Here is a 57,671-nt window from a genome sequence, read left to right as displayed (position 1 = left end):
CGCCGACTCGGCGGCCGTGTCGTGGTAAAGGCGCAGGTGAAGACCGGTGGCCGTGGCAAGGCGGGCGGTGTGAAGCTCGCCGCGGACCCCGCGTCCGCCGAGATCACGGCACGCCAGATCCTAGGCATGGACATCAAGGGCCACACGGTCGGCAAGGTGATGCTGGCCCAACCCGTGGACATCGAGGCCGAGTTCTACGTGGCCTATGTGCTCGACCGAGCGGCCGGCGGTTTCCTCGCCATCGCCTCGGCGGAAGGCGGCATGGAGATCGAGGAGGTCGCCGCCGGCCGGCCGGACGCCGTGGCGCGCATCCCGATCGACCCGGCCGAGGGCGTCACCTCCGCGAAGGCGGGCGAGATCGCCGAGGCGGCCGGACTGCCGCCGCAAACGGTCGACGTCCTCGTACGGCTGTGGGAGGTGCTGGTCCGCGAGGACGCCCTGCTGGTCGAGGTGAACCCGCTCGTCCGCACCGCGCAGGGGCAGATCCTCGCCCTCGACGGCAAGGTCACCCTCGACGACAACGCCCGTTTCCGGCAGGCGCGCTGGGGCGCCGACGGCGTGGAGCACGACGACGCGCTGGAGGCGGCGGCCGCCGCCAAGGGCCTCAACTACGTCAAGCTCGACGGCGAGGTCGGCATCATCGGCAACGGCGCGGGCCTCGTCATGTCGACGCTGGACGTCGTCGCGGGCTGCGGCGCCCGTCCCGCCAACTTCCTCGACATCGGCGGCGGGGCATCGGCCCAGATCATGGCCGACGGCCTCGCCGTCATCCTCTCCGACCCGGCCGTGAAGTCGGTCTTCGTCAACGTCTTCGGCGGGATCACCGCGTGCGACGCGGTCGCCGACGGCATCGTGCGGGCCCTGGACAGCGTCCAGTTGACCAAGCCGCTCGTCGTCCGCCTCGACGGCAACAACGCCGCCCGAGGCCGCGCCATCCTCGACGACCATGCCCACCCGTTGGTCCAGCAGGCCACCACCATGGACGGCGCCGCACAGCGGGCCGCCCAACTCGCCGCCACCACAGCCTGAGGAGACATGACGACATGGCCATCTACCTCACCAAGGAGAGCAAGGTCCTCGTCCAGGGCATGACCGGCGGCGAGGGCATGAAGCACACCCGGCGCATGCTCGCCGCCGGCACCAACGTCGTCGGCGGCGTCAACCCGCGCAAGGCGGGCCGAACCGTCGACTTCGACGACCGTGCCGTCCCCGTGTTCGGCTCGGTGGCCGAGGGCATGCGCGCGACCGGCGCCGATGTGACCGTCGTCTTCGTGCCGCCCGCCTTCGCCAAGGCGGCGGTCGTCGAGGCCGCCGACGCCGGCATCGCACTCGCCGTCGTGATCACGGAGGGCATCCCGGTCCACGACTCGGTCGCCTTCACCTCGTATGCGAAGGCCAAGGGCACCCGCATCGTCGGCCCCAACTGCCCCGGCCTGATCACCCCCGGCCAGTCCAACGCGGGCATCATCCCGCCCGACATCACCAAGCCCGGCCGTATCGGACTGGTCTCCAAGTCCGGCACGCTCACCTACCAACTGATGTACGAACTCCGCGACATCGGCTTCTCGACCTGCGTGGGCATCGGCGGCGACCCGGTCGTCGGCACGACCCACATCGACTGCCTGGCCGCCTTCCAGGACGACCCCGACACCGAACTCATCGTCCTCATCGGAGAGATCGGCGGTGACGCCGAGGAACGCGCGGCCGCTTTCATCCGCGACCACGTCACCAAGCCGGTCGTCGGCTACATCGCCGGATTCACCGCCCCCGAGGGCAAGACGATGGGGCACGCGGGCGCGATCGTGTCCGGCTCGTCGGGCACGGCGGCGGCGAAGAAGGCGGCGCTGGAGGCCGTGGGGGTACGGGTCGGCGACACGCCCACCGAGACCGCGCGCCTGGTGCTGGACCGCCTCGACTCGGAGGCGTGACGTCACTCATAGTCCACGCGAGGTCACTTTCGGGTGTGCCCGTGCCTCGCTAACTTCCGTCGGAGCCATCAACAACCGCCCCCGACTGTGCACCGAGAGCGGAGACCCCCGTGGCAACCACCCTCACCCTCAAATCCGGCACCTCCTGGACCGACGCCTGGCAACGCTGCCTCGCTGCCGCCCCTGAGGCCTTCCGGGACGACCATGTCCTCAACCTCTGGAACTCCACCTGGCAGGCGGACGGCCGCGCCCTGCCGGCCACCAGCCCCGTCGACGGCAGCCCGATCGCCGGGCCGCCGCGCCTGGACCGGGCCACCGCCCACCAGGCCGTACGCGCCTCGCTCGACCAGCACCGCGCATGGCGGCACATCCCGCTGGGCGAGCGGCGGGCCCGGGTCGCGGCCACCCTCGACGCCCTGACCCAGCACCGGGACCTGCTCGCCCTGCTCCTCGTCTGGGAGATCGGCAAGCCCTGGCGGCTGGCCCGGGCGGACGTCGACCGGGCCATCGACGGCGTGCGCTGGTACGTCGACGGCATCGAGCCGATGGTCGCCGGCCGGGCCCCGCTGAACGGCCCGGTCTCCAACATCGCGAGCTGGAACTACCCGATGAGCGTGCTCGTTCACGCAGTGCTGGTACAGGCACTGGCAGGCAACGCGGTCATCGCCAAGACCCCGACCGACGGCGGTGTCGCCTGTCTGACCCTGGCCTGCGCGCTCGCCGCCCGCGAGGGGCTTCCCGTCACCCTCGTCAGCGGCAGCGGAGGCGAGCTGTCGCAGGCGCTGGTGCGGGCGCCCGAGATCGGCTGCGTCTCCTTCGTCGGCGGCCGCGACACCGGCGCCGCGGTCGCCACGGCCGTCGCCGACCTCGGCAAACGGCATGTACTCGAACAGGAGGGACTGAACACCTGGGGCATCTGGAACTACACGGACTGGGACGCGCTCACCGCGGTCATCCCCAAGCTCTTCGACTACGGCAAACAGCGCTGCACGGCGTACCCGCGCTTCGTCGTCCAGCGTGAACTGTTCGACGAGTTCCTGGCGGCGTACCTCCCGGCGGTGCGCACGCTGAGGGTCGGCCACCCCCTGGCGGTCGAGAAGCAGGACGACCCGCACCCGCAGCTGGACTTCGGTCCGGTGATCAACGCCGCCAAGGCCAAGGAGCTGCATGACCAGGTCGCCGAGGCGATCGAGCGCGGCGCCGTCCCGGTGCATCGGGGCAAGCAGTCCGACGCCCACTTCCTGCCCGGCCAGGACACCTCGGCGTACGTCCAGCCGGTCACGCTGCTCAACCCGCCGCCGTCCTCCCCGCTGCACCACGCGGAGCCGTTCGGCCCGGTCGACACGATTGTCCTGGTCGACACGGAGGCGGAGCTGCTGGCGGCGATGAACGCGTCCAACGGCGCACTGGTCGCCACCCTGTCCACGGACGACCGGGCGACGTACGACCGCCTGGCCCCGCAGATCCGCGCGTTCAAGGTCGGCCACGGCAAGCCGCGCTCCCGCGGCGACCGCGACGAGCTGTTCGGCGGCTTCGGCGCGTCCTGGCGCGGGGCGTTCGTCGGCGGCGAACTGCTGGTGCGCGCGGTGACACAGGGGCCGGCGGGAGAGCGGCTGCCCGGGAACTTCCCCGACTACCACCTCATGCCATGACGGCACCCGGTGGCGCCCGCCTCGTGCGGGCGCCACCAGGGTGGGCCGCTCTCGTCCGTGACCCCGCGATCACCTGTCGTGAACGCCCACGAGGGACCTCATCCGGCGGCTCCTGACGGCCGTCCGGCGGACGGATATGCAGGTGAAAGGCACTCCGAAACCTTGGTATTGTTGTCCACGTCGCCGAGGGGAACACCCCCGGCAAGGCGGCAGACACCTAGTCCGGGTGGCGGAATGGCAGACGCGCTAGCTTGAGGTGCTAGTGCCCTTTATCGGGCGTGGGGGTTCAAGTCCCCCCTCGGACACAGATCGTTACACAGCTCGTGCGGGTCGAGGATCACCTCGACCCGCACGAGCTGTTTGCCGTCCCGGCAAGAGGTTGCCCCGGCAGCAGGTTGACCCGGTGGTGGGTGGCCGGGGCGGCTTGAGGGAACTCGGGCGTACGGACGGACATACTGCGTAGGGCGTCGCCGGAGCGTCCGGGGCGCGTCGCGTGATGGAGGCCGCGTTCGGCCGGGCAGGAGCGATGTTGATCCGTGTTCTCCTCGTCGAGGAGGCAGACCTGGTGCGTGGGGCACTCGCTGTCCTGCTGACCCGTGAGAAGGACATCGAGGTGGTCCCGGCGTCCCCGGCGCACACCCACACGGTCAGGCACGCGCTGTCCTACCGGCCCGATGTGGTCGTCATCGACGTCGACGGCGATGAGGACCGTGCCCTCGGCACCTCGCAGGAGCTGGCCGCACGGCTGCCGGAGTGCCGGACCCTGCTGGTGGTCGGCTCGGCGACCCCTGAGTATCTGCGGCGGGCGCTGGCGCGTCGGGTGGCCGGACTGATCGGCAGGAACAGCCCCTGCGACATCCTGCCCCAGGGGGTCCGCCAGGTGGCGGCGGGCGAGCGGTTCATCGACCCGCGACTGGCGCTGCTGGCGCTCTCCTCGGCGGAGAACCCGCTGACCGCGAGGGAAATCGAGGTGCTGCGACTGGCGGCGGGCGGCACGCCCACGCGTGAGATCGCCGACCGGCTCTCACTGTGCGTCGGAACGGTCCGCAACCACCTGAACGCCGTCTCCCGCAAGACCGGGGCTCGCAACCGCATCGACGCCATCCGGATCGCCCGCGAGTCGGGCTGGTTGTAGCGAGGGCCGCTGCCGCATCTGCCGCACCTGCCGCATCGACGGCTCGGGCGGCGGTGCTCCAGTAACGCCCGGCGCCGGGGCCCGTCCCGTCGAGGTCCGTCGCGGCTCGGTCGGCGACCCGGGCCGCGTCAGCGCCGGACGCCGGCGGTGGCCTGGTCCCAGTGGCCGATCAGGTCGCGATAGAGGGCGCAGTCCTCCAGCAACTGCTCGTGGGTGCCGAGGCGGCATCGCGGGCCGTCCATGACGAGGACGAGGTCCGCGCGCAGGGCGGAGCTGATCCGGTGGGCGCACACGATCAGGGTCGCCGGACGGCCCGCGAAGGCCTGTTCGGCGACCGCCTCGGCGGCCGGATCGAGGTGGCAGGCGGCCTCGTCCAGCAGGACCAGCCGGGTGGGCGGCAGCAGGGCGCGGACGAGGGCGATCAGCTGTCGCTCACCGGCGGACAACGCGGCCGGGTTCACCTGCGCCTCCAAGCCGCCGAGGCGCTTCACCAGCGGGGCGGCACCGATGGCGTCGACCGCCGCGTCGAGGTCGGTCGCGGTGGCCGTCGGGTGGAGATAGGCGAGGTTCTCGCGCAGGGTGTCGGAGAAGACGTACGCCTCCTGCGGGATCAGCACACGGGACCCGGAGAGCCGGCCGGGATCCAGGAGCCGGACCGGGACACCGCCCAGGCGTACCTGGCCGGCCTGCGGTTCGAGCATCCCGGCGATGAGCGCGGCGAGGGTGGACTTGCCCGCGCCGCTGGGGCCGACGACCGCCAGGTGGGTGCCCGCAGCGAGGGAGAGGTCCAGATCCCGGACGACCGGCTCGGCGGACGGGGCATAGCCGAAAGTGACACCCCGCAGCTCCAACCGGCCGTCCCGGGGGCGGATGCCGGGCGGTGCCTGGGTGGCCGCCGTCGCTGGGAGCGCCGGCACGGCGGCTGCGGGCGGGGCTGTCCTCGCGGTGCCTGCCGTTGCCGTGGCGCCGCGGGGCGGGCCTGTGCCGGGGGCGAGTGGAGAGCCATCGGCTCGGTGCGGTGCGAGGCGTGACGGCGCCGTCCCCCGGGCATCGGTCACGGCTGACGCCCCGGCAGGCCGTGCTCCCGCCGCCGAGTCCGACGTCCCCGTTTCGCCCGCGCCAGCCGCCTCCGAGATCCGGCCGAGCGTGACGAAGAGCCACAACCCGCTGCCGCCGAGTCCCTGGACGAAGCCGCGCAGGGCCGGTTGCAGGCTCGCGGAGACGTAGGTCAGCGCGCCCAGAATCGCACCGGCCGTCACCCCGCTCCGCACCAGCCAGGGCGCGCCGGCCAGGATGAGCACGACCGGCAGCCAGCCGCCGACGCCGAGCGCGGTGGTTCGCAGCGCGGTGAGCCGGGCCAGGGAGCGGGCCGCGACCGCCGCGGCGTCGATACGGGTGCCGACCTCACGGCGCACCGGCTCTTCGGCGCCGCATGCCGCCACGTCCCGCAGTCCGCCGGCCACCGTGCTCACCTGCCTGGCCATGGCCTCGTCGGCGAGGACGACCGCCCGCTGCCGGGCCGCCATCGCCCGCAGAGCCAGCAGGAACAGCGCGAGCCCTGCTGCCAGGGGCGGCAGGACGAACAGCAGGAGGGCCGGATCCAGTGCGGCTAGGCCGAGCAACACGCTCACCGCCGTGACCGTGAAGCTCTGCACGAACAGGACGACCGCCGCGTACGACTCGCGGGCGATCTCCACCTGCTCCGTCAGCCGTGCCACGCCCGCCGTGTCGACACTCTGCCCGGCGCGGGCCGAGCGGTGCAGTGTGCCGGTGGTGACGAGGGTGACCAGGTCGTCGCGGAACGGCTCGACGACCGCCGCCAGTTGGAGTGTGGCCTGCCGGGTGCCCCACGCGCCGACGAGGACGGCGCAGGCCAGCAGGCCGAGCCAAGCGATGCCTTCGGCGCTGCGGTCGGCGAGGAAGCCGTCGTCGACGGCACGGGCCACGAGCCAGCCGGACAGCAGCGTGGGTACCGCCTCGACCAGCGACCAGCCGGTGAGCCGTAGGACCTCCCGGCGGCGCGTGCGCAGCGTGGTGCGCAGCAGGTCTCCCGGCCCCGGCCTCACCGCTCACCGCCGTGCGGCTCCCGGGCCGGACGTACCTCTTTGTCTGCCCCCTCGTCCGGCCGGAACACCGCCCGGTACCCCGACGACTGCGCCCACAGTTCGCCATGCGTCCCGATCCCCCGCACCCGGCCGCCGTCGAGCCATACGACCACGTCGGCGCGGGCAGCCGTGGAGGCGCGGTGGGTCACGACGAGGCGGGTCCGGTGGGCGAGCGGGGCGGTGCCGGTGAGCGCCTGGCTGATGTGGTGCTCGGTGACGGTGTCGAGGCTGGCCGTCACATCGTCCAGCACCAGAAGGCGGCCGTGCGGTGCGGACTGGACGAACGCGCGTGCCAGGCCGATGCGTTGGATCTCGCCGCCGGACAGCGGAGCATCGGTGAGCCGGGTGCCGTACCCCTCGGGCATGGTCCGGATGAAATCGTCGGCGCGGGCCGCGCCGGCGCCCGCACGCACTTCGCCGCCCTCGGGGGTGCGCGGCCCGAAGCCGATCGCGTCGGCGAAGGTGTCGCCCACCAGCACCGGCCGTTCGAAGCCGTAGGCGACGGCCCGCCGCAGCGCCGCGCGCTCCACGTCGGGCAACGGGACCCCGTCGAGCCGTATCTCGCCCTCGTCCGGGTCGGCCAGTCGCCCGGCCAGTGCGGCCAGCAGGGACTTGCCGGACCCGGAACGTCCTACGACGGAGATCAGCGCGCCCGGCGGCAGGTCCAGGTCGACGTGCTCCAGCGTGGCGCCGCCGTCGGCGGTGCGTACGGTGACGGCGCGGAACTCCAACCGCCCGCCGCCCGAGGGGGGCAGCTGCCCGCCGCCGTACGCGATGGCCGGCTCGCCCAGCACCGCGGCGACGCGCCCCGCGGTGGCGCGTGCGAAGGCCAGCCGGTTGACCGAGGCCACCAGCGAACTCACGCCCGTCGCCAACAGCACGTACCCGCTCGCGGCGAGCATCTGACCCGGTGTGATGCGGCCCCCCGCGAGAGCCAGTCCCGCCACGGCCAGCACGGCGACCTCCAGCAGCGGGACGATCGCCGCGTCCCGTCCGGAGACCCGGGCGTACGCGCTCCACATGGCCAGGCCGTGGCGGTGCAGTTCGGGCAGCGGCCTCAGGACCCGCCCGGCCTCGCGGGGCATGGTTCCGGCGGCGGCGATGGTACGGATTCCGGTGAGGGCGTCGAGGAGCCGGGCGGCGATACGTCCCTGGGCGGCGAAGTAGCGGTCGTTGAGGTCGGAGACATCGCGGGCGAAGGCCCGGACCACAAGGACGACCAGCGGCAGTCCGGCCACAAAGGTGAGGCACAGCCAGGGGTCGATGAGAGCCAGGGCCACCACGGCCCCGACGGGCGGTACCAGCTCGGTCACCGCCCACACCACTCCCGACGGGGCGTTGCCGGCCCGGGCGGTGTTGCCCACCAGGCGGGCCACGAGGTCGCCGGGGGTGTAGCGGCGGGCGGCGGGGGCGCCCAGTTCGAGGACATGGCCGAGAAGTGTGTGCCGCAGCCATGCCGTGGCGCGTGCGTCGGCCACGGCGCCCGCGTAGTCGTCCGCCACGTCGCACACCACCAGCAGCGCGACGGTGACGGCGGACAGGGTCAGCCACAGTGCGGTGTCGCCGTGCCCGAGCACGGCGTCGACGGTCCGTCCCATGACGGCGGGCAAAAGGACGTAGACGCCGGCCAGCAGCAGGGACGTGACGGCCTGGGCCCCGCTCCACACGCCGCCCCGCCGGACCGCCGCCAGCAGCAGACGGTCCGCCGCGCGTCGGTCCACCGGCTGCTCCCCTCGTCGTACGTACGGGTTGAAAGGGCGGGGGCGTGGTGTGCCCCCGCCCTGTCGGTGAGGACTGGTCGGCTGACTAGCAGAGCAGCAGGCTGAGACGGCTGCCACCACAGCCCTTGCTGGCGCGGCTGCCTGGCGGCGGAGCCAGGCCGGCCTCCGACTCGACGGTCAGGCCCTGTAGTTCGAGGAGCGACATGGTGTCCTCACCTCCTTTCTCGTGCTCGTGTGGGGACGGAGAAGTCATGAGCGGGCGGGCCCGGTGCCAGGAACGGCAGGCTCACGGGACCGGAGTGGAAGGCCGAGCCCAGGGCCAGCAGGATGCCGGCGGTGCCGGTGGCCAGATCCATGGACAGCCGGAGCAACTGCTCGCCGGGGAAGGCGAGCCGGCCGTCGAGCACGCAGGCGTGCCGGTTCAGATGGCGTACGTGGTCCGAGATCACGGGGTCGCGGTCGGCGGCCGTGCCGGTCGGATGGGCGCGGCTGAGGTGGAGGATCATTCCGGCCACGCCGTCGAACAGCCCTGGTTCGATGTAGAAGGACGCCCGTGCTGCACGCCGGATCGAGTCGGCGGCGGCCGAGAACTGTTCGTCCGCGCGGTGGGACAGATAGTCGTCCAGGACCATGCCGATGCCCACGCTGCCGTCGGCGAGATAGGGCATGGTGCGCCAGCCCTCGTTCACCTCCATCGACCCGTCCGGGCGCAGTATGCAGCGGCGCAGGTCCTGGCGCAGCGCGGTGGCGGCCAGGTCGAGGAGTGCCGGATCGCCGCTGTGCTCGTACAGGCGCAGACACAGCAGCGCGGGCCCGGACGAGCCGTACACCAGCCCGGCTCTCGGGTGGGCGCCGCCGCTGGTGGCCGGCACGGCGTCGGCCGGGCCCAGGCGGTCGGCGACGGCTTGCGCCACTCGCTGGACGGCGTCACGGCAGGCGGCGTCGCCGGTGGCGGTCGCGAAGTGCAGCAGGTTGAGCCCGATGCCGGACAGGCCGCCCTTGAGGTCGAGGGCCAGCGACTCCCAGTGTTCGTCCAGGCACATGTCGAGGACTTTCGCGGCCTCCTCGTGATGCCCGAGGTGCTCAAGGACGTAGGCGACGCCGTGCAGGCCGTCGTAGAAGCCGAGGCGGGTTCCGGGCTCGGGGTCCAGCGCGTGCCGGATCAGCCAGTCCTCGTGGTCGGGGTGGCGTCCGGCGCCGGTCACGTCCAGTGCGTACAGCACGCCGGCCGCGCCGTGGGCCACGTCCAGGCCGCCGCCCGGGAGGGTGAACTGCTCGATGTCACCGGGGAAGAGCCGGTCGTGGCGCTCGGGCGTGGCGGAGGCCAGGACGGCGTCGGTCATCGACGCGCGGGCGCGCAGCCAGCCGGAGTGGTCGGGTTCGAGGCGAGGTCCGTCGTCCGTGCCGGCTGCGATCCCCCCGTTACCAGTGAGGGTGCGGACGGCCTCGTCGAGGAACTGCCGCGGAACCGGGAACAGCCGGGCGGCTTCCCCCGCGAGCTGCCCGGCCTTGCCGCCGTCCAGCTCGATGAGGCCGGTCAGCGGCATGAAGAGGAAGATCCTCAGACAGGCCAGCGCGTACCGGTCGATGTCGAATCCGGTGGCACCGCTCGGCGCGACGAAGCCCGGGGCGGCGAGCACCTGCTGCCCCGCCTGCGCCACGTCCGAGGCGCCCTCGAAGTCGATCAGCACCACCCTGCCGTCCGGCCGTACCAGGACGTTGTAGGTGTGCACATCGCCGATCACGATGCCCCGCTCATGGACCGCGGCGACCGCCTCCGCCACCCGCCGGTGCATGTCGAGGGCCCAGTCGGCGTAGTCGGCGAAGGCCTCGGCGCCGGCGTCCAGGGTGGTCGGCGGAAAGCGTTCGACGAACACCTCGTGCAGAGGTCGTCCCTCGATGAACTCCTCGACGAGGAACTGGTGACCGCCCAGCTCGAAGTGGTCGCGGAGCGCGGGTACGCAGGGCAGACCGCGCAGCTGCTCCAGAGCGGCCCGCTCGCGCTCCAGCCGGGTGACGGCGTCCGCGCCGTCGGGGGTGAGTCCCGCGTGGGGCCTGGCCTCCTTGAGGACGACACGTTCCTGGGTACGGGTGTCGACCGCGGCGTAGAGTCCGCCGCCGTTGGAGAAGTGCAGCGCCCTGTCGAACCGGTAGGGCAGGTCGGTGACCGTGGTGCGCCGGCTCTCGGCGAGATGTGGTGCGAGGAATCCGGGCAGCGGCACCCACTCCGGGACCTGGAAGGTAGGGCCGCGCACATCGGGGACCAGTCGTCCGGAAGGATCCGCCACCGCCTGCTCCAGGACACCGTCTGCCGACACGCAGTACCGGTCGGCGAAGGCGCCGTACCTGACGTAGAGCGGACCCTCGCCCCAGCGCAGGTCGCTCAGGATGTACGGCCCCGGCAGGCCGTCCAGGACGCCGCCGAGCTCGGTGAGCACGCGTTCGCACTCGGCCTCGTCCGCGGGGTAGACGGTCACGAACTTCCCGCTGGAGCCGCGGTGGGCGTACTTGGCGTTGGCGAGGAAGAGGGTGTCGATGCCGGGAAGGAACTTGAAGGCGATACGGCGCGGGACGCAGTGGTCCCACACCGCGTCCAGGATCGTCTGGGCGTTGTCCGGACAGGCCGAGACGTGAATCTTCCAGCCCTGCGGGGGCAGTTGCGTGTCGACGGGCCGGTAGACCACCCAGTCGCCGAGTTCCTCGCGCAGCCAGGACGCCGGGGGACGGCGCAGTGTCTGGTGGAAACGCCCACGGGTCCGCCCATGGGACGGCGTGTCGTAGAAGTGCGGGTGGGTGAGGCAGTACACCTCGTACCGCTTGTCCACGGAAAGCCTCCAGCAGGGCGTTCCTGCCTTGGCGGGGTGCCTCGCCCGAGGGGCCGAGGACGGAAGGGGGAGGCGGTACTGCGGGCCGCCCGACCAGCGCGTCTCAACTGCAACGATGGCAGATCACCTGGGAGGAAACATCGATCGACTGTCACTCGCGTACCGTGGGATCCGCACAGTCCGCCTGTACGAATGTCACGCCTCGAAGGCGTACGCCCCTCTCGGGCCGCGCTCTGCCCCGCTTCGGCGTCACGGTCGACGACGACCACGGAAAATAAGCTGCTGCGAACCCGCCAGGCTCCCTACACTCACCACGTATCGACGCGCCGCACACCACTCACCGGCGCGTCATCGTGACGAGTCGAGGGGAGCCGGGCCGTGCGTGAGCGCACCGCTGTCGTCGTCTCCCCGTCCCGGTACGACCGGTACGACGTGATCCTCGTGTCCTCGTCCACCCGGTGCCCGCTGCGCGGCCGGCACCGGATGCCCGTGACGAGCATCTGAGAGCGCCCGAGTAGGTCAACCCGCCTGCCGCCGACCTGTTCTGGCAGGGCGTCAGGTCACGCTCGCGTGCGCCCACGTACCGTCCGGGAATCGCGCTGACCCCTTTTCGTATCCGGAACCTCCGGGACCTCCGGAACCTCCGGATCATCCGAAAGGCCAAGGGCCGTGCGCACCAACACCAACCACAACCCCAACCCCCTCGCCGTCGTCCGCAACCTCGGCATCCTCGCCCACGTCGACGCCGGCAAGACCACCGTCACCGAGCGGATCCTGTACGCCACCGGGACCACGCACAAGCGCGGCGAGGTCCACGACGGCACCACCGTCACCGACTTCGACCCGCAGGAGCGCGACCGCGGTATCACCATCTTCGCGGCGGCGGTGAGCTGCGCCTGGGACGGTCACCGGATCAACCTCATCGACACCCCCGGGCACGTCGACTTCGCCGACGAGGTGGAGCGTGCGCTGCGCGTGCTCGACGGCGCGGTCGCGGTGTTCGACGCCGTCGCCGGCGTCGAGCCGCAGAGCGAGTCGGTGTGGCGGCAGGCCGACCGGCATGGGGTGCCGAGAATCGCCTTCGTCAACAAGCTGGACCGTGCCGGGGCCGACCTCGACACGGCCGTGGCGTCGATCCGGGAACGGCTGCATCCGGCGCCGCTGGTCGTGCAGTTGCCCATCGGCGCGGAGGACGGCTTCCGCGGTGTCGTGGACCTCGTACGGATGCGGGCGCTGGTGTGGGCCGACGGTGCCGACATGTTCGTGGTGGAAGAAGTGCCGGCGGAGCTGCGGGAGGAGGCCCACCGGCGTCGGCGGCTGCTGGAGGAGGCGGTGGCCGAACTGCATGCCGGCGCGCTGGAGGAGTTCTGCGCGCGGTCGACCCTGTCGCCGGGGACTCTGGACCTCGCCCTGCGCGAGCTGACCCGCAGCGGCGACGGTGTCGTCGTGCTGTGCGGCTCGGCCTACCGCGACCGGGGGATCGAGCCGCTGCTGGACGCGGTGGTGGCGTATCTGCCCTCGCCGCTCGACGTGTCGGCCGTACGCGGCCTGCGTGACGGTGGCGAAGAAGAGCGGCCCGCCGACCCGCAGGCGCCCTTCGCGGCGCTGGCGTTCAAGGTGAGCGCCACGCCGACCGGACGGCTGACCTACCTGCGCGTGTACTCGGGAACGATCGAGAAGGGAGACACGGTGTTCGACGCGGGCACCCGGCGCACCGAGCGGATCGGGCGGATCCTGCGGGTCCAGGCCGACCGGCACGCCCACGTGGACCGGGCGGTCGCCGGGGACATCGTGGCCGTCGTCGGTCTGAAGTCGGCCCGTGCGGGCTCCACCCTCTGCGCGCCGGACGCTCCGCTCGTCCTCGAACCGCCCGGTGTCGCCGACCCGGTGGTGTCCGTGGCGGTCGAGACCCGCAGGTCCACCGACACCGACAAGCTGGCGTCGGCGCTGGCCCGGCTGGCGGAGGAGGACCCGTCGCTCGTCGTGCGGACCGACACCGAGACCGGGCAGACCGTGCTGTCCGGCATGGGTGAACTGCATCTGGAGGTGGCGGTGGAGAAGATCCGGCGGGACGCCGGGCTGGAGGTCAACGTCGGCCGCCCCCGGGTGTCCTACCGCGAGACGGTCGGCCGAGGCGTGACCGGCTTTGTGTTCCGGCACGTCAAACAGGACGGCGGCGCGGGGCAGTTCGCCCATGTCGTCCTCGACGTCGAGCCCCTGGAGACGGAGTCCGGCTTCGAGTTCCGCTCGACCGTCGTCGGTGGCAGCGTGCCGCAGGAGTACGTCCGTGCCGTGGAGGCGGGCTGTCGTGACGCCCTCGCCGAGGGTCCGCTGGGCGGCCACCCGGTGACCGGGCTGCGCGTCACCCTCACCGACGGGGCGACGCATGTGAAGGACTCCTCCGACACGGCGTTCCGCACCGCCGGCCGACTCGGCCTCCGCGAGGCCCTGCGCACCTGCGCGATGGTCCTGCTCGAGCCGGTCGTCGAGGTCACGGTCACCGTGCCGGAGGACGCCGTCGGCGCGGTCCTCGGCGACCTGGCGGCACGGCGCGGCCGGGTCTCCGGCTCGGTCGCACGGGCGGGCGCGGCGGTCGTGACCGCGACCGTGCCGCTGGCCGAACTCTTCGGCTACGCCACGCGGTTGCGCAGCCGCACCCAGGGCCGGGGAACGTTCACGGCCCGACCGACCGGTTACTCGGCGGCGCCGGTCACGACGCCGGCCCGGTGAGTGACGGGGTGGCTCCACCCGCGTTTGGGTGGAGCCACCCTTGCCCGGGGCGCGATCGGGCCGATCGCGCGAGGCGCTCAGGGATACGACACCACCGTCGACGGCACCGTCGAGGTCCCCGAAGTCGGCGACCCGGTGTCGTTGATGACGCACTCGTACTGCCCGTTGCCGCCCAGCGAGACGACGAGCAGGTTGTGGAAGCGCACTCCGGACCGGACGGGGGCGGCGAAGCCGTGGTGCTGCACGATCGTGGGGTCGACGTTGTAGTAGCAGTAACTGCCCAGGCCCCAGCCCTCGTGCGCCGTCACGCCGTCGCCGACCCGGTAGGCGGCGTAGCCCTTGATCGACCCGTTCTGGATGGCGGCCTGGTTCGGGGCGTCGTACGCCTTCTCGTTCTGGAAGAAGATCGTGCGGCCCCGCTGGCCGAACCACTGCACGTCGTACTTGTTGAAGTGCTCGACGAACAGGCCGGTCGCCAGGACGTCGGCACCGTTGACCACGACGCCGTAGTCGGCCCGGTTGGTCTCCCAGCCGACTCCCTCGCCATGGTCGGCCCGCCACACCCACGTGTGGTCGACGATCGTGTGCCGGCTGTTGACGACCATGCTGGTGGTGGCCTTGCCGGCGCCCGCGCCGCCGATGCGGACGAAGACGTCCTGAACGGTGATCGGGTTCGCGGAGTGGTCCGCCGACGCGCCCTGCGGCCCGATCTCCAGCAGTGTCGCGGAGTTGACGGGGCCGGCGTCGACCAGGAAGCCGGCGAGCCGGACTCCGTCGACGTCGGCGACCTTCAGGGCCGTGACGCCGTTGTCGGGGATGAGGGTGGCGTAGCCGAGGCCCAGGACCACGGTGTTCGGCCGGTTCACCTGGATCGGCCGGTCGACGTGGTAGATCCCCGGGGTGAGCAGGAGGTGCAGTCCCTGCGCGAGCGCCTCGTTCAGGGTGGCCGCCGAGACGCCGGGCCTGGCCACGTAGAACTGTGTCAGCGGGAGCGAGGTGCCACGAGGGGTGCCGCTGCCCCAGGTGACACCGCGGGCGTTCGTCCGCTTCTCCGGCAGGAAGACCCGGAACCCGCTCCCCTCGACGTACAGGAAAGGCTTCTCCCGCGAGACGGGCGTCGTGTCGAGCGTGGTGTACGGCGGGTTGGGGAAGCTCTGCGCGGGGGCGCCCTCCACGCCGGAGAACACCATGTTCCACACGCCGTTGAGCCAGCTGCCGATCGCGCTGTCGCGGGTGTACCACTGCTGCTGGGAGTACGGCCCGACCTGGCCGTCGATCCGGCTGTCGGCGATGTAGCCGCCGCTGGCCCAGCCGTAGCCGGTGGGGGAGAGGTTGAGGCCGCCGCGGACGTGCATCCGGCGGAAGGGGGCCGCCTGGGCGACGGCCCATCTGTTGGTGCCGTTCGCGGGGACGAGCGCCAGGTTCTCCGCCGAACGCCAGAAGTTCTGCGTGGCGTTGCCGTTGAACCAGCCGGCGTCGACCGTGACGTCGCCGTTGATGGTGGTGTCGTCGGGGGACAGGCCAAGGCCCGCGATCGAGGTGTAGAAGCCGAGTTGGGCGTTGAGGCCGTGGTAGGTGCCGGGCTTGAAGAGCAGGGCGTAGCGGCCGGTGCCGAACTGGGCCGACTCCTGCTGCCGGAACACCTCGTCGAGCCGGGCCTGGATGCCGGGGGTCGACGGGTCGAAGACCAGGACGTTCGGGCCGAGGTCGCCGCCGCCGGGCAGGGCAAGCGGCTTCTTGCGGGCCGAGGGGGCCGCGGCGGACGGCGAGGCCGCGCCGAGGACGGCCGGTGTGGCCGCGGCAGCGGCGCCCAGCAGAGTACGGCGGCCGATCGAGGGCGGCCGGGAATCCGGGGAGGAAGCAGGCATGGGGCGGCTCTCCTTGTTCAGGAAGTGAACATGGTGGGGTTTGGGAGCGCTCTCTCGCCGGTGAATGGTTCAGCCGTAAAACGATGGAGTCAAGACTTTGGACCAGAGTCAGGCGACTGTGTCAAAAGCCTTGACGCGGGCCCGCCTTAGGTCTTAACTCACGCTCTAAATTAAGCACCATCAAGCAGCAGTACTCCCGGAAGGGACACCTGGAGCCATGCGCACAACGCGAGCCGCGGCCGTAGCTGCCGTCACCATGTCTCTCGTTCTGGCCGCCTCGGCCTGCGGAGGCGGTTCGTCGACCGATGGCGGGGGGTCCAACGACTCACCGAAGACCCTCACCTACTGGGCCTCCAACCAGGGCGCCAGCATCGAGGTCGACAAGAAGGTCCTCCAGCCGGAACTCGACAAGTTCGAGAAGGAGACCGGCATCAAGGTGGAGCTGGAGGTCGTGCCCTGGTCCGACCTGCTCAACCGGATCCTCACCGCGACCACCTCAGGTCAGGGCCCCGACGTCCTCAACATCGGCAACACCTGGAGCGCCTCCCTGCAGGCCACCGGGGCGCTGCTGCCGTGGAACGCCGAGAACTTCGGCAAGATCGGCGGCAAGGACCGGTTCGTCGACTCCGCGCTCGGCTCGACCGGCGCCGAGGGCCAGGACCCGGCGGCGGTGCCGCTGTACTCGATGTCGTACGCGCTCTACTACAACAAGAAGATGTTCGCCGACGCGGGCATCTCGAAGCCGCCGGCCACCTGGGACGAGCTCGTCGCCGACGGCAAGAAGCTGTCCAAGGACGGCGAGTGGGCGCTGGGCGTGGAGGGTTCGAACCCCTCCGAGAACATCCACCACGCCGTCGTCTTCGCCAAGCAGCACGGCGCCGACTTCTTCACCGCTGACGGCAAGCCCGACTTCACCTCCGACAAGGCCGTCCAGGGCGTCAAGCAGTTCGTCGACCTGATGGCCAAGGACAAGATCATCGCGCCGGGCAACGCCGAGTACGCCCAGAACCAGTCCGTCAGCGACTTCGCCAAGGGCAAGACGGCGATGCTGCTGTGGCAGTCCGCGTCCGCCAACCTCAAGTCGCAGGGCATGAGCGAGGACGCCTACGGCATCGCCCCCGTGCCCGTGCAGTCCGGCACCCCCGGCACCGGCACCGGCGTCAACTCCATGGTCATGGGCATCAACCTGGCCGTCTTCAAGAACACCGACAACATCGACGGCGCCGCGAAGTTCGTGAAGTTCATGACGAGCGACGCGGAGCAGAAGGTCCTCAACGCCGCCTACAGCTCGATCCCGCCGGTCAAGGGCGCCCAGTCCGACACGGCCTTCAACACCCCCGCGAACACCGTCCTGAAGGACACCCTCGCCAAGAGCGCCGTCGCGGCACCGCAGGTCGCCGACGAGTCCCAGTTCGAGACAGCGGTCGGTACGGCCGTCAAGGAGCTGTGGGCCGACGCCGCCGCCGGCCGCCCGGTGACCGAGGAGTCGGTGAAGGCGGCCCTGGAGAAGGCCCAGCAGCAGATGCCGACGAAGTGAGCACGATGACGACCACGGTCCCGCCGGAGGCCGCCGTGCGACAGAGCTCCCCCGGGACGGCGGGCGGCCCCCGCCGCCGTCCCGGGCGGATCCGCCGCATCGGACTGCCGTATCTGCTCCTCCTGCCCGCCCTCCTCCTCGAACTCCTGGTCCACCTGGTGCCGATGGTGATCGGCATCATGATGAGCTTCAAGGAGCTCACGCAGTTCTACATCCGCGACTGGACCACGGCGCCCTGGAACGCCTTCGACAACTACGCGATGTCGGTGGACTTCAACGCCCCCGTCGGCGAGGCGCTGCTCCACTCGTTCCTGGTCACCGTGGCCTTCACGCTGCTCTCGGTGGGCCTGTGCTGGCTGATCGGCACGGCCGCCGCGATCTACATGCAGGACACCTTCCGCGGCCGGGGTCTGCTGCGCGCCCTGTTCCTGGTGCCGTACGCGCTGCCCGTGTACACGGCCGTCATCACCTGGGTCTTCATGTTCCAGCACGACAACGGCCTGGTGAACCACGTCCTGCACGACCAGCTCGGCCTCACCGACCAGCCCTCCTTCTGGCTGATCGGCGACAACAGCTTCATCGCGCTGCTGACCGTGTCGGTGTGGAAGGGCTGGCCGTTCGCCTTCCTCATCGTCATGGCCGGCCTGCAGAACATCCCGAAGGAGCTCTACGAGGCGGCGGCCCTGGACGGCGCGGGCATGTGGCAGCAGCTCCGCCGCATCACGCTGCCGTCCCTGCGCCCCATCAACCAGGTCCTCGTCCTCGTGCTGTTCCTGTGGACCTTCAACGACTTCAACACGCCGTACGTCCTGTTCGGCAGGACCGCGCCACAGGCCGCTGACCTGATCTCGGTGCACATCTACCAGGCCAGCTTCGTCACCTGGAACTTCGGCACCGGTTCGGCCATGTCCGTACTCCTGCTGCTGTTCCTGCTTCTGGTGACCGGTGCGTACCTCTGGCTCACCTCGCGCGGACGGAGGACCGCCGATGCGTAACTCGCCCATGGCGCCGCCGCGTTCCTTCCTGTGGTCCCGGCGGATCTTCCTCACTCTGCTGACCGGCTTCGTACTGGTCCCCGTCTACGTCATGGTCTCCAGCTCGCTCAAGCCGCTGGCGGATGTCACGGGTACCTTCCGCTGGCTGCCGAGCGAACTGACCATCCGCCCCTACATCGACATCTGGTCGACGGTGCCGCTCGCGAGGTACTTCGTGAACTCGCTGATCGTGGCGGGCGCGGCGACCGTCTGCTCGGTGGTGATCGCGGTGTTCGCGGCGTACGCGGTCAGCCGCTACGACTTCCGCGGCAAGCGGGTCTTCACGGTCACCGTCCTGTCCACGCAGATGTTCCCCGGCATCCTCTTCCTCCTCCCGTTGTTCCTCATCTACGTCAACATCGGCAACGCCACCGGCATCGCCCTGTTCGGCTCGCGCGGCGGTCTGATCCTGACGTATCTGACCTTCTCCCTGCCCTTCTCGATCTGGATGCTGATCGGCTACTTCGACTCGGTGCCACGCGACCTCGACGAGGCGGCGCTGGTCGACGGCTGCGGGCCGCTGGGCGCGCTGTTCCGGGTGGTCGTGCCGGCCGCGATTCCCGGCATCGTCGCGGTCGCCGTCTACGCCTTCATGACGGCCTGGGGCGAGGTGCTGTTCGCGTCGGTGATGACCAACGACACCACCCGCACGCTCGCCGTCGGCCTCCAGGGCTACTCCACGCTCAACGACGTGTACTGGAACCAGATCATGGCCGCCTCGCTGGTCGTCAGCGTCCCCGTGGTGGCGGGCTTCCTCCTCCTCCAGCGCTATCTGGTGGCCGGTCTGACGGCGGGCGCCGTCAAGTGACCGGCCGCCGTGCAGTGACCAACACCGCCCATTCCGAAGGGATCTCTGTGTCCGACCGCATCGACCTCGCCGCACTCCCGCACGACTTCCTGTGGGGCACGGCCACAGCGGCGTACCAGATCGAGGGAGCCGTGGCGGAGGACGGCCGTTCCCCGTCGATCTGGGACACCTTCTCGCACACTCCCGGCAAGATCGCGGGCGGGGACAACGGCGACATCGCCTGCGACCACTACCACCGCTGGCGCGAGGACATCGGGCTGATGCGCCAACTCGGTGCGAACGCCTACCGGTTGTCGATCGCCTGGCCACGGGTCGTGCCGGGCGGGGACGGCCCGGTGAACCCCAAGGGCCTCGCCTTCTACGACGAGTTGATCGACGGCCTGCTTCAGGCGGGCATCACCCCGTCCGTCACCCTGTACCACTGGGACCTCCCACAGGCGCTCCAGGACCGCGGCGGCTGGCCCGAGCGGGAGACCGCCGAACACTTCGCCGAGTACGCCTCGGTCGTCGCCGGCCGTCTCGGCGACCGCGTCACCCACTTCGCCACCCTCAACGAGCCCTCCTGCTCCGCCTGGATCGGCCATCTGGAGGGCAAGATGGCACCGGGACTGACCGACCTGACGGCCGCGGTCCGCGCCTCCTACCACCTTCTCCTCGGCCACGGCCTCGCGACCCAGGCGATCCGCGCGGCTGCGCCCGGAGCCGAGGTCGGCATCGTCAACAACCTCTCCACGGTGTACGCGGCCGGCGACCGCCCCGAGGACGAGGCTGCCGCCCGCCGCCAGGACGGCCACGTCAACCGCTGGTGGCTCGACCCGGTGCACGGCCGCGGCTTCCCGGCCGACATGGTGGAGACGTACGGCGTCGCACTCCCCGAGCGCCCCGGCGACCTGGAGACGATCGCGGCCCCGCTGGACTGGCTCGGCCTGAACTACTACTTCCCGGCCCATGTCGTCGACGACCCCGAGGGCCCCGCCCCCCACGCCCGCGCGGTCCGCCGCCCCGACGTACCGCGCACCGGCATGGACTGGGAGATCGACGCGAGCGGCATCGAGACCCTGCTGCTGCGCCTGACCGACGAGTACGGCCCGCGCAAGATCTACGTCACCGAGAACGGCTCCGCCTTCCCGGACGTCGTACGCCCCGACGGCACGATCGACGACCCCGAGCGCCAGGACTACCTGATCCAGCATCTGGCCGCCTGCGCCTCCGCCGCCCGCAAGGGCGCCCCGCTGGCCGGGTACTTCGCGTGGTCGCTGCTCGACAACTTCGAGTGGGCGTACGGGTATGCCAAGCGGTTCGGGCTGGTTCATGTGGACTACGGGACGCAGGTGCGGACGATCAAGGGCACGGGGCGCCGGTATGCGGAGATCATCCGGGCGCACGGGACGGGGGCGGAACGGGCCGCCTGACGAGGACCGTACGCAGGCACGACGACCGACGCAGGCACGACGACCGGCACGGAAGGCACCACGGCACGGAATGCGCATCCCCTGAGGACCACCCCACACCTCCCAAGGAGAGCCGCATGCGATCCCGTACTTCCCGCACCCTCCTGACGGCGCTCACCGCCCTCACCCTTTTCTGCGCCGGCTCGGCGTTCGCCGCGCCGGCCCCGGAGCCCAACGCCGTGGCAGCCGCGTGGGACAGCGACCGAGCGGCCACCGCCTACGCGGCGAACCCGGCCGCCGTCACCGCGTCCGGCGCCGAGAACGCCGGCCTGGCAGCGGGCCTCGCCTTCGACGGCAACGGCGCGACCCGTTGGTCCAGCGACTTCACCGACGGCGCCTGGATCCGGGTCGACCTGGGCACGACGATCCGCGTCGACCGGGTGGTCCTGGACTGGGAGGCCGCCTACGGCAAGAGATATGTCCTGGAGGTCTCGAAGAACGGCACCGACTGGACCCCCTTCTACACGGAGACCGCAGGCACCGGCGGCTCGGTCACCGCGCACACCTACCCGCAGGAGGTGACCGGCCGCTACGTCCGCATGCGCGGCATCGAACGCGCCACGCCCTACGGCTACTCGCTGTACTCCTTCAAGGTCTTCGGCGGCGAACCGGCCGCGGCCTCCACGACCCGCACGAACCTCGCCCTGAACCACCCCGCCTACGCCAACTACTACCAGCACGCCGGCAATTCACCGGCCTTCGTCACCGACGGCGGATGGCCGGGGGATCTCAAGGCCGACGCGACCCGCTGGTCCAGCGACTGGAACGCGGACCGGTGGATCTCGGTGGACCTGGGCGCCACCTCGACGATCTCATCGGTGGACCTGTACTGGGAGGCGGCCTACGCCGTCGACTACCAGCTCCAGGTCTCCGACGACAACCGCGCCTGGCGCACGGTGTACCAGCCCACGACCGCCGAGGTCGCCGCCCGCCGGGCGAACGTGAAGTCCCCGTCGGACGCGGTCGGCCTGCACGACCCGATCGCCCTCTCCTCCCCGGCGACCGGCCGCTATGTCCGCATGCTCGGCAAGGAACGCCGCAGCTTCTACAACCCGGCCCCCGCGACGGCCCAGTTCGGCTACTCCCTGTACGAGTTCCAGGTCTGGGGCACGGGCGGCAGCGCCAACGCCGCCTACCCGGCACTCCCGGCCGAGCAGCCGGGCTCGTACCAGACCACCTTCTTCGACGACTTCACCGGCACAGCGCTCGACCGCGGCAAATGGCGGGTGGTGCGCACCGGCACCGAAATGGGCTCGGTCAACGGCGAGTCGCAGGCGTACGTCGACTCGACGGACAACATCCGCACCGAGAACGGGGCGTTGATCCTGAGGGCGAAGTACTGCAAGGGCTGCACCCAGGCGGGCGGCGGCACATACGACTTCACGTCGGGCCGCGTCGACACCAACACCCGCTTCGACTTCACCTACGGCAAGGTCAGCGCCCGCATGAAACTCCCGGTCGGCGACGGCTTCTGGCCCGCCTTCTGGCTGCTCGGCAGCAATGTCGACGACCCGTCGGTCTCCTGGCCCGCGTCCGGCGAGACCGACATCATGGAGAACGTCGGCTACCGCGACTGGACCAGCACCGCCCTGCACGGCCCCGGCTACTCGGCCGACGGCAACATCGGCGCCCGCCAGACCTTCCCGAACGGCGGCACGATCGACCAGTGGCACACCTACGCCGTCGAGTGGACCCCGACGGGCATGCGTTTCTCCGTCGACGACCGCCTGGTCCAGGAAACGACCCGCAACAAGCTGGAGTCGACGCGCGGCCAGTGGGTCTACGACCACAACCAGTACGTCATCCTCAACCTCGCCCTGGGCGGCGCGTACCCGGCCGGGTGGAACCAGGTGACCACTCCCTACTGGGGGCTGCCGCAGTCCAGCGTGGACCGGGTCGCGGGTGGGGGAGTGCAGGCTGAGGTGGACTGGGTGCGGGTGGAGCAGAAGCGGTAGCCCACACGCGTCAGGCCGGCCCCGGCACGAACTCCGGGTCCACCTGCGCGGCCAGGTCATGCCCCGTCCGCGCATCCGCCCACGCCCGTGCGTTGCGCAGGTGGAACTCGACCGCGTGGCGGTGGATCGCAGGCCAGTCCTTGGGCCGGGCGTCCACCGCCTCGCGCAGCACGTTCAGAGCGTGCACATTCTGCGACTCCAACTCGCCCTGCTCCCGCCCCTGTTCGGCCGCCCGGACCCACGACGACTGGACGAGGTGGGTGAGGAGGTCGTCGCCCACCTCCTCCTTCAGGAAGAGCAGGTCGTCCTCGCAGGTCACCTTGTTGCCGACGACCGCGATGCGGATTCCGAACTCGCGGGCGTGGTCCCGGTACTGGCGGTAGACCGAGACTCCCTTGCGCGTGGGCTCGGCCACCAGGAAGGTCATGTCGAAGCGGGTGAACAGGCCGGAGGCGAACGCGTCCGCGCCCGCGGTCATGTCGACGACCACGTATTCGCCGGGGCCGTCGACCAGGTGGTTCAGGTAGAGCTCGACGCCCGCGAGCTTGGAGTGGTAGCAGGCCACCCCCAGGTCGCTCTCGTCGAACTCGCCCGTCACCATCAGCGGCACGTCGCCCACGCGCCGCACGTGGCGAGCGTGCAGTTCGTCGTCGCCGAGCAGGGTCAGCAGGCGGGAGCCTCGGCCCGGCGGAGTGGTCTTGATCATGGCGTCGGCCGAGGGGATGCGCGGGTTGGTGCCGCGCAGGTACTCCTTGATGTCCCGTACGTGGGCACCGAGGGGTGGGGCGTCCAGAGCGGCGCCGGTGTGGCCCAGGGCCTCGGCGAGGTGCTGGTTGATGTCGCCGTCGATGGCCAGCACGGGTGCGCCGGAGCGGGCCAGATGGCGGGCGAAGAGTGCCGACAGGGTCGTCTTGCCGCTGCCGCCTTTGCCGACGAACGCGATGCGCATCAGGAGCGACCTGCCTTCGGTGCTAGGGTACCGTTGTTGAAAATGGATGTCATGTGACTAGGTTGTCGATGGCTGACGAGCGGTGTCAAATCGCTTGGGCCGTATGGGGGTTGTTGTCTTGTCCCATAGCTCCGCAGGTGCCGTGATCACCCGCTTGCCACTTAATGCATATGATGTGCAAGTGCATGACTACGGCATCAGGGCGGCGGGCCCGGACGACCTCGACGGCGCGCGGGCCCTGATGCTCGACACCGTCCACCGCGACTTCGGTACCGGCTATGTGCCGCGCTGGCACGCGGACATCATCGACCCGGCCGCCGCCTACCTCGCCCCGCCACGGCACACCCTCCTCGTCGCGCTCGACCCGCGCGACAACCGTGTCGTCGCCACCGCCGCCCTCGACTCCCGCGGCCCGGCCCACCCGCCGAACCCGCGCGACCTCGCCGAGCGCTACCCCTCCGGCACGACCGCCCAGCTGCGCCGCGTCTACGTCCGGCCCGAGCACCGCAGGCGGGGCCTGGCCCGGCGGCTCGTCCACCAACTGCTCGCCTTCGCGGCGGCCGACGGCGGCTACCGCGCCGTCTATCTGCACACCGACCCCCAGGTGCCCGGCGCCGAGAGCTTCTGGCGCTCACTCGGCAAGGTCGTGCACGACGAACGTGACGACCAGGACGGCGGCAGCGGCGTCGTCCACTTCGAGATTCCGTTCGAGATAGCGATGGAGCGATAGAGACCGTGCGCCACCGACCCCGACACCGCCACCGATCCCGACTCCGCCCGCTCCTCGCCCTCATGCTCGCCCCGGCGCTCGCCGGCTGCTTCGCCTCCCACGGCGGCAGCGAGACCGGCGACGGCGCCGACGCCGGCTCCCGCCTGCGCGTCGCACTCGCCTTCCCGCCCGCCGAGAACCTCTCGCCGTACGGCGCCGACTCCACCATCCTCAGCCGCCTCGGCGTCACCGAGGGCCTGACCGCGCTGGACGCCAACGGCGCCGCCGGCCCCGCCCTCGCCGCCTCCTGGCGCCAGGAGAACGACCGCACCTGGCTGTTCACCCTGCGCGAGGCCACCTTCCAGGACGGCTCGAAGGTCACCCCGGACGCCGTCGCCGCCTCCCTCACCCGCGCCACCCAGGCCAAGCCCGCCCCGGCCGCGCTCGCCGGCGTCACCCTCACGGTGAAGGCTGACGGCGGGACAGGGGTGCGGATCACCACCGCGGACCCCGATCCGATCCTGCCGCTTCGCCTGGCCGGCCCCTCCCTCGCCGTCCTTTCCCCCAAGGCCTACGACAAGAAGGACGACGTCGACCCGGCCGGCACCGCCACCGGCCCCTTCGAACTCACCAAGGTCATGGGCACCACCGCGGCCACCCTCGACCGCTACGACGACTACTGGGGCGGTCGTGCCCAGGCCACCGGAATCGACGTGAAGTTCGTCGCCGACGGCACCGCCCGCGCAAGCGCGTTGCGCACCGACCAGGTCGACCTCGCCGAGTCGATCCCCGTCGCCCAGGCCGCCACCCTCGACAAGGCGACCCGTGTGGCGACCGCCACGACCCGCACCACCAGCCTGCTCCTCAACACCGACAAGGGCCCCTTCAAGGACGCCGCGCTGCGGGCCGCCGCCCGCCAGGCCGTCGACACCTCCACGCTGGCCAACGACGTCTACGAGGGGTACGCCGACGCCGGCGCCGGCATATACGGGCCCGCCGTCACCTGGGCCGAGGGCAAGCGCACCGAGCCGGTCGGGCGAGCGAAGCCGGGGAAGCCGCAAGGCACGCGCATCAGGCTCGCCACCTATGACAACCGGCCCGAACTCCCGGAAGTCGCCCAGGTGCTGAAGCAGCAGCTGGAGAAGGCCGGGTTCGAGGTCACGCTGGAAGTGCGCGAGTACTCGCGGCTGGAGAGCGACGCGCTGGCCGGCAAGTTCGACGCCGTTGTCCTCGCCCGCAACACCCTCGTCGACACCGGCGACCCTGTCTCCGTCCTCGCCGGCGACTACACGTGCGACGGCGGCTACAACATGACGCAGCTCTGCGACAAGGACGTCGACCGAGCCGTGGCCAAGGCCGAGCGCGCGACCGACACCGCCGAGCGGCAGGACGCGGCGATGGCCGCCGAGGCCCGCATCCTGGGCACCGACGCCGTCGTACCGCTGGTCCACCAGCGCATCATCACCGGCGTCGGCACCTCCGTCAGCGGTGCGCTCCTCGACCCGTACGAGCGCACCCTCGTCGGCATCGGCACCCGGCGCTGACCCGTGCGACAGGGAATGGCCACGCTGCTGTGGCGGGTCGGGATCGCGGGCGCCCTCGTCACGGGCATCGGCGTACTGCCCTGGCTCTCGCACACCGACCCCGCGCTCACCGTCCTCAAGGCCCGGTCCGCGGATCGCGACCCCACGCCCGAGGTGCTGGCGGACATCCGCGCCCAACTCGGCCTGGACGAAGGCCCGTTCCATCTGCTCGGTGACTGGATGGGCGGCCTGTGGCGCGGGGACGCCGGCCGGTCGTGGATCTCCGGCAGCGAGGTCACGCCCGCCGTGCTCCAGGCCCTCGGTGTGTCCCTGCTGCTGATGGCGGTGGCCCTCGTGGTCGCCGCCGTCACCGCCGCGCTGATCTGCGCCCGCACCCTGTGGCTCGGGGCGCGGGGGCGGCTGGACGGGCGCCGAGCGGGAGGGAGCGGTTCGGCGGTCCTCGCCGCACTGCCCGAGTTCCTCACCGCGTCCGTCCTCGCCACCGTCGTCGGAGTACAGCTCGGCTGGCTGCCCGCCCTCGGCTGGTACGGCCCCCAGTGGACGGTCCTGCCCGCCCTCGCCCTCGGTCTGCCCGCCGGAGCCGTCCTGGGCCGGCTCCTCGACGATCTGCTGCCCGGCGCCTTCGCCGAACCCTGGGCGTCGGCCGCCACCGCGCGCGGACTGCCCGGCCGCGCCGTCGCCCGTCAGGCCCTGCGCCGCTGCCTGCCCGGACTGCTGCCCAACACCGGCCTGTTCGTCGTGGGAATCACCGGCGGGGCGGTCACCGTCGAGCAGATCTTCGACATCCCAGGACTGGGCCGGACCACCCTCCAGGCCGCCCTCGCCCAGGACCTGCCCGTGCTGCAGGCCGGCACGCTCGCCCTCGTCCTGCTCGCCGCGGCCGCCGCCGGACTGGCCCGCCTCCTCACCCGCCTGCTGATCGGTCCGGCCCTGCGCGACGGCGCGCTGCCGTCCCTGCACCGGCCATCGCCGCCCGCCCACAGGATCCTGCCCTTCGCGTACGGCGGTCTGCTCGTGGCCGTGATCGCCCTCGGCCTGCCCCGTGACCCGTTGGCCCTCGACACCGCCGAGCGACTCGTGGCCCCTTCCCGGTCGCATCCGTTCGGCACCGACGCCCTCGGCAGGGACGTCCTCGCCCGTGTCGCGCACGGCGCCCTCGACACCCTGCTGCTGGCCCTCGCGATCACCGCCGTCACCCTGGTCACCGGGCTCGCGCTCGGCCTGCTGCCCAGGATGTCCGGGCCGCTCGTCGACACCGTCACCGCGCTGCCGCCGGTCCTCGTCGCCCTCCTCGTCACCGCGGTCGTCGGCGGCGGCACGGCCACGCCCGCGCTCGCCGTGGCCGCCGTCGCCTGGACGCCGCTCGCCGCCCACACCTCCGCGCTGCTACGGCAGGAACGCGCGGCCCTCCACCTGACGGCGACCCGCGCACTGGGCGCCGGCCCCTGGTATCTCCTGCGCCACGAGCTGCTCCCCGCCGTCATCCCACCGGTCACCCGGCACGCGCTTCTCCGCCTGCCCGGCATCGCCCTCGCGCTCGCCTCGCTGGCCTTCCTCGGCCTGGGCGCCCAACCGCCCTCCCCGGAATGGGGGCTGCTCCTCGCCGAGAACCAGCCCTACGCCGAGCGCGCGCCCTGGGCCGTCCTCGCGCCCGCCGCCGTACTCGCCCTGCTGGGCGCGCTGGCGGTGACGGCGGCCGGAGGGGTGCGGCGCGTACGGCGTCGTGGTCGTGGGGTCGAGCCGGTCGTGCCCGTGCCTGAACGGCAAGCGGACGCAAGGGAGTTGGTGGCGGCGTGATGAAGTCGTCGGTACTCGGATTCCGCACGGAGGCTCCCGACCGGCCTCGCCGCCTGTCCCCCCTCCTCCGCCTTCTCCTCCTCACCCAGCTCGCCTTCAACATCGGCTTCTTCGCCGTGCTGCCCTTTCTCGCCGAGCACCTGGGGCAGGCCGTCGGGATGGCGGGCTGGCTGGTCGGGTTCGTGCTGGGCCTGCGGACCTTCAGCCAGCAGGGGCTGTTCGTGGTGGGCGGGGCGCTGGCCGACCGGTACGGGATCCGGCCGGTCGTGCTCACGGGGTGCGTGCTGCGGATCGGCGGGTTCGTGTGGCTGGGGTATGCGCGCGAGACCTGGGCGGTCATCGGGGCCGTGCTGCTGATCGGGTTCGCCGCCGCGTTGTTCTCGCCGGCAGTGGAGTCCGAGGTCGCCCGGCAGGCCGTGCTGTGGGAGGAGTCGGGTGCCGGCTCCCGGACCCGGGTCCTCGCGCTGCTGACGGTGGCCGGACAGGCGGGCGCGTTCGTGGGGCCGCTGCTGGGCGCGCTGCTGCTGTCCGTGGACTTCCGTACGGTGTGCCTCGCCGGCGCCGGGATCTTCGTACTCGTCCTCGTCGGCCACGCGTGGCTGCTGCCGCAGCACATACCCGGGCGCGGCGGTGTCGAGTTCCGCGGCGGTATGGGCAAGCTGTTGCGCAACCGCCGCTTCCTCGCCCTGTGCTGCGCGTACGGCGCCTACCTGCTCGCCTACAACCAGCTCTATCTCGCCCTCCCCGACGAGGTGGAACGCGCCACGGGTTCCCAATCGGCGCTGGCCTGGCTGTTCGCCCTGTCCTCGCTGCTCGTGGTCATCGCCCAGCTGCCGGTCACCCGCTGGGTGGGGGAGCGGCTCACCCTGCGCCGGTCCATGGTGGCCGGACTGCTGCTCATCGCGGCGGGCTTCGCGATCGTGGCCGCGACGCGACCCGCCGACCGGACGGGCACGGCGGGCCTGTTGCCCGCGGCCGGCTTCGTCGTCCTGCTCACCCTCGGCCAGATGCTCGTCGCCCCGGTAGCCCGCGCCTGGATCCCCGACCTCGCCGAGAAGGGCCGACTCGGCCTCTACACCGGCGCGTTGTCCTCGGTGTCCGGCTTGATCGTCCTCATCGGCAGCTCGGCGACGGGCTCTCTCCTGGACGCCGGGCTTCCGGCGGCGGTGCCTTGGCTGGTGCTGGCGGTTGTGCCGGTGGCGGAGATCGGGGTGTTGCCGCGTCGGTAGGGTCGGCGGGATGGGCGTGCCGGCGGAGATCGTTCGGGAGGCGAGCGAGGAGCCAAGCAGGTCGGTCGATGTCCACTGCGGTTCGGCAGCGCCCTGAAGGGGCGCGGGGAACTGCGCGACCAGCCACGATGGCGCCGCAGACGAGCGACGGCATATCTCGGCACTTGCAGCGGAGCGCGACGTGGTCGTGGATGACGCGGCACGTGGTCACGGCGTAGCCGGGCTGTTGATGCGGGAGGCGGTGCGGCTTGCGCGGGAGGCGGGGGCGCGGACCGTCGATCTCACCTCGCGGCCGGACCGGGCCGCGGCGAACAGGCTGTACGAGCGACTGGGGTTCGCGGAGCGGGAGTCGACGGTGTACCGGATGCCGCTCGACGGCTGACCGGGTTCAGGACGTCACCAGTTCCCGCACTCCCGACGCCTTCGGCATCGAGGCTTTCTCCGTACGTGACGTCCGGTACTGCCCACGGCTGACCGGGTTCAGGACGTCACCAGTTCCCGCACCGTCGACGCCTTCGGCACCGAGACCTTCTCCGTACGCGACGTCCGGTACAGCCACAGGATGTCCCGGCCGAACGACCAGACCAGCGCCGCCAGAGCCGTCGCGGCTACCGCGAACGTCGCCGCGTACGGGAGGTAGCCGGACGCGGCCAGCAGCAGGAACACGCCCTGCATCGCGGCGACCGTCTTTCGGGCCGTGCTCGGGGGGAGCGGGGCGTTGAGCCAGGGCAGGACGCGGGCGGCGGCGACGAAGGCGTAGCGCATGGCGCCGATGAGGAGGACCCAGGGGCCGAGCGACATCGAGACGTACACGCTCAACACCAGGATCAGGAACGCGTCCACCTCCATGTCGAAGCGCGCGCCCAGCGCCGTGGACGTGCCCGTACGCCGGGCCACCTTCCCGTCCACGCCGTCCAGGATCAGGGCCACCGCCGTCAGACCGACGAACAACGTCACCGGCGGTGAACTCTCGAAGGAGTCCGCCACCAGAGCCGTCACCCCGCCCACCAGCGTCGCGCGGCCCAGGGTGACCCGGTTGGCCGGGCCGAAGCGGCGGAGCCCGGAGCGGTGCAGGGCCAGCGAGAGCAGTGCCCATGTGGCGATGGCGAAGACCAGGCCGGTCAGCCAGCCCGCCGGCCCCATACCGATCGCCGAACCGAGCAGGGCCAGCAACAGGATCTGCACGCCCGCTCCCACAGCGGTCTCCTGCTGTACCAGCCTTGCGTCGTAAGTGTTGTTCAGGGCCACCGCGCATTCCTCCGGCCAGATGACAGAGACGATCAAGGCCGCGTACTGTGCGCGACCTGTGCACACCTCGGTACGTGCACAGCTTCACGATCGTTCAGGAGGATCCAGATGAACTGCACCGCACGTGCGTTCTGGCTCAGCTCTCCGGGTGAGGGAGAGGTCCGGGAGATCGCCCTGCCGGAGCCGGGCGAGGGCGAAGTCCTGGTGCGGTCGCTGTACTCCGGGGTCAGCCGGGGCACGGAGACACTCGTGTTCCGCGGCGGGGTACCGCAGAGCCAGCACGCGGCGATGCGGGCGCCGTTCCAGGAGGGTGAGTTCCCCGCACCGGTGAAGTACGGCTATCTCAGCGTGGGGATGGTGGAGGAAGGGCCGACGGCACTCGTCGGCCGTACGGTCTTCTGCCTGTATCCGCATCAGACACGGTACGTCGTCCCCGCGAGCGCGGTCACCGTCGTACCCGACACCGTCCCCGCCGCCCGCGCCGTCCTCGCCGGCACCGTCGAGACCGCCGTCAACGCGCTCTGGGACGCCGCGCCCCTGGTCGGCGACCGGATCGCCGTGGTCGGCGGTGGCATGGTCGGCTGCTCGGTGGCCGCCCTGCTGGCCCGCTTCCCGGGCGTGAGGCTCCAGTTGGTCGACGCCGATCCGCGCCGGGCCCAGGTCGCCGAGGCCCTCGGCGTCGACTTCGCCTCACCCGAGGACGCACTCGGCGAGTGCGACCTGGTCGTCCACGCCAGCGCCACCGAGCCGGGCCTCGCCCGGGCGCTCGAACTGCTCAGGGCCGAGGGCACGGTCCTCGAACTCAGCTGGTACGGCGACCGGCAGGTCGGCCTGCCGCTCGGCGAGGCCTTCCACTCCCGGCGGCTCGTCATCCGCAGCAGCCAGGTCGGCACCGTCTCCCCGGCCCGCCGCGCCACCCGCACCTACGCCGACCGGCTCGCCCTCGCCCTCGACCTGCTCGCCGATCCCGCCCTCGACGCGCTCGTCACGGGGGAGAGCGCCTTCGAAGAGCTGCCCGAGGTGATGCCGAAACTCGCCTCCGGGGAGATCGCGGCGCTCTGTCACCGCGTCAGGTACGCGGACACGCCCTGACGGACTCGTCCATTCCCGGACGAGCAAGAGCGCCTGACCTGAGAAAAGAGTGAGAGGGCGCTGAACGCGGGGAAGCGAAGAGCCGTACTACACGACATCCCCGGCAGCGATCAGCGGGGGATGAGGAGCGCACCGCACCTGGAGGGTGTCCGTTGTTCAGCATCACCGTCCGCGATCACATCATGATCGCCCACAGCTTCCGCGGCGAGGTCTTCGGACCCGCGCAGCGCCTGCATGGAGCGACGTTCCTGGTGGACGCAACGTTCCGGCGCGAGCAGCTGGACGACGACAACATCGTCGTCGACATCGGACTGGCCACACAGGAACTCGGTGCCGTCGTCGCCGAGCTGAACTACAGGAACCTCGACGACGAACCCGACTTCGCCGGGATCAACACCTCCACCGAGTACCTGGCGAAGGTGATCGCCGACCGGCTGGCCGAGCGGATCGAGAAGGGCGCGCTGGGCGAGGGCGCCAAGGGCCTCGCCGGCCTCACCGTCACACTGCACGAGTCGCACGTCGCGTGGGCGAGCTATGAGCGTGCGCTGTGACCGACGTGACGCTGGAGAAGAACGTGGCCCCGGGCCGGCCGGAGAACGTCACGCTCGGCTATGTGCCCGTGCGGCACTCCGTCCTGAAGAACGCCGAGATCATCCCCATGTCCCTGCGCTCCGTGCACTTCGTCCTGCCGGGCGGCGTCGACGACCCGACCGCGCCGAGCGGCGGCAACGCCTATGACCGGCGGGTGTGCCTGGATCTGCCCGGCTTCGGCTGGCAGGTGCACAAGCACGCCGTGGACGGCAGCTGGCCCCGGCCCGGGGCGGCGGCCCGCGCGGAACTCGCCCGTACGCTGCGGGAGTTCCCGGACGGCACCGTCGTCCTGCTGGACGGTCTGGTCGCCTGCGGTGTGCCCGAGATCATCGTCCCGGAGGCGGAACGACTGAGCCTGGCGGTCCTGGTCCACCTCCCGCTCGGCGACGAGACGGGGCTGGAGCCCGCCGTCGCGGCGGACCTGGACGCCCGGGAACGCACGGTGCTGCGGGCGGTCCCCGCGGTGATCGCCACCAGCGACTGGGCGGTGCGCCGGCTCGTCTCCCATCACGGCCTCGCCCCCGAAAGGGTCCATGTCGCCGCGCCCGGCGCCGACATCGCGCCCCTCGCGGCCGGCACCGACGGAGTGTCCCGCCTGCTGTGCGTGGCCGCCGTGACGCCGCGCAAGGGACAGCACCGGCTGGTGGAGGCGCTGGCGGCGGTGACCGACCTGCCGTGGAGCTGCGTGTGCGTGGGCGGGTTGAACCAGGACCCCGGGTACGTCGCCGATCTGCGGTCCCTGATCGCGAAGCACGGCCTTGACGACCGGCTGATCCTGGCGGGCCCGCAGGCCGGCGCCGAACTCGACGCCAGCTACAACGCCGCCGACCTCATGGTGCTCGCCTCCTACGCCGAGACGTACGGCATGGCGGTGACGGAGGCGCTGGCGCGCGGCATCCCGGTGCTGGCGACCGACGTCGGCGGGCTGCCCGAGGCGGTCGGCCGCGCCCCCGACGGCGGTGTCCCCGGCATCCTCGTCCCGCCGGAGAACCCCGCCGCGATCGCCGCCGAACTGCGCGGCTGGTTCGGCGAGGCGGACGTACGACGTCGGTTGAAGGCGGCGGCCCGCAGACGCCGGGCCGCCCTGAACGGCTGGGCCGGCACGGCCCGCAGCCTGGCCACGGTACTGGGCCGACTGCCGAACGAACCCCGGAGGGCGGCATGAGGAAGACGGCGACGGCACAGAGCGGCGGGGCCGTTCCGGCCCAGCCGGGGCCGAGGGACGTGACGGACTCGACCGGCCGCGAGGCGGAGAGCGGGGTGGTTGCCGTGGCGGCCGGAGCCCAGCGCGGGATCGTTTCAGCGGAGGATGACGTGAGTGGCGTGTCCGTACCGGCGTCCGACGACGACGCCGTGATACTCGGTGCCGGGCCCGGCTTCCGTCCCGGTGAGCGGGCCACCGTGCGCCTGCGGGACGCCGCGCCGCAGGACCCGCCCCGCTACGCTCCCGAGTGGCTGGAGCTGCGGGAGGGCGCCGATGCCGCCGCGCGGGCGCACGACCTGCTCGACCCGCTGCGCATCCGGCTCGCCAACCTGCCCGGACGGGCCGGCGGACTGGCCATCCACGACATCGGCTGCGGCACCGGCTCCATGGGCCGTTGGCTCGCGCCCCATCTGGACGGCGCCCAGCACTGGGTCCTGCACGACCGCGACCCTTACCTGCTGCACTTCGCGGCCGTGGCCTCCCCGCGCTCGTCCGCCGACGGCAGCCGGGTCACGGTCGAGACGCGCCGCGGCGACGTCGGCCGTCTCACCGCGGACGCCCTCCTCGGCGCCTCGCTGGTGACGGCGTCCGCGCTGCTCGACGTCCTCACCCGCGAGGAGGTCGACACCCTCGCCGCCGCCTGCGCGGGCGCGGGCTGCCCGGCGCTGCTGACGCTCTCCGTCGCCGGACGCGTCGAACTCACCCCGTCCGACCCGCTGGACCAGGAGATCGCCGAGGCGTTCAACGCCCACCAGCGGCGCTCGGGCATGCTGGGCCCGGACGCGATCACGGCGGCGGCGGAGGCCTTCTCCGAGCACGGCGCGACCGTCCAGGTGCACCCGAGCCCCTGGCGGCTCGGCCCCGGCGAGTCGGCGCTGACCGCCCAGTGGCTGCGTGGCTGGGTCGGCGCAGCGGTCGAGCAGCGCCCCGAACTGCGCGAGCGCGCCGACCGCTACCTGAGTGAACGCCTCGCCGCCTGCCAGGCAGGCGAGTTGCGAGTCGTCGTCCACCACAGCGATCTGCTGGCCCTGTGCCGACCGACGGGCGGAGCGTCATGAGCGTGGAGACGGTGGCGAAGACGCAGCCCACCAGCCTGGACGCCCTCGGGGCGGCTCCGGCGGTGCACGCGACCGCGCCTGCCGTGCCGGCCCTGACGGTCCGAACGGACGCCTCCGCCCCCGCCCCCGCGGCCGTCTCCCCCTCCCGCATCGGCATCATCGTCACCGAACCCAGCGAGGACGCGGAGCCCGCCAAGTCCCGCCGCGGCCGCCTGCGTACCGTCCTGTCCCGCCTCAACACCCCCACCGTCCGCACCCACTTCGGCACCGTCGCCGGCGTCGTCATCCTCGGCGTGCTGTTCTGGCGCCTCGGTACCGGCGTCTTCCTCGACGGACTGCGGCGGATCGACGCGGTGGCGCTGGCCGGGGCGCTCGGGATCGGGCTCGTCACCACCGTGTTCAGCGCCTGGCGTTGGCAGTTGGTGGCGCGCGGGCTGCGCATCCGGCTGCCGCTCGGGCCGGCCGTCGCCGACTACTACCGGGCCCTCTTCCTCAACGCGGCCCTCCCGGGCGGCGTCCTCGGCGATGTGCACAGGGCGGTGCGGCACGGACAGAGCGCCGGTGACCTGGGACGCGGGGTCCGCGCGGTGGTGCTGGAGCGCACGGCCGGTCAGCTCGTCCTCGCGGTCGTCGGCGCCGGCATCCTGCTGACCATGCCGTCACCGGTGCTGAACGAGGCCCGCGACCTCACCCCGCTCATCCTGTTCGCCGGTGTCGGCGCGCTCGCCGTCGTCGCCGCCGTGCGGATGAACCGCACGCCCTCGCGCCGCGACCGGACGAACCCGACGGCGCTGCGCTCGACCCTCGACGAGGCAAGGGAAGCCCTGCTGTCCCGCCGTAACGGCCCCGGTGTCGCGGTCTCCTCCGCCGTCGTGCTCGCCGGACACCTCGGGATGTTCGTGCTCGCCGCCCGGGTGGCCGGCTCCGGCGCCTCCGTGGCCGCCCTGCTGCCGCTCGCCGTCCTGGCGCTGCTCGCCATGGGCCTGCCCCTGAACGTCGGCGGCTGGGGTCCCCGGGAGGGCGTCACCGCCTGGGCGTTCGGCGCCGCCGGTCTCGGCGCCGGCACGGGACTGGCCGTCTCCGTCGTGTACGGCGTGCTCAGTTTCGTGGCCGCCCTGCCCGGCCTCATCGTCCTGGTCGTCCGCTGGTACACCGGGCTGCGCGCGGGTTCCGGATCCGCCGTCGCCGTGACGGACCCGGAACCCGGCGGCTATTTTCGTGCGTCTCCCGTGTCCGCTACGGAATCGTCCGCGGAGGTCAGCAGTGACACATACGCGCCGAAGGAATCAGCGAGGCTCGCCAGCAGCCGCTTCCCCTTTTCCGCGGAACCCAGCGAAGGACGGCCGATGACACCGGAATCGGTATAGCCGGACATACCGAGGGTCAACAGATGACGACGGTCGTCCGCGACGAAATCGGAAGTCTCATAACCGGGTCGGATCAATTCGGGATGAGCGTGCAGAAGGATGGAGGTCTCGATTTCCCCCGCGTGCATGTCGGTGAGCAGCGAGGTCTCCACCCCCGCCCGCTCCCGTGCCGCCTCCCAGTCCTCCGCGGCCGGGAACAGCGCCATCCGCTCGCCGCGCGCGGAGGACTCCTGAACGACGTTGCCCAGTACGTAGTTTCCGCCGTGCCCGTTGACCAGCACCAGGGCGTCGACTCCCGAGCGGCGGAGCGAAGCCGCTATGTCCCGTATCACCGCATGAAGGGTCACTGAGGAGATGCTGACGGTCCCCGGCCAGGCGGCGTGCTCGTGCGAGCAGGAGATCGTCACCGGCGGAAGGAGGTGCACCGGGTACGCGGCGGCGATCTCGCGCGCCACGGTGCAGGCCACGAGCGTGTCGGTGGCCAGCGGAAGGAACGGACCGTGCTGCTCGAAGCTCCCGACGGGAAGGACCGCCACCTGTCGTGAGACGTCCGCGCCCCGCGTCCGTACGTCTTCGGTGGTGTCCGCCGGCACCAGCGAGTGTGCCACCGGCCGCGTTTGCGAACCACTCATCTTTTCACGGCCTTTCGTCTCTGCTTAGGAACTGAAGAATCATGACAGATAAAATTGGCGTCCTCGGCAAGAAGCCCGCACCGCGGACGCAGCGTTCCGGTGTGGAACGCGTGGTGAATGCACCGCTGCCCACCGTGTACGGGGAATTCCGCGCGATCGGCTATCTCGATCACGACCGCGGTGACGAGCAAGTGGCCCTGGTCTACGGTGAGATAGGCACGGACGACGTGCTCACCCGGCTGCACTCCGAGTGCCTGACCGGCGACGCGTTCGGCTCCCAGCACTGCGAGTGCGGCGACCAGTTGGCCTCCGCGCTGCGCGCGGTCGTCGCCGAGGGCCGCGGCATCGTCGTCTATCTGCGGGGTCACGAGGGTCGGGGCATCGGGCTGCTCGCCAAGCTGCGCGCGATGGCCCTTCAGGCGGAGGGCCTGGACACCGTAGAGGCCAACCTCGCGCTCGGCCTGCCGGTGGACGCCCGCGACTACGGCGTCGCCGCCGAGATCCTGCACGACCTGAACGTCCGCAGCGTCCGTCTGATGTCCAACAACCCGCGCAAGCGTGAGGCGTTGCTGCGGCACGGCATCCAGGTGGCCGAACAGGTCCCGCTGCTGATCCCGCCGTGCGAGAACAACATCACCTACCTGCGCACCAAGCGGGAGCGTCTCGACCACCACCTGCCCCATCTGGACGCGGTGGCGCATCTGTCCTGACCGTCGTCGGACGGGAGGTGGTGGAGATCGAGGGTTTTCCGGGCTCGCGCTCTGGTATCGATGGCCTCGCAGGGGTTCTGGTCGAATCGGTCGAGGAGGTCCGCCCGTGGACACGCACGCGAGCGTCGTCGTCATCGGTGGCGGTGTGATGGGCACCAGCATCGCCTACCACCTCGCCCGCGCCGGCGTACGGGACGTCGTCCTGGTCGAGCGGGACGAACTGGCCTCCGGCTCCACCTCCAAGGCGGCCGGCGGGGTGCGCGCGCAGTTCTCGGACGAGCTCAACATCCAGCTCGGAGCGCGCAGTCTGGAGGCGTTCGACCGGTTCGCGCAGGACACCGGGTACGACATCGGGCTGCACCGGGTCGGCTATCTGTTCCTGCTCTCGACGCCGCAGGAGGTCGCCGGCTTCGAGGCGGGCGTCCGGCTCCAGAACGCGCTCGGCGTGCCCAGCCGGATGATCGACCCCGCCGAGGCGCAGCGGCTCTCCCCGCTGATCACCACCGACGGACTGCTCGCGGCCGCCTTCTCACCGGACGACGGCCACTGCACCCCGGAATCCGTGGTCCACGGCTACGCGTCCGCCGCCCGCGCCCACGGGGCGCGAATCTTACGGCGCAACGACGTCACCGGCATCGAACTGCACGGCGACCGGATCACCGCCGTGACGACGACCATCGCCCGGATCACCACCGACACCGTGATCTGCGCGGCCGGCCCCTGGTCGCGGGCGATCGGGGCAATGGTCGGCGTGGACCTGCCGGTGCTGCCGCTGCGCCGGCAGATCGCGGTCACCGAACCGGTCACCGGGCTGCCGCCGCGGCTGCCCATGACCATCGACTTCACCAGCAGCCTCTACTTCCACACCGAGGGCCCCGGCCTCCTGCTCGGCATGTCCGACCCCGACGAGCGGCCCGGCTTCGCCACCGACACCCACGACCGCTGGATCCCCCGCCTGACCGAGGCCATGGAGCGCCGGGCCCCCGCCCTGCTCGACCTGCGCCGCACCGGCGGCTGGGCGGGCCTGTACGAGGTGACCCCGGACCACAACGCGCTGATCGGCGAGGCGACTTCCGTGTCCCGCTTCCTGTACGCGACCGGCTTCTCCGGCCACGGCTTCCTCCAGGGACCGGCCGTCGGCGAGGTGGTCCGCGATCTGTACCTCGGCCGCGCCCCCTTCGTGGACGTGGGCCCCCTGAGCGCCGGCCGGTTCGCGGCCGACGCCCCGCGCCCGGAGGCCAACCGCGTCTGACCGGCGGGGACTCACTCGCCCATGAGGGCCTCGTGCACGAGCCGCTTGAGGTCCTGGAACATCGTGTGCGAGGTCCTCGGCCGCACCTGCGTCATGAACTGCACCGTCAGATCGTGGCGCGGGTCGACCCAGAACGTGGTGGTCGCCACCCCGCTCCAGCCGTAGGAGCCGAGGGTGGTCGGGGCCTTCGTACGCGCCGGGTCGATCACGACGGAGACGCCGAGGCCGAAGCCGACGCCGTCGTTGCCGGGCTCGTCATGGGCGGGCCGGCTGCCGAAGGCGCGCAGGTCGGCGCCGCCCGGCAGCTGGTTGGACGTCATCAGGTCCACGGTCTCGGGGGCCAGCAGACGGACACCGTCGAGTTCGCCGCGGCGGCGCAGCAGCTCCATGAAGCGATGGATGTCGTGCGCGGAGGCCGCCAGACCGCCGCTGCCGGACAGGAAGCGGGGACGCCCGCCGCGCAGCGGAAGACCGGGGATCGCCTCCATACCGCCGTCCTCGGTCTCGCCGTACAACTCGGCGAGCCGGCCCGCCCGTTCGTCGCCCACCCAGAATCCGGCGTCGGTCATCCCGAGCGGCCCGCAGATCCGCTCCGCGAAGAACTCGTCGAGTCGCTGCCCGGACACGACCTCGATGACCCGGCCGAGGACATTGGAGGCGACCGAGTAGTTCCACTGCGTGCCCGGCTCGAACTGCAGCGGCAGGCTCGCGTACACATCGACCGTCCCGGCCAGGTCGGAGCCCGGCAGCACCGCCGACTCCAGATTGGCGTCGCGGTACAGGGCGTCGACGGGATGCGTGTGGTAGAAGGCGAAGGTCAGCCCGGCGGTATGGGTCATCAGATGCCGGACGGTTATCGGCCCGTCGGCGGGGCGGGTCACCAGGTCGGCGCCGGATCCGCTCACATACACCCGGGGCTCGGCGAAGCCGGGCAGATGGCGGCCGACCGGGTCGTCGAGCGACAGCTTGCCCTCCTCCACCAGCAGCAGCGCGGCGACCGAGGTGACCGGCTTGGTCATGGAATAGATCCGCCACAGCGTGTCGGCCTCCACGGGCAGTCCGGCCGCGACGTCGCGGTGGCCGTGCGTGGTGAGGTGGGCGACGCGTCCACCGCGGGCGACGGACACCAGGAAGCCGGGCAGCCGCCCCTCGTCGACGTAGTGGGCGAAGCACTGGTCGAGGCGGTCCAGCGCCTTCGCGTCCAGCCCGACCTCACCCGGGTCGACCTCTTGTGTCAGCAGTGCCATCGCTCTCCTCCGAATTCCTACGCCGAGGGTGCGCTCCGGCATACCCCGCCGGAACGGCCTCTGATCTCATCGTCGCGCAGGAACACGTGTACGGTCCTTCGAATGGCCATGATCGTCCATCGTGGTGGCGTGCCGCCCCGGCAGCGCACGGGCCGGCGCGGCTCCGGCCAGGGCGAGGACGGCGAGGACGCCCAGCGGCGGCGCGGGGTCACCGCCGGTTCCCATGAGGGCCGTCGCGGCGGCCACGCCCAGCACGGGTCCGACGTTCATCGCGGTCTGCTGGAGCCCGCCGGCCACGCCGGCGGACTCCACGGCGGCCTCCCGTACGACGACATGGGTCGCCGCCGGCATCACCGTGCCGAACCCGGCCCCCACCAGGGCGAACGCCGTGCACAGAACCGGAACGGCCGAGGCGCGGGACAGGACGAGGATCCCGAGCGCCAGACCGCCATCGCCGCCGCGGTCGTCCCGCGGGCACCGACCCGGCGCAGCAGCACCGCGCACATGGGCGCCGCGAGCACCATGCCCGCGGCCAGCGGCAGGCTGACCAGGGCACTGCGGAACGGGTCGAGGCCGAGGGTGTCCTGCAACAGGAACGCCCCCGCGAACAGCGTGCCGGACAGCGCCGCCGACGCGGCCACCAGCATGCCGAGCGCCGAGCCCACCGCCGCCGATCCGATGACGTCCCTCGGCAGCAGCGGGCTCGCGGTACGGCGCTCGTGCCGGACGAAGGCCACGGCGGTGACCGTGGCGGTCGCGGCCGTCCAGACCCAGCCCGGCAGGGCGACGAGCGCGTGGACCAGACAGGCCAGGGTCACCGCCAGAAGCAGGGCGCCGGGCATGTCCAGCCGGACGGGAGCGGTCGTGCGCACGGGCCGGACAGCGAGGGCGAGCCCGCCGAGGACGATCGCGGGGACGACGTTCAGCAGGAACACCACCCGCCAGCCCGGTCCCGACAGCAGCGCACCGCCCAGCACCGGCCCGGCGGCCGCCGCCACCCCGATCGCGGCGGTCCGTACGACGATCGGCGTACGCAGCCGGTCGGGCGGGAAGGCGGCCCGCAGCATCCCGAGCGTGGCCGGTTGCAGCAGCGCCCCGAACACACCCTGCACGACCCGCAGTCCGATCACCCAGCCGACGCCGGGCGCCACCGCGACACCGGCCGACGCGGCCCCGAAACCGAGCATGCCGATACCGAAGAGGCGATGGTGCCCGTACCGGTCGCCGAGCCGTCCGGCGAACACCAACAGGGCGGCCACCGCGATGAGATAGCCGGTGCTGGTCCACTGGACCTGGGCGAAGGACGCGCTCAGGTCGTGTTGCAGGGTGGGCTGGGCGACGGTCAGCACGGTGCCGTCGAGCGCGACGACCGCGGCTCCGACGACGCTGCTCGCGAGGGTGAGGCGGGGATTCACTCGCCCTCCCGCCCGAGGTGCGCGTCCAGGACCGACCGCAGCACGGGTGCGAAGTCGTCGGCGCCCGTGGCGAGTTGGAGGCTGCCCCAGCCCCACAGCTGGGCGACGCCGTGCAGGCCCGCCCACAGTGCGCCCGCGACGAGACGGGCGTCGGCGTCGGGGCGCACCCGGCCGACCAGGTCCACCAGCCGGCCGAAGAGGGGGAGACTGGTGTCGCGCAGTCCCAAGTGGCCGCTCTCCAGCAGATCATGACGGAACATCAGCTCGTACATGCCGCGATTGCCGAGCGCGAACTCCAGATACACCCGCCCCAGCTCCGCCAGCTGCGCCCGAGGATGCGCGGCGCCCTCACCGACGGCCGCTGCCGCCCGCGCCCCCAGCTCGTCGAAGCCGCGGCGCGCGATGGTCGACAGCAGCTCCAGGTGGGTGGGGAAGTAGCGGCGCGGGGCGCCGTGCGAGACGCCGGCCCGGCGGGCGATCTCCCGCAGGGTGAGCGCCTGGACGCCCTCCCGTGAGACGAGATCCACGCCGACGTCGACCAGCCGGGCCCGCAGCCCCTGATCGGATTCCTGTTCCTGCCAAGCCTGCATAGACACTGTCTACCATGATCGGGTAGACAGTGTCTACGTCCCTGTGCAGTCGGCATGTCCGCGCATGCGACGCATGTCCGCGGGGAATGCGGCAGCGGTCGGCCGGGGTTGATCCGGTCATGACTCAGGACGCCACCCACAACGCACTGCTCGCACTGCTCGCCGAGAGCCACGGCGGAGTGCTGGTCACGCTGAAGCGTGACGGCCGTCCGCAGCTCTCCAACGTCAGCCACGCCTACTACCCCGACGAGCGCGTCCTGCGCGTCTCGATCACCGACGACCGCGCCAAGACCCGCAACCTGCGCCGTGACCCCAGGGCGTCGTACCACGTCACGACCCCCGACCGGTGGGCGTACGCCGTCGCCGAGGGCACGGCCGACCTCGCGCCGGTCGCACGGGACCCGTACGACGCCACGGTCGAGGAACTCGTCCGCCTCTACCGGGACGTCCTGGGCGAGCACCCCGACTGGGAGGACTACCGCGCGGCGATGGTCCGGGACCGCCGGCTGGTGCTGAGGCTGAGGGTGGAGCGGGTGTACGGCATCCCGAAGGGCGCCAACCAGGGCTGAGACCCGGTCACCTGAGTGCCTGGCAGGGCCTAGGACGCAGGGCGGGGGCTCATGACCGATGGTCCCGGCGGGTGCGGGCTGCCTACGCTGACCGGCGGATCGACGCCGAACAGACGCCCCATTGGAGGGTCACCATGCCGGTCAACGGCCGCAGCCACATCCGGATCGCCCGCCCGTCCCGTGACCTCGCCGCGGCCGAGCGCTTCTGGCGCGCGGGGCTCGAACTCGGCGTCGTCTGGCGGGCGGTGGGCGGTCCGGAACCCGGCGAGCACGACCTGCTGATGCTCGGATGGCCGGACGCCGACTGGCACCTGGAACTCGTCCACGAGCCGGCCCGCCCCGTCGAACCGAGGCCGACCGAGGAGGACCTGCTCGTCATCTACGTCGACGGCCCCGTGCCGGACGACCTCGTCGCCCGGCTCGAGGAGCACGGCGGCAAGCGGGTCCTGTCGCCCAACCCCTACTGGAACGAGTGGGGCGTCACGATCGAGGACCCGGACGGGTACCGGCTGGTGCTGTGCCGACGGGACTGGTCGAACCGCTAGCGGGCTGCCGGGCCCGCGGAGGCCTCCTTCACCCAGGACTCCAGGCACATCACGAAATCCGTTGCCCGGTCAGCCCAGTTGAGGTCGGCGAGCGCCGCTTCCCAGCCCCGAGCGGCCGCGCGGCGGCGCATCTGCCGGTCGGCACGCAGATGCCGTACGGCCCGTGCCGCGGTGACCGGATCCTCGTAGGGGACGACGAGACCGCAGCCGTAACGCTCGACCAGTTCGGCCGCGAGCGGGGTGGGCGTGGTGACCACCGGGACGCCGTGGGCCATGTACTCCACGGCCTTGGTGGGCCGTGAATGGCGGTAGTTGGGCTGGTCCCGCAGCAGGGAGAGGCCGGCCAGGCTGCCGGAGAGCAGGGCGAGCGCGCGGTCGTTGGGCAGATAGCCGTACCAGCGCAGCACGCCCTCCCGGTCGGCCTCGGTGAGCGGGCCCCGCATATCGGGGTCCGCCGCGCCGATCACCTCGACCCGGATGTCCGGCGCCAGCAGCCGCGCCGTCTCGATGAGCTCCAGCGCGCCCCGGGCCCGCGACAGGTGCCCGAGGTAGACGGCCCGGTCGTCGCCCGGCGGCTCGGGCTCCTCGGGCGGCACCGTCGCGAGGTTGCCGACCACGGGGTGCGTCCGGCGGAAGCGCCGCTGGTAGGCGTCCTCGGCGAGGAGCAGCCGCAGATGCCGTTCCGCCACCCGCTCCGCCGCCCGTACGGCCAGCCGCAGGGGTGGCCGCAGTGGCCGGGGCAGCCAGCGCTTCATCACCAGCGCCGCCGCCGTGTCCTCGTGCACGTCCCACACGGTGACGGGCACATGTCCCGCGCGTCGCCAGCGGCGCAGGGTGCCGGGCAGCGCGAGCAGCAGCTCCGGGTCGTGCAGCAGGACGACGTCCGCCTCCGGGCCCCGCTCGGCGAGCAGGGTGCGCGCCGCGCGCAGCGCCGCCCGGCGGTCCCGGCCGGCCGCCCGGGGCAGGTCCACGCCCTCGACGTACGGCCGCGGCGATGTCTCCCGTGCCGCGAAGGGCGCGGCGTACACGATCCGGTGGCCGTGTTCGCGCAGGGCGGCGATCTCCCGGTGCAGGATCCGGGCGTCCTCCGGGTGGTGGACGACGGTCACGACGAGTATCCGCATCAGAGCACGCACCTTTCGACTGCCCCGAGATCCACAGCCCAGCGGGCCGGACGGTTACAGCACCTCGACCCCGGGTCGGAACACCCGCCCCCGGGTGTCGAACAGCAGCCGGGCCGCGTCGCCGAGGGCCGGCAGATCATAGGCCGAGTGGTCCTGGAGCAGGATCGTGAGGTCGTGCTCGCGCACCGCCGTCATGACGTCGTCGACGCGCGGGATGCTCGCCCCGTCCACGGACCACAGTGGCACATGCGGATCGTGGAAGGAGATCTCGGCCTCCCGCTCCCGCAGCAGCCGCGCCACCGGCACCGCCGGTGACTCCCGCTGGTCCGCCACGTCCGGCTTGTAGGTGACCCCGAGCAGCAGCACCCGGGAACCGTGCAGCGGCCGGCCCGCGGTGTTGAGGAGGTCCTGGGCGCGGCGCACCACGTACTCCGGCATCCGCCGGTTGATCTCCTGGGCCAGCTCCACAAAGCGGAACTCGTACCCGAGCGACGAACGCACCTTGTACGAAAGGTAGTTGGGGTCGATGGGGATGCAGTGCCCGCCGACGCCCGGAGAGGGCCGGAACGCCTGGAAGCCGAAGGGCTTCGTGCCGGCGCAGCGGATGGCGTCCCACAGGTCGACATGCAACTCGTGGCTGATCACGGCCAGTTCGTTGACCAGGGCGATGTTCACATGCCGGTAGGTGTTCTCCAGCAGCTTGGCCATCTCGGCCTCGCGTGTGCCCTTCGCCTGCACGACGGTGTCGACGAGCTTGCCGTAGAAGGCGACCGCGCGCGCCGCGCAGAACGGGGTGCAGCCGCCGACCACCTTCGGTGTGGTGCGCAGCCCGTGCGTGGTGTTGCCCGGGTCGATGCGCTCCGGTGAGAAGGCGAGCGCGAAGTCCGAGCCGGCCTTGAGCCCTGACTCCTCCAGCAGCGGCCTTACGATCTCCTCCGTGGTGCCCGGATAGGTGGTCGACTCCAGCACGACCAGTTGGCCGGGCCGCAGCCGGCCCGCCACCGTGCTCACGGCGGCCTTGACCGCGCTCAGGTCGGGTCCGCCGTCCTCGCTGAGCGGGGTCGGCACGCAGATCACCACGGTCTGCGCACGGGCCAGACAGGCGTCGTCCGTATACGCCGCGAAACCGGTGGCGCACATCCGGCGGACGTCGTCGTCGGAGACGTCGTCGACGTGGGAGCGCCCGCTGTTGAGCGCCTCCACGACCCGGGCATCGCGGTCGAGGCCGACGACCCTCAGGCCGACCGACGCCGCCTCACGCGCGAGCGGCAGTCCGACGTACCCGAGCCCGATCACCGCGAGTTCCACGCGATCGGGCGGTTCTGCTTCCCCGGGTGATTCGCTCTCTTCCCCGAGCGGTCCGGTCTGTTCGACCTGCATTGGGCTCACCCCGCATCAAGGCTGCCGAGGACGCGGTACGCCTCACGGGTTGTGGCGGCGACACGCTTCCAGGTGCGGTCACGCGCGACCATCGCGCGGGCGGCTGCTCCCCACTCAGTGCGCCGGTTTCGACTGTAAAGGACTATTTCCAGCTCATCAGCCCAGGAATGTACTGATTCGGGCTTGATTAGCCATCCGTTCACCTCCGGTTCGACCAATTCCCTGAGTGCGGCGACATCGCTCGCGACCACCGGAACACCGCTCGCCATCGCCTCGACCGGCTTGAGCGGAGTCACCAGATGGCAGACGCGCTCGTCGGTGCGCGGCACCGCGAACACGTCCAACACGGCGTGAAAATCCCGGACTTGAGCGTGCGGCACCCGGCCGGTGAACAGAACCGTCCCGTCGTCCAGCCCCAGCCGAGCCGCCGATCGCTCCAGCGAGGGACGCTCCGGACCGTCCCCGACGATCAGCAATCGCAGCGGCACACCACGCCGTCGTAGCTCATCACCCGCATGGAGCAATATGTCGATCCCCTCGTGCGGGGTGAGCGTGCCGACCGTGCCGACGACGAACTCGTCCGGCGCGATGCCGAGGCGGGCGCGCACGGGCGCTCCGTCCGGCAGCGGCGCGAGGAAGTCGTCGGCCACGGCGTTGGGTGCGATCAGGACGCGCTCCTCGGGCACGCCCCGGCCGACGATCTCGGCCTTCATCGCCTCACCCAGCGTCAGCACCAGATCGGCCTCGCGCATGCAGTACGTCTCCAGCGCCCGCCGCGCCCGGTACGTCTCGTCGCCCCGGGTGCGCCCCGGCGCCTGCGTCAGCCAGGTCTCCTCCAGAAAGCCCCGCACCTCGTAGACCACCGGCAGTCCGAAGGTCTCCCGCAGGGCGAGCGCCACCCGTCCGTTGCCGTGGTCGCTCGCGGCATGCAGTACGGCGGGACGCAGCCGTTCCACCAGCCGCGCCGCCAGCTCGGCGTTGCGTGCCAGCCCCGCGGCCTGTCCGTACGGCAGCCATGACGGCAGCAGCCGGTGCTGGGGCACCCCGCCCACCAGCTGCTTCGGGCGGGCGTCCAGTACGCCCGCCGTCACCGGGAAGCCGATCCGCGTCACGACGTGCGGGTCCAGCCCGGCCGCCAGCTGGGCCTCGGCGAGCTTCTGGGTGCGCACGGTGTAGCCGGCGTGCCGGAACGGCAGCCCGTTGCTGACCAGATGGAGCACCCGGCCCGGTACGGGACAGAACGGCCGGCCGGAGGGCGCGGGCACCCGTGCGGCGGACGGTGTCGCGGCCGGCCCGGCGGCACGGGCACGCCGGGCCAGCCGCCGTTCCAGCGCCTGCAACCCGCGCCGGGCTGGGCCCGGCAGCAGCCGTATCGCGAGCATCGCCGCCCGCAAGGGGTCCTGACGCAACTCGCCAACTGCAACAGACGCAGCCAAACTAAAGGCGAGCGGGACATTACGTGACATATCGCCAAGGTAGATCCAACGCCGGGTAACGGCCCACCAACAGTCACTGTCCCCAGGACACCGGCCGCGAGGGAGCCGAAGGGCGCGCCGGTGTCGAGACGGCGAACGCGCGGAGGCCCGAAGGGTCGAGCACGATCGCCGTCTCGACACCGGCTGAAAGCGCCCGTAGGCGACCGAGCCATCAAACACGGAGGCACGATGAACGGCTGCGTACTCCATGTCGTCGGCACCCGGCCGAACTTCGTCAAGGCCGCGCCGGTCGTCGCCGCTCTCGGCGCGGCGGGCTGTGACCAGGTGCTCGTCCACACCGGGCAGCACTACGACGAACGGATGTCGGACATCTTCTTCCGGCAGCTCGGCCTGCCCGAACCCGACACCGACCTCGGCGTCGGCTCCGGCAGCCACGCCCGGCAGACCGCCGACCTCCTGGTGGCCCTGGAGAGCGAACTTGCCGCCCGCGCACCCGCCCTGGTCACGGTGTACGGCGATGTGAACTCGACGCTCGCCGCCGCCCTGGTCGCCGCCAAGCTGGGCGTACCGGTCGCCCACGTCGAGGCGGGACTGCGCAGCTTCGACATGACGATGCCGGAAGAGGTCAACCGGCGGCTGGTCGACCAATTGGCGGAGCTGCTGTTCGCCACGAGCCCCGAGGCCGTCGGCCACCTCGCCCGGGAGGGCGTCGCCGCCGAGCGGGTGCACCTCGTCGGGAACCCGATGATCGACACTCTGCTCACCCACATGGAGCAGTTCGACTCGGTGAGCGTCCGCGGGGCCCGCGGGCTGCCCGAGCGCTACGGCGTCGTCACCCTGCACCGGCCGGCCAACGTGGACGACCCGGAGGCCGCCAAGGCGGCCGCCCGTGTCCTGGCCGAGGCCGCCCGTCATCTCGACCTTGTCGTACCGCTGCACCCGCGTGGCCGCGAGGCGCTGCGCGCGGCGGGTCTCGCGGACGCGCCGGGCATCCATCTCCTCGACCCGCTCGGCTACGTCGAGTTCATGAGCCTGGTGCGTGGAGCGGCCGCGGTGATCACCGACTCGGGCGGCGTCCAGGAGGAGACGACCGTCCTCGGCGTCCCGTGTCTGACCCTGCGCACCACGACCGAACGCCCGGTCACCGTCACCCACGGCACCAACCGGCTGGTGCGGCACGGGGAGCTGGTGCCCGCGCTGCGCAAGCTGCTGGACGGCGGGGGAGTGGCGCAGGCGGAGGGGCCGCCGCTGTGGGACGGCCGGGCCGGGGCGCGGATCGCCCGTGTGATCACCGGATGGCTGGAGCGCCATGGCTGACGACACCCTCACCCACGACGGCACGCTCACCTGTCCCAGCACCGCCGCGCGGCGGTACTGGGAGGCCCGGCACGCCGACCACGACGAGCTCGTCTCGGGCGGGCACATCGGCCTCGACCGCCCCGGCAACGAGATCTTCTACGCCCAGCGGCTGGGCACCCTGCTCGATCTCGTAGGCGACCTGTCCAGCACCGCCGCCCCCTTGTTCGTGCTCGACGCCGGCTGCGGCAAGGGGTACTTCGCCCGCGCCCTGGCCCGCTGCGGCCACCGGGTCGACGCCTTCGACGCCAGTGCGACCGCCGTCGGCCACGCCCGCGCCGAGGGCGGCGGCCCGCGCTACGCCGTCGGCACGCTCGACGAGTGGCGCAGTCCCTGGCCGTACGACATCGTCGTCTGCGTGGACGTCCTGTTCCATGTCCCGGCCGACGAGGAGTGGGCGGCCGGTCTGCGCAACCTCGCGTCGCTCGTCCGCGTCGGCGGCCGGCTGATCGTCACCGACGAGGACACCGCCCACCGCACCCCCCGCGGCGCCTACATCGTGCACCGCCCGACCGCCGCCTACCGCGCCGAACTCGAGCCGCTCGGCCTGCGGCACACCCTCTCCAGGCCGTACGGCTTCCGGGAGAACCGGGTCGGCTTCCACGTCTTCACAAGGACCCGCTGATGCGCCTGACCGATCTGCTCCATCCGCACCTGGACGCCGTCACCACGGTGGTGGACGCGACCGGCGGCGGCCTCCGCCTGGAGCCCTATCTGCATCTGCCCCCGGGCGTCAGCCTGCGCGACGACGACCAACGGCCCATCGCCGAAACCGAGTTGGCCCTTCTCTCCTACGGCCCCGACGCCGGGCTGCACGGCAGCGAGGACGCATGCCGCGCCGTACTGGCACGGATGCGGCCCGGCGCGCGCGGACTGATCGTGTTCGGGCACCGCGGCTCCGAGCTGCCGTACCACCGCCTCCTGGACCATCTGGTGGCCCACCGCTGCCAGGTCCTGCGCGCGGCGCCTCTCGACTACGTCCATCTGCACGCGGGCGCGGTCATCGCCCGCACCGACGAACTCCTGCCGCCGCACGACTTCTTCGGCCGGCCCGTCCCGTCCGACGGTTACGCCACGGCGCTGCGGATCGCCGACGAGTACGTCTTCGCCGACCTCGCCTCCCGCTCGATGCGCGCCCGGCTGCTGGACCTCGAAACGGCCGCCGAGGAGGCGGAACGCATCCGGGAGGCCTCCGGGCAGGACGGACTCGCCGACCGGCTCGCCGCCGCCGTGCGGGAGAAGGAGCAGCTCGCCGCCGCGCTGCGGGGCGCCCGGGACCGGGTCGACCTGCTGCAGGCACGCGTGGCCATGCTGGAGGGCTCGACCTCGCTGCGGGTCGGCAAGGCCCTGGTGACGGCGGCGCGGTCGCCGAAGCGTGGCGCCGCCCGGCTGCCCGGGGAGCTGTACGGACTGTGGCGCGGCCGGCGGCGTTCCGCCGGCCGGGTGGCCGACGGCGGGCCGAAGACACAGGCCGAGCCGGAGGCGCCCGTCGACGACCGGTTCCACCTCGCCCATCGCGCCCTGACCGCGGCGCCCCGCGACCGCCTGGTCGTCGCCGGTGTGCTGACCCCCGCCACGGCGGAGGACTTCGCGACGGACGTGGCGGTCAACCGTCTGCTGCCGCACGACGGGCTGCTGCTCGTGCGACGCACCGACCCGGACGTGCTGGTCGTGCAGCTGAGCGCCTGCACCGGCGAGGGACCGTGGTGGCTCACCGGCACCGGACTCGCCCCCGACCTCGACCGCACCCTCGCCGAACTGCTCGCGGAGACAAGGGCGTTGGGACGCTCGGCCGTGCTGTGGCGGGACGGTCCCGCCTCCGCCGCGCCGGGGCTCGCCCGGTTCGCCTGGGACGCCGTCGTCGACGCCGACACCGGAGTGCGGCTCGGTCGCCTCGACCCGGCCGCACAGGGCAGGGAACGGCTGCGCGAACTCTTCCGGGCGGACAGCACACGGGTACGGCTGTCGCGGCTCGCGCGGCTGACCGGCGCTGCGGATCCGCTGGACGAGCGGCGCGTCGCCGTGCTGGCCGCGCCCCGGGACCGTACCGACATCGCCCGGCTCGTCGGCCAGGTGCTCGGCCAGCTGCACCGCCCGGCCGAGGTCGTCGTGCCCGATCCGGCAGGCCTCGACGAACTCACCGCCGCCGGAGTGACCGTACGCCGGGGGCAGCCGCTGGCGCCCTGGGTCGCCGACTGGACGGACCTCACCGAGGACCGGCCGGACACCCTGCTGCTCGATCTGCTGTGCGCGCAGGAGTACTCCGGCGCCGACGCGGTGGGCCACACGCCGACCGCGGACGACTATGTCTTCGTACCGTCGCTGCGGCCGCTGCTGGTGCGTCGGTCGCTGCATCTGTCCGGTACGGATCCCGGCAGTTGGGCGGGGCAAGGGCATCGACTGTTCGCCGTGCGCGGGAAGGAACCGTCATGAGCCGTACGCTGCGGGCGCTCGTCTACGGCGACGTCGACCTCAATCTCATCGACGGCTCCGCCGTGTGGGCGCAGTCCACGGTGCAGGCGCTGTCCCGGGCGGGCTGCCAGGCCCGGCTCGTCCTCAAGTCCCCCGTCCGCACCGGCCGGTTGACCGATCCGCTGGCCGAGCTGCCCGGGGTCACCCTGGTGCGGCCGCACGAGGAGCGGCTGCTGCCGGGGCTCGCCGACCGGCCCATGTCGCCGGTGCAGGCCTCGCAGGTGCTCGCCCGGCTCGACGAGGAGGACCCCTGCGACCTGCTGGTGCTGCGGGGCCGCCGGCTGGTCACCCGGATCGTGGCCGACGGCATGTTCGACGGGCGGATCTGGGCCTACCTCACCGACATCCCGCAGTCCGCCGCCGAGATGACCGAGGCGGCCCGCGCGGACCTGGTGCGGATCGCCGAGGCCGCGGACCGGCTGCTGTGCCAGACCGAGGAGTTGCGCTGCTTCCTGGAGACCTGGGTGCCCGAGGCCTGCGGCAAGTGCGTGCTCAGCCCGCCCGCCGTGCCCGAGCCGGGCTTCGAGGTGCCGGAGCGGGACGGACCGCACGATCCGCTGCGGCTCGTCTACACCGGCAAGTTCGCGCCCCGCTGGAACACCCTGCCCATGACGCGGCTGCCGCAGCTGCTGGCCGAGCGGGGTGTCCGCGCCGAACTGCACACCGTCGGCGACAAGATCCACGACGACCCGGGCCACCCCGACTTCCAGGCGGACATGGCGCGGGCGCTGGCCGCCACCCCCGGCGTCCTCCACCACGGCGGACAGCCCCGCGAGGAGGCCATGCGCATCGCCGCGGACTGTGACGTGGGCCTGGGCTGGCGGGACCCGGTGCTCGACGCCAGCCTCGAACTGTCCACCAAGGTCCTGGAGTTCGGCGCCCTCGGCCTGCCCGTGGTCCTCAACCGCACTCCGGCGCACGAGACGCTGCTCGGCACCGACTATCCGCTGTTCGTGCCCGGACACGCCGGCCTCGACGACGCCGCCGATACCGTCGCGCGGGCCGTGCGGGAGCCGGAGGTCAGGCGTCTCGCGGCCGACCGCTGCCGCGCCGCCGCCCGGCAGTACACGCTGGACGGAGCGGCCACTCGCTGGCGCGCCCATCTCGACCGGGCGTTCCCCGCCGCGCCCTCCGGGGTGACGGCCCGTCAGCGGCCGCTGCGCGTGGGTGTCGCCGGGCACGACCTGAAGTTCCTCACCCGGCTGCTCGACCACTTCCGCTCACTGCCCGGCCTGGAGGTGCGGGTCGACGCCTGGCCCGCGCTGTCCCGGCACGACCCGGACGCCAGCCGTGAACTCGCGGACTGGGCGGACGTGGTGGTCGTGGAGTGGTGCGGCCCGGCCGCCGTCTGGTACAGCCGCCACAAGCGGCGCGGAAGCCGGCTGATCGTACGGCTGCACCGCTTCGAGCTGGGCGCCCCGTGGCCCCGCCAGGTCGACATCGACGCCGTCGACCGGGTGGTGTGCGTCAGCCCGTACTACGCGCGGCGCACCCGTGAGCACACCGGCTGGCCCGAGTCGAAGGTCGTGGTCGTGCCGAACTGGGTCGACACCGACCAGCTCGACCGCCCGAAGGCACCCGGCGCCCACCACCGCCTCGGCATGATCGGCATCGCGCCCAGCCGCAAACGCCTCGACCTCGGCCTCGACGTACTGGAGGCGCTGCGCGCCCACGACCGGCGCTGGCATCTGTCGGTCAAGTCGAAGCCGCCCTGGGAGTACTGGTGGATCTGGAACAAGCCCGAGGAGCGCGCCCACTACGAGGCCGTGCTGCGCCGGATGCAGACCTCGCCGCTGCTCGAAGGGGCCGTCGTCTTCGACACGTTCGGGCCGGACGTGGCGGGCTGGCTGCGGCGGGTCGGCCATGTGCTGTCGACCAGCGACGACGAGAGCTTCCACCTCGCGCCCGCCGAGGGCATGGCCTCCGGCGCCGTACCGTCACTGCTGCCGTGGCCCGGCGCGGACGAGATCTACGACCGGCGATGGATCCACGACCATCCCGAGGCGATGGCCGAGGCGATCGCCTCGCTGGGTGAGGACGACTGGCGCTCCGCCGCCGAACTGGCCCGCACCCAGGTACGGGAGGGCTTCTCCCTGGACCGGGTCGCCGAGACCTGGACGGAGCTGCTGTGCGCTCCGCAGGCGACGCCGTGATCAGTCCGCGGGCCGATGGGGGTTGATCACGCCGGTTGATCGCGCCCACGCGGCGGTAGCCGCATAGTGAACACACTCCGCGCCCGAGTCCCCGGAGCCGTCAAGGCGTCCGGGGACCAGGCGGGTCGCGAGAGTCAGGCCGCGACCTTCGCCGGCTGCGGGACCTGCCCGGCCGCCCGCTCGCCGAGTCGCTCCGTCGGGACCTTGGCGGTCTCGCGGGCGGACAGCGCGGCCACGACCGGCGGCACGCACAGCGCGGCCGTGAACAGGGCCACCGAGAACCAGTCGTCGCCGTCCGGGCCCGCGATCTGCGCGGCGAAGGTGACCGCGAAACCGGCGACCGCGAAGCCGATCTGGGTGCCGATCGCCATGCCGGACAGCCGGACCCGGGTGGAGAACATCTCGCCGTAGAAGGAGGGCCACACGCCGTTCGCGGCGCTGTAGACCACACCGAAGGCGACGATGCCCAGCAGCAGGATCAGCGGATAGGAGCCGGTGGAGATCGCCCACAGGTAGAGGAACATCGTCACCGCGCTGCCGACCGCGCCGATCAGATACACCGGGCGGCGGCCGATACGGTCCGACAGAGTGGCCCACAGCGGGATCGCGCCGAGCGCGACCAGGTTGGCCAGGGCGCCCACCCACAGCATGGCGGACCTGTCCATCCCGACCGAGTCGCTCGTGGCGTACGACAGCGCCCAGACCGTGAAGATCGTGCTGACCGAGGCGACCAGCGCACCCGCGATCACCCGCAGTACGTCAGCCCAGTGCTCCCGCATCAGCACCGCGAGCGGCAGCTTGACGACGCCCTCGGTGGCGGCCTGCTGCTCGAAGGCCGGCGTCTCGTCCAGCTTGCGGCGGATGACATAGCCGACGACGGCGACCGCGACGCTCATCCAGAACGGCACCCGCCAGCCCCACGACATCAGCTGCTCCTCCGGCAGCGCGGCGATCGGGATGAAGACCAGGGTGGCCAGCAGCTGCCCGCCCTGTGTGCCGCTCAGCGTGAAGCTGGTGAAGAAGCCGCGCCGGTGCGGTGGCGCGTGTTCCAGCGTCATCGAGTTGGCGCTGGCCTGCTCGCCCGCCGCCGAGATGCCCTGGAGCACCCGGCACAGCACCAGCAGGACGGGCGCGAGGGTGCCGACCTGGTCACGGGTGGGCAGACAGCCGATGAGGAAAGTCGACACGCCCATCAGGATCAGGGTGAAGACCATGATCTTCTTACGGCCCACCCGGTCCCCGAAGTGACCGAGGAACAGCGCGCCGACCGGGCGGGCGGCGTACGCGACACCGAACGTGGCCAGCGACAGCAGGGTGGCCGTCGCGGGGTCGGACTCGTCGAAGAAGACCTCGGGGAAGATCAGCGCGGCCGCGCTGCCGTAGATGAAGAAGTCGTAGTACTCCAGCGCGCTGCCGATCCAGGCGGCCATGGCCGCCTTCCGTGGCTGGCCGGGCGCGGCGTCGGGGACGTGGTCGGACACGGCGTGCTCCTTCGAGGGGACTCCAACGTAGGCGGAGTGAGCGGGAACGAGGAAAGCCAGAAGGGGGAGGTGCCGGATCCCGGCTAATTAACCCACTGGGTAGTTAGTAGCGGTGGCTACGGATGTTGCGCCCACGTTTCCCGGGTGTCAAGGGGTGATGCCGCGCGACTTCAGTCCGCCGTGCGCTCCGCCGTCAGGTACGCGATCACCATGTCGCCGAGCATCGTGCGGTAGTGCTCGCGCCGGGCCGGATCCACCAGGTCGCGGCCGAACAGGGCGCCGAACGTATGCCGGTTGGAGACCCGGAAGAAGCAGTAGGAGCTGATCATCGCGTGCAGGTCGACGGCGTCGACGTCGGCCGTGAACAGGCCCGACTGCCGGCCCGACGCCAGGATCCGGCGGATCACGTCCAGGGCCGGTGAGCCGATCTTGCCCAGCTTCTCGGAGGCGGCGATGTGCTCGGCCCCGTGGATGTTCTCGATGCTGACCAGACGGATGAAGTCGGGGTGCTGCTCATGGTGGTCGAAGGTCAGCTCGGCCAGCCGGCGGATGGCCGCCACCGGGTCCAGGTGCTCGACGTCGAGCTGCTGCTCGGTCTCCCTGATCACGCCGTACGCCCGCTCGAGGACGGCCGTGAACAGCTGCTCCTTGCCGCCGAAGTAGTAGTAGATCATCCGTTTCGTGGTGCGGGTGCGGGCGGCGATCTCGTCGACGCGGGCGCCGTCGTAACCGGCGCGGGCGAACTCCTGCGTCGCCACGTCGAGGATCTCGGCCCTGGTGCGGGCGGCGTCACGGATCCGCCCGTTCGCGCGTGCCGGCTCTTCGACGCTGGTCATCGGTTTCCTTCGGCGAGGGACGGGCGCGCCCCTGCTGGCCCACCCGTGCCGGTGATTGTAGAAGCCCCCTCGCCCCGTGTGCCGGGACAGGTCTTCCCAAGTTCGGGTGCGGCCTGCTATGACTAACTCACCAGTTCGTACATTAGTGAGCCGCCTCAGGAGGTCCCCCGGTGGCCAAGGACGCCAAGGACTCGTATCTCGTCGGGCTCATCGGCTCCGGCATCGGCCCCTCGCTCAGCCCGGCGCTGCACGAGCGAGAGGCCGGCCGGCAGGGCCTGCGCTATCTGTACCGGCTCATCGACATCGACACGCTCGGCGTGCCGCCCGAGGCGGTGGGCGAGCTGGTGCGGGCCGCCCGTGACCTGGGCTTCGACGGGCTCAACATCACCCACCCCTGCAAGCAGCTCGTCATCGGGCACCTGGACGCGCTCGCCCCGCAGGCCGAGGCGCTGGGCGCGGTCAACACCGTCGTCTTCGAGGACGGCCGGGCCGTCGGCCACAACACCGACGTCACCGGCTTCGCCGCCTCCTTCGCGCGCGGACTGCCCGATGTGCCGCTGGAGCGGGTCGTACAGCTGGGCGCCGGGGGCGCGGGCGCGGCAGTGGCGCACGCCATGCTGACCCTCGGCGCCGAGCGGGTCACCGTGGTCGACGCGCTCACCGACCGCGCCGCCGATCTCGCCGCCGCCCTGAACGGGCACTTCGGCGCCGGCCGCGCGGTCGCCGCCACCCCCGACGCGCTCCCCGCCCTGCTCGGCCGGGCCGACGGCCTCGTGCACGCCACCCCCACCGGCATGGCCGCCCATCCCGGACTGCCCCTCGCGGCCGAGCTGCTCCACCCCGCGCTGTGGGTCGCCGAGGTCGTCTACCGCCCGCTGGAGACCGAGCTGCTGCGTACCGCCCGGGCGATCGGCTGTGCCGTCCTGGACGGGGGAGGGATGGCCGTCTTCCAGGCCGCGGACGCGTTCCGTCTCTTCACGGGGCGAGAACCGGACAGCGCGCGCATGCTCGCGGACATCGCCGAGCTGGCCGGAGCCGTAGGAACCCCGAGGTAGGAAGAGGTCCAGGCATGCGTACTTCCATCGCCACCGTCTCCCTCAGCGGATCCCTCACCGAGAAGCTCACGGCCGCCTCCCGGGCCGGCTTCGACGGTGTGGAGATCTTCGAGAACGACCTGTTGGCCAGCCCGCTGACCCCGGAGGAGATCCGTGCGCGCTGTGCGGACCTGGGGCTGAGCATCGACCTCTACCAGCCGATGCGGGACATCGAGGCGGTGCCCGCCGACGAGTTCGCCCGCAATCTGCGCCGCGCCCGGCACAAGTTCGAGCTGATGCGCAGGCTCGGCGCGGACACCGTCCTCGCCTGCTCCAGCGTCCATCCGCTCGCCGCGGACGACGACGCGCTCGCCGCGTACCATCTGCGCCGACTCGCCGATCTGGCCCAGGAGTTCGGCATCCGGGTGGCGTACGAGGCGCTCGCCTGGGGACGGCACGTCAACACGTACGCCCACGCCTGGCGCATCGTCGAGGCCGCCGACCATCCGGCGCTCGGCACCTGCCTGGACAGCTTCCACATCCTCTCGCGCGGATCCGACCCCAAGGGCATCGCGGAGATCCCCGGCGAGAAGATCTTCTTCCTCCAACTCGCCGACGCCCCGCTGCTCGCGATGGACGTCCTGCAGTGGAGCCGCCACTACCGCTGCTTCCCCGGCCAGGGCGGCTTCGACATCGCCGGGCTGGTACGTCACGTCCTGCGCACCGGATACGACGGCCCGCTCTCCCTGGAGGTCTTCAACGACGTCTTCCGCCAGGCCGACGCCGGCCCGACGGCCGTGGACGCCCACCGCTCCCTGCTGGTCCTGCAGGAGACGGTCGGCGTCACCACCCCGCCCGAACCCGTCGTCCCCACCGGCGTCGCCTTCGCCGAACTGGTGACACCCGACGCCGAACCGGTCTCCGCCGTACTCGGCGCCCTGGGCTTCACCCGCACCGCACGCCACCGCAGCAAACCGGTCGACCTCTGGCAGCAGGGCGAGGCCCGCCTCCTGGTCAACACCTCGGGCGCCGCCCGCCGAAACGGCACCGGCCTCGCCGCGATCGGCCTGGAGTCACCGCACCCGACGGCCGCCGCCCGCCGCGCCGAGGCCATGCTGGCCCCGGTCCTGCCCCGCCGCCGTGCCGCCGAGGACGCCCCGCTCGACGCGGTCGCCGCACCCGACGGCACGGAACTGTTCTTCTGCGCCACGGACCGCCCCGAACTGCCCAACTGGCGCGCCGACTTCGCGGACGTCGAGCACGAGCCCGCGACCGCGGGCGTCCACCGCATCGACCATCTCGCCCTCACCCAGCCCTGGCACCACTACGACGAGGCCACCCTCTTCCACCGCAGCGTCCTCGGCCTGCACGCCCAGGAGAGCGTCGACGTCGCCGACCCGTACGGCCTGATGCGCAGCCGCGCCGTCACCAACGCCGACGGCAGCGTCCGGATCGCCCTGGGCGTCGGCGCGGCGCCCACCGACAACACCGTGCACGCCCAGCACATCGCACTGGCCACGGACGACGTGGTCGCCGCCGCTCGCCGGTTCCGCAAGGCGGGCGGGCGCCTGCTGCCCATCCCCGCCAACTACTACGACGACCTGGCCGCACGGCACGAGTTCGCGGACGGCGAGCTGGAGACGTATCGCGAACTCGGCATCCTCTACGACCGGGACGCGCACGGCGAGTTCCGGCACTGCTACACCATGACCGTCGGCCGGGTCTTCTTCGAGCTCGTGCAGCGGGACGGCTACCGGGGGTACGGCGCCCAGAACGCGCCGGTGCGGCTGGCCGCGCAGCACACCGCGCGGGCGGTCATTGGCGGCTGACGGCGCGGGTCACACCGGCGACTACCGTGGTGGCCAGGATCCAGCCGATCAGGACGAGGGCGTAGGTCAGGGC

At 72.0% G+C, this 57,671-nt stretch carries 46 protein-coding genes, 1 tRNA gene and 2 pseudogenes (2 of these 49 cut by a window edge); 32 read left to right on the top strand and 17 right to left on the bottom strand.

Annotated features, from left to right (window positions below; genetic code table 11):
- The 5 genes from sucC to ACZ7NC_RS04060 all read left to right on the top strand — a co-directional run.
- On the top strand, window positions 1–1,029 hold the 3' portion of the coding sequence (sucC, locus tag ACZ7NC_RS04080) for an ADP-forming succinate--CoA ligase subunit beta (RefSeq protein ID WP_471484686.1). 105 nt of this gene lie to the left of the window's left edge; only the last 1,029 of its 1,134 coding nucleotides appear in the window; its start codon lies off the left edge, out of view; it ends in the stop codon at window positions 1,027–1,029.
- Window positions 1,030–1,043: 14 nt separating this feature from the next.
- Window positions 1,044–1,928, top strand: coding sequence for a succinate--CoA ligase subunit alpha (sucD, locus tag ACZ7NC_RS04075; protein ID WP_471484685.1), 885 nt, complete (start codon window positions 1,044–1,046; stop codon window positions 1,926–1,928).
- Between the two features lie 110 nt (window positions 1,929–2,038).
- Entirely contained in the window at window positions 2,039–3,580 is a 1,542-nt protein-coding gene (locus ACZ7NC_RS04070) for an aldehyde dehydrogenase family protein (RefSeq protein ID WP_471484684.1), read from the top strand.
- Between the two features lie 220 nt (window positions 3,581–3,800).
- Window positions 3,801–3,885: transfer RNA gene (locus tag ACZ7NC_RS04065), tRNA-Leu, on the top strand.
- A 224-nt stretch (window positions 3,886–4,109) separates the two neighbouring features.
- On the top strand, window positions 4,110–4,715 hold the full coding sequence (locus ACZ7NC_RS04060) for a response regulator transcription factor (protein ID WP_471484921.1): 606 nt from the start codon (window positions 4,110–4,112) through the stop codon (window positions 4,713–4,715).
- A gap of 128 nt (window positions 4,716–4,843) precedes the next feature.
- On the opposite strand, the gene ACZ7NC_RS04055 is transcribed toward ACZ7NC_RS04060, so the two are convergent.
- The 4 genes from ACZ7NC_RS04055 to lanKC all read right to left on the bottom strand — a co-directional run bounded on the left by ACZ7NC_RS04055 (window position 4,844) and on the right by lanKC (window position 11,366).
- On the bottom strand, window positions 4,844–6,781 hold the full coding sequence (locus ACZ7NC_RS04055) for an ATP-binding cassette domain-containing protein (RefSeq protein ID WP_471484683.1): 1,938 nt from the start codon (window positions 6,779–6,781) through the stop codon (window positions 4,844–4,846).
- A complete protein-coding gene (locus tag ACZ7NC_RS04050; RefSeq protein WP_471484682.1) occupies window positions 6,778–8,541 on the bottom strand; it encodes an ABC transporter ATP-binding protein in 1,764 nt (587 codons plus the stop codon). The genes ACZ7NC_RS04055 and ACZ7NC_RS04050 overlap by 4 nt, the downstream gene beginning before the upstream one ends.
- Window positions 8,542–8,626: 85 nt before the next feature.
- Window positions 8,627–8,746: a class III lanthipeptide gene (locus tag ACZ7NC_RS04045; protein WP_471484681.1), complete on the bottom strand. Its 120-nt coding sequence runs from the start codon at window positions 8,744–8,746 to the stop codon at window positions 8,627–8,629.
- Between the two features lie 7 nt (window positions 8,747–8,753).
- A complete protein-coding gene (lanKC, locus tag ACZ7NC_RS04040) occupies window positions 8,754–11,366 on the bottom strand; it encodes a class III lanthionine synthetase LanKC (protein ID WP_471484679.1) in 2,613 nt (870 codons plus the stop codon).
- 378 nt (window positions 11,367–11,744) lie between these two features.
- On the opposite strand from lanKC, the gene ACZ7NC_RS04035 reads away from it, so the two are divergent.
- Together ACZ7NC_RS04035 and fusA are read left to right on the top strand one after the other, a co-directional pair.
- Complete coding sequence (locus ACZ7NC_RS04035) at window positions 11,745–11,870, top strand: hypothetical protein (RefSeq protein ID WP_471484677.1); 126 nt, start codon at window positions 11,745–11,747, stop codon at window positions 11,868–11,870.
- Window positions 11,871–12,035: 165 nt separating this feature from the next.
- A complete protein-coding gene (gene fusA / locus ACZ7NC_RS04030) occupies window positions 12,036–14,096 on the top strand; it encodes an elongation factor G (RefSeq protein WP_471484675.1) in 2,061 nt (686 codons plus the stop codon).
- A gap of 77 nt (window positions 14,097–14,173) precedes the next feature.
- Here fusA and ACZ7NC_RS04025 read toward each other — a convergent pair whose 3' ends face one another.
- Window positions 14,174–15,964, bottom strand: coding sequence for a coagulation factor 5/8 type domain-containing protein (locus ACZ7NC_RS04025; protein WP_471484674.1), 1,791 nt, complete (start codon window positions 15,962–15,964; stop codon window positions 14,174–14,176).
- 217 nt (window positions 15,965–16,181) lie between these two features.
- On the opposite strand from ACZ7NC_RS04025, the gene ACZ7NC_RS04020 reads away from it, so the two are divergent.
- The 5 genes from ACZ7NC_RS04020 (at window position 16,182) to ACZ7NC_RS04000 (ending at window position 22,749) form a co-directional block, all read left to right on the top strand.
- Window positions 16,182–17,501, top strand: coding sequence for an ABC transporter substrate-binding protein (locus tag ACZ7NC_RS04020; protein WP_471484672.1), 1,320 nt, complete (start codon window positions 16,182–16,184; stop codon window positions 17,499–17,501).
- Between the two features lie 5 nt (window positions 17,502–17,506).
- On the top strand, window positions 17,507–18,496 hold the full coding sequence (locus tag ACZ7NC_RS04015; RefSeq protein WP_471484671.1) for a carbohydrate ABC transporter permease: 990 nt from the start codon (window positions 17,507–17,509) through the stop codon (window positions 18,494–18,496).
- A 7-nt stretch (window positions 18,497–18,503) separates the two neighbouring features.
- The gene (locus ACZ7NC_RS04010) at window positions 18,504–19,343 is read left to right on the top strand and encodes a carbohydrate ABC transporter permease (protein ID WP_471484919.1); all 840 of its coding nucleotides are present in this window, start codon (window positions 18,504–18,506) and stop codon (window positions 19,341–19,343) included.
- Between the two features lie 47 nt (window positions 19,344–19,390).
- Entirely contained in the window at window positions 19,391–20,755 is a 1,365-nt protein-coding gene (locus ACZ7NC_RS04005) for a GH1 family beta-glucosidase (RefSeq protein WP_471484669.1), read from the top strand.
- A gap of 116 nt (window positions 20,756–20,871) precedes the next feature.
- Window positions 20,872–22,749: a discoidin domain-containing protein gene (locus ACZ7NC_RS04000; RefSeq protein WP_471484668.1), complete on the top strand. Its 1,878-nt coding sequence runs from the start codon at window positions 20,872–20,874 to the stop codon at window positions 22,747–22,749.
- Window positions 22,750–22,759: 10 nt separating this feature from the next.
- On the opposite strand, the gene ACZ7NC_RS03995 is transcribed toward ACZ7NC_RS04000, so the two are convergent.
- Window positions 22,760–23,698, bottom strand: coding sequence for an ATP-binding protein (locus tag ACZ7NC_RS03995; RefSeq protein WP_471484666.1), 939 nt, complete (start codon window positions 23,696–23,698; stop codon window positions 22,760–22,762).
- A gap of 181 nt (window positions 23,699–23,879) precedes the next feature.
- On the opposite strand from ACZ7NC_RS03995, the gene ACZ7NC_RS03990 reads away from it, so the two are divergent.
- From ACZ7NC_RS03990 to ACZ7NC_RS03970, 5 genes are all read left to right on the top strand, one after another.
- Window positions 23,880–24,428 carry a GNAT family N-acetyltransferase gene (locus ACZ7NC_RS03990; RefSeq protein ID WP_471484665.1) on the top strand — a complete coding sequence of 183 codons (549 nt, stop codon included), beginning with the start codon at window positions 23,880–23,882 and terminating at the stop codon, window positions 24,426–24,428.
- Between the two features lie 62 nt (window positions 24,429–24,490).
- A complete protein-coding gene (locus ACZ7NC_RS03985; protein WP_471484663.1) occupies window positions 24,491–25,951 on the top strand; it encodes an ABC transporter substrate-binding protein in 1,461 nt (486 codons plus the stop codon).
- 15 nt (window positions 25,952–25,966) lie between these two features.
- Complete coding sequence (locus ACZ7NC_RS03980) at window positions 25,967–27,748, top strand: ABC transporter permease subunit (protein WP_471484918.1); 1,782 nt, start codon at window positions 25,967–25,969, stop codon at window positions 27,746–27,748.
- Window positions 27,748–28,977, top strand: coding sequence for an MDR family MFS transporter (locus ACZ7NC_RS03975; protein WP_471484916.1), 1,230 nt, complete (start codon window positions 27,748–27,750; stop codon window positions 28,975–28,977). Before ACZ7NC_RS03980 ends, ACZ7NC_RS03975 begins: the two co-directional genes overlap by 1 nt.
- 154 nt (window positions 28,978–29,131) lie before the next feature.
- Window positions 29,132–29,359 (top strand): GNAT family N-acetyltransferase, encoded by a 228-nt coding sequence (locus tag ACZ7NC_RS03970; protein WP_471484914.1) that lies wholly within the window; start codon window positions 29,132–29,134, stop codon window positions 29,357–29,359.
- 98 nt (window positions 29,360–29,457) lie between these two features.
- Here the strand turns inward: ACZ7NC_RS03970 and ACZ7NC_RS03965 are convergent, their stop codons facing one another.
- Window positions 29,458–30,225, bottom strand: a complete 768-nt coding sequence (locus ACZ7NC_RS03965; protein ID WP_471484913.1) for a CDP-alcohol phosphatidyltransferase family protein — start codon at window positions 30,223–30,225, stop codon at window positions 29,458–29,460.
- Between the two features lie 108 nt (window positions 30,226–30,333).
- On the opposite strand from ACZ7NC_RS03965, the gene ACZ7NC_RS03960 reads away from it, so the two are divergent.
- The 5 genes and pseudogenes from ACZ7NC_RS03960 to ACZ7NC_RS03940 all read left to right on the top strand — a co-directional run.
- Window positions 30,334–31,317: a zinc-dependent alcohol dehydrogenase gene (locus ACZ7NC_RS03960; RefSeq protein WP_471484662.1), complete on the top strand. Its 984-nt coding sequence runs from the start codon at window positions 30,334–30,336 to the stop codon at window positions 31,315–31,317.
- A gap of 152 nt (window positions 31,318–31,469) precedes the next feature.
- Window positions 31,470–31,868, top strand: a complete 399-nt coding sequence (locus tag ACZ7NC_RS03955; protein WP_471484660.1) for a 6-pyruvoyl trahydropterin synthase family protein — start codon at window positions 31,470–31,472, stop codon at window positions 31,866–31,868.
- Window positions 31,865–33,073, top strand: a complete 1,209-nt coding sequence (locus tag ACZ7NC_RS03950; RefSeq protein ID WP_471484658.1) for a glycosyltransferase family 4 protein — start codon at window positions 31,865–31,867, stop codon at window positions 33,071–33,073. Before ACZ7NC_RS03955 ends, ACZ7NC_RS03950 begins: the two co-directional genes overlap by 4 nt.
- Window positions 33,070–34,170: a class I SAM-dependent methyltransferase gene (locus tag ACZ7NC_RS03945; protein WP_471484656.1), complete on the top strand. Its 1,101-nt coding sequence runs from the start codon at window positions 33,070–33,072 to the stop codon at window positions 34,168–34,170. Before ACZ7NC_RS03950 ends, ACZ7NC_RS03945 begins: the two co-directional genes overlap by 4 nt.
- Window positions 34,167–35,279: pseudogene (locus tag ACZ7NC_RS03940) on the top strand (lysylphosphatidylglycerol synthase transmembrane domain-containing protein); the annotation flags it as partial. The gene ACZ7NC_RS03945 and the pseudogene ACZ7NC_RS03940, both read left to right, overlap by 4 nt.
- Window positions 35,280–35,380: 101 nt before the next feature.
- Here the strand turns inward: ACZ7NC_RS03940 and ACZ7NC_RS03935 are convergent.
- Complete coding sequence (locus tag ACZ7NC_RS03935; RefSeq protein WP_471484655.1) at window positions 35,381–36,169, bottom strand: creatininase family protein; 789 nt, start codon at window positions 36,167–36,169, stop codon at window positions 35,381–35,383.
- Between the two features lie 41 nt (window positions 36,170–36,210).
- Between ACZ7NC_RS03935 and ribA the strand changes: the two genes are divergently transcribed.
- On the top strand, window positions 36,211–36,879 hold the full coding sequence (ribA, locus tag ACZ7NC_RS03930; RefSeq protein WP_471484653.1) for a GTP cyclohydrolase II: 669 nt from the start codon (window positions 36,211–36,213) through the stop codon (window positions 36,877–36,879).
- 106 nt (window positions 36,880–36,985) lie between these two features.
- Complete coding sequence (locus ACZ7NC_RS03925) at window positions 36,986–38,131, top strand: NAD(P)/FAD-dependent oxidoreductase (RefSeq protein ID WP_471484651.1); 1,146 nt, start codon at window positions 36,986–36,988, stop codon at window positions 38,129–38,131.
- Window positions 38,132–38,142: 11 nt separating this feature from the next.
- Here the strand turns inward: ACZ7NC_RS03925 and ACZ7NC_RS03920 are convergent, their stop codons facing one another.
- The 3 genes and pseudogenes from ACZ7NC_RS03920 to ACZ7NC_RS03910 form a co-directional block, all read right to left on the bottom strand.
- Complete coding sequence (locus ACZ7NC_RS03920) at window positions 38,143–39,378, bottom strand: serine hydrolase domain-containing protein (protein ID WP_471484650.1); 1,236 nt, start codon at window positions 39,376–39,378, stop codon at window positions 38,143–38,145.
- A gap of 66 nt (window positions 39,379–39,444) precedes the next feature.
- Window positions 39,445–40,793, bottom strand: a pseudogene (locus tag ACZ7NC_RS03915) (MFS transporter).
- On the bottom strand, window positions 40,790–41,383 hold the full coding sequence (locus ACZ7NC_RS03910; protein WP_471484649.1) for a TetR/AcrR family transcriptional regulator: 594 nt from the start codon (window positions 41,381–41,383) through the stop codon (window positions 40,790–40,792). Before ACZ7NC_RS03910 ends, ACZ7NC_RS03915 begins: the two are co-directional and overlap by 4 nt.
- Window positions 41,384–41,502: 119 nt before the next feature.
- Here ACZ7NC_RS03910 and ACZ7NC_RS03905 point away from each other — a divergent pair, with 119 nt between their 5' ends.
- The gene (locus tag ACZ7NC_RS03905) at window positions 41,503–41,952 is read left to right on the top strand and encodes a PPOX class F420-dependent oxidoreductase (RefSeq protein ID WP_471484647.1); all 450 of its coding nucleotides are present in this window, start codon (window positions 41,503–41,505) and stop codon (window positions 41,950–41,952) included.
- Window positions 41,953–42,086: 134 nt separating this feature from the next.
- On the top strand, window positions 42,087–42,497 hold the full coding sequence (locus ACZ7NC_RS03900) for a VOC family protein (protein ID WP_471484646.1): 411 nt from the start codon (window positions 42,087–42,089) through the stop codon (window positions 42,495–42,497).
- On the opposite strand, the gene ACZ7NC_RS03895 is transcribed toward ACZ7NC_RS03900, so the two are convergent.
- The 3 genes from ACZ7NC_RS03895 to ACZ7NC_RS03885 are packed head-to-tail and all read right to left on the bottom strand — an operon-like array spanning window position 42,494 to window position 46,410.
- Complete coding sequence (locus tag ACZ7NC_RS03895; protein ID WP_471484645.1) at window positions 42,494–43,621, bottom strand: glycosyltransferase family protein; 1,128 nt, start codon at window positions 43,619–43,621, stop codon at window positions 42,494–42,496. The genes ACZ7NC_RS03900 and ACZ7NC_RS03895 overlap by 4 nt on opposite strands.
- A 54-nt stretch (window positions 43,622–43,675) precedes the next feature.
- On the bottom strand, window positions 43,676–45,001 hold the full coding sequence (locus ACZ7NC_RS03890; protein WP_471484643.1) for a nucleotide sugar dehydrogenase: 1,326 nt from the start codon (window positions 44,999–45,001) through the stop codon (window positions 43,676–43,678).
- Window positions 45,002–45,006: 5 nt separating this feature from the next.
- Window positions 45,007–46,410, bottom strand: a complete 1,404-nt coding sequence (locus ACZ7NC_RS03885; RefSeq protein WP_471484642.1) for a glycosyltransferase family 4 protein — start codon at window positions 46,408–46,410, stop codon at window positions 45,007–45,009.
- 255 nt (window positions 46,411–46,665) lie between these two features.
- Here ACZ7NC_RS03885 and wecB point away from each other — a divergent pair, with 255 nt between their 5' ends.
- From wecB to ACZ7NC_RS03865, 4 genes are read left to right on the top strand one after another with little or no spacing between them, the layout of a single operon-like run.
- Window positions 46,666–47,754, top strand: a complete 1,089-nt coding sequence (gene wecB, locus ACZ7NC_RS03880; RefSeq protein WP_471484641.1) for a non-hydrolyzing UDP-N-acetylglucosamine 2-epimerase — start codon at window positions 46,666–46,668, stop codon at window positions 47,752–47,754.
- On the top strand, window positions 47,747–48,418 hold the full coding sequence (locus tag ACZ7NC_RS03875) for a class I SAM-dependent methyltransferase (RefSeq protein ID WP_471484639.1): 672 nt from the start codon (window positions 47,747–47,749) through the stop codon (window positions 48,416–48,418). Before wecB ends, ACZ7NC_RS03875 begins: the two co-directional genes overlap by 8 nt.
- Window positions 48,418–50,226 carry a hypothetical protein gene (locus ACZ7NC_RS03870; protein ID WP_471484637.1) on the top strand — a complete coding sequence of 603 codons (1,809 nt, stop codon included), beginning with the start codon at window positions 48,418–48,420 and terminating at the stop codon, window positions 50,224–50,226. The genes ACZ7NC_RS03875 and ACZ7NC_RS03870 overlap by 1 nt, the downstream gene beginning before the upstream one ends.
- Window positions 50,223–52,418, top strand: a complete 2,196-nt coding sequence (locus ACZ7NC_RS03865) for a glycosyltransferase (protein ID WP_471484636.1) — start codon at window positions 50,223–50,225, stop codon at window positions 52,416–52,418. Before ACZ7NC_RS03870 ends, ACZ7NC_RS03865 begins: the two co-directional genes overlap by 4 nt.
- 134 nt (window positions 52,419–52,552) lie before the next feature.
- Here ACZ7NC_RS03865 and ACZ7NC_RS03860 read toward each other — a convergent pair whose 3' ends face one another.
- Window positions 52,553–53,848 (bottom strand): MFS transporter, encoded by a 1,296-nt coding sequence (locus ACZ7NC_RS03860; protein ID WP_471484911.1) that lies wholly within the window; start codon window positions 53,846–53,848, stop codon window positions 52,553–52,555.
- Between the two features lie 221 nt (window positions 53,849–54,069).
- Window positions 54,070–54,735: a TetR family transcriptional regulator gene (locus tag ACZ7NC_RS03855; protein WP_471484635.1), complete on the bottom strand. Its 666-nt coding sequence runs from the start codon at window positions 54,733–54,735 to the stop codon at window positions 54,070–54,072.
- A gap of 170 nt (window positions 54,736–54,905) precedes the next feature.
- On the opposite strand from ACZ7NC_RS03855, the gene ACZ7NC_RS03850 reads away from it, so the two are divergent.
- Window positions 54,906–55,790, top strand: coding sequence for a shikimate dehydrogenase (locus tag ACZ7NC_RS03850; protein WP_471484633.1), 885 nt, complete (start codon window positions 54,906–54,908; stop codon window positions 55,788–55,790).
- Window positions 55,791–55,804: 14 nt separating this feature from the next.
- Entirely contained in the window at window positions 55,805–57,598 is a 1,794-nt protein-coding gene (locus ACZ7NC_RS03845) for a bifunctional sugar phosphate isomerase/epimerase/4-hydroxyphenylpyruvate dioxygenase family protein (protein ID WP_471484632.1), read from the top strand.
- On the opposite strand, the gene ACZ7NC_RS03840 is transcribed toward ACZ7NC_RS03845, so the two are convergent.
- Window positions 57,585–57,671, bottom strand: the 3' end of a protein-coding gene (locus ACZ7NC_RS03840) for a membrane-associated oxidoreductase (protein ID WP_471484631.1). Its footprint extends 1,356 nt past the window's final position; only the last 87 of its 1,443 coding nucleotides appear in the window; the start codon falls outside the window, past its right edge — the gene reads right to left on this strand; it ends in the stop codon at window positions 57,585–57,587. The two genes, ACZ7NC_RS03845 and ACZ7NC_RS03840, sit on opposite strands and share 14 nt — an antisense overlap.

The sequence above is a fragment of the Streptomyces sp. NPDC111802 genome (assembly GCF_055634335.1).
This window is presented reverse-complemented; position numbering and strand designations above follow the sequence as displayed.

Excerpts from the sequence above, each read along its gene's own strand:
- sucD (WP_471484685.1), top strand. The coding sequence starts at position 1,044 with ATGGCCATCTACCTCACCAAGGAGAGCAAGGTCCTCGTCCAGGGCATG.
- ACZ7NC_RS04045 (WP_471484681.1), bottom strand. The coding sequence starts at position 8,746 with ATGTCGCTCCTCGAACTACAGGGCCTGACCGTCGAGTCGGAGGCCGGC.
- ACZ7NC_RS04025 (WP_471484674.1), bottom strand. The coding sequence starts at position 15,964 with ATGCCTGCTTCCTCCCCGGATTCCCGGCCGCCCTCGATCGGCCGCCGT.
- ACZ7NC_RS04020 (WP_471484672.1), top strand. The coding sequence starts at position 16,182 with ATGCGCACAACGCGAGCCGCGGCCGTAGCTGCCGTCACCATGTCTCTC.
- ACZ7NC_RS04015 (WP_471484671.1), top strand. The coding sequence starts at position 17,507 with ATGACGACCACGGTCCCGCCGGAGGCCGCCGTGCGACAGAGCTCCCCC.
- ACZ7NC_RS04010 (WP_471484919.1), top strand. The coding sequence starts at position 18,504 with ATGGCGCCGCCGCGTTCCTTCCTGTGGTCCCGGCGGATCTTCCTCACT.
- ACZ7NC_RS04000 (WP_471484668.1), top strand. The coding sequence starts at position 20,872 with ATGCGATCCCGTACTTCCCGCACCCTCCTGACGGCGCTCACCGCCCTC.
- ACZ7NC_RS03995 (WP_471484666.1), bottom strand. The coding sequence starts at position 23,698 with ATGCGCATCGCGTTCGTCGGCAAAGGCGGCAGCGGCAAGACGACCCTG.
- ACZ7NC_RS03985 (WP_471484663.1), top strand. The coding sequence starts at position 24,491 with ATGCTCGCCCCGGCGCTCGCCGGCTGCTTCGCCTCCCACGGCGGCAGC.
- ACZ7NC_RS03980 (WP_471484918.1), top strand. The coding sequence starts at position 25,967 with ATGGCCACGCTGCTGTGGCGGGTCGGGATCGCGGGCGCCCTCGTCACG.
- ACZ7NC_RS03975 (WP_471484916.1), top strand. The coding sequence starts at position 27,748 with ATGAAGTCGTCGGTACTCGGATTCCGCACGGAGGCTCCCGACCGGCCT.
- ACZ7NC_RS03960 (WP_471484662.1), top strand. The coding sequence starts at position 30,334 with ATGAACTGCACCGCACGTGCGTTCTGGCTCAGCTCTCCGGGTGAGGGA.
- ACZ7NC_RS03945 (WP_471484656.1), top strand. The coding sequence starts at position 33,070 with ATGAGGAAGACGGCGACGGCACAGAGCGGCGGGGCCGTTCCGGCCCAG.
- ACZ7NC_RS03935 (WP_471484655.1), bottom strand. The coding sequence starts at position 36,169 with ATGAGTGGTTCGCAAACGCGGCCGGTGGCACACTCGCTGGTGCCGGCG.
- ribA (WP_471484653.1), top strand. The coding sequence starts at position 36,211 with ATGACAGATAAAATTGGCGTCCTCGGCAAGAAGCCCGCACCGCGGACG.
- ACZ7NC_RS03920 (WP_471484650.1), bottom strand. The coding sequence starts at position 39,378 with ATGGCACTGCTGACACAAGAGGTCGACCCGGGTGAGGTCGGGCTGGAC.
- ACZ7NC_RS03910 (WP_471484649.1), bottom strand. The coding sequence starts at position 41,383 with ATGCAGGCTTGGCAGGAACAGGAATCCGATCAGGGGCTGCGGGCCCGG.
- ACZ7NC_RS03905 (WP_471484647.1), top strand. The coding sequence starts at position 41,503 with ATGACTCAGGACGCCACCCACAACGCACTGCTCGCACTGCTCGCCGAG.
- ACZ7NC_RS03900 (WP_471484646.1), top strand. The coding sequence starts at position 42,087 with ATGCCGGTCAACGGCCGCAGCCACATCCGGATCGCCCGCCCGTCCCGT.
- ACZ7NC_RS03895 (WP_471484645.1), bottom strand. The coding sequence starts at position 43,621 with ATGCGGATACTCGTCGTGACCGTCGTCCACCACCCGGAGGACGCCCGG.
- ACZ7NC_RS03890 (WP_471484643.1), bottom strand. The coding sequence starts at position 45,001 with ATGCAGGTCGAACAGACCGGACCGCTCGGGGAAGAGAGCGAATCACCC.
- wecB (WP_471484641.1), top strand. The coding sequence starts at position 46,666 with ATGAACGGCTGCGTACTCCATGTCGTCGGCACCCGGCCGAACTTCGTC.
- ACZ7NC_RS03875 (WP_471484639.1), top strand. The coding sequence starts at position 47,747 with ATGGCTGACGACACCCTCACCCACGACGGCACGCTCACCTGTCCCAGC.
- ACZ7NC_RS03870 (WP_471484637.1), top strand. The coding sequence starts at position 48,418 with ATGCGCCTGACCGATCTGCTCCATCCGCACCTGGACGCCGTCACCACG.
- ACZ7NC_RS03865 (WP_471484636.1), top strand. The coding sequence starts at position 50,223 with ATGAGCCGTACGCTGCGGGCGCTCGTCTACGGCGACGTCGACCTCAAT.
- ACZ7NC_RS03860 (WP_471484911.1), bottom strand. The coding sequence starts at position 53,848 with ATGGCCGCCTGGATCGGCAGCGCGCTGGAGTACTACGACTTCTTCATC.
- ACZ7NC_RS03855 (WP_471484635.1), bottom strand. The coding sequence starts at position 54,735 with ATGACCAGCGTCGAAGAGCCGGCACGCGCGAACGGGCGGATCCGTGAC.
- ACZ7NC_RS03845 (WP_471484632.1), top strand. The coding sequence starts at position 55,805 with ATGCGTACTTCCATCGCCACCGTCTCCCTCAGCGGATCCCTCACCGAG.